Here is a 57,671-nt window from a genome sequence, read left to right as displayed (position 1 = left end):
CCGAGGGGGTCCGGGTGCGGCGGGTCAAGGCGGCCTTCGCCTCGCACTCCCACCACGTCGAATGCCTCCGCGAACGCATCCTGGAGGTCACCGAGGGCATCGAGCCGCGGGAGACCGCGGTGCGGTTCCACTCCACGGTCACCGGCGGTCCGCTCGACACGTGTTCCCTGGACAGCGGGTACTGGTATGCCAACCTCCGCTCGGTGGTGCGCTTCGGCGAGGTCGTCGAGAACCTGATGCGTACACCCGGTGCCGTGTTCGTCGAGGTCAGCCCGCATCCCGTGCTCCAGGTCGCGATGGAGGAGGCCGCCGACGCGCTGTCCGTCCCGCCCGTGACGGTCCACACCCTGAGCCGGCGCGACGGAGGGGCGGGCGAGGTCCTGGCCTCCCTGGCCGAACTCCACGTGCGGGGCGTTCCCGTGGACTGGGGCGCGGTGTTCGACGCGGCCGGGCCGCGCCGCGTTGCCCTGCCGACGTACGCGTTCCAGCGGGTGCGGCACTGGCTGACCGCCTCCGACGCCACCGGGGGCGGGAGCGCCACCGGGCCGGCGGCCGAGGCCGCCACCAGGGCGCCGGGGCCGGACACGGCCGCGGCGGTCCTCACCCTTGTGTGCGCCGAGACGGCGGCCCTGCTGAGTGCGGGGAACGCGGCCCTGACGGGCGCGGACCTCGCGGCGAGGGCGGGCGACTCCTTCAGGAGCCTGGGCTTCGGCTCCTCCATGGCCGTGGGACTGCGCAACCGGGTCGCCGCGGCCGCGGGGGTGCGGCTGCCGGCCACCGTCGTGTTCACCCACCCCACGCCACAGGCCCTCGCCGGCCACGTCTTCTCCCTCCTCCGGCCGGAGGCGCCCCGGGGCGCGGAGACCGTGGAGGTACCGAGCCCGGAAAGTCGCAGTGACGACGATCTGTACGCATTGATCGACCGCGGATATGTGTAGCCGCATACGCCGCACCCGTTCTTCGAAGCAACCGTTTGAGGGGAGGCACTGGTGGACGATGTCGACAAGCTCCGGTCCTACTTGCGACGCGCCGTCGGCGATGCGCAGGAGCTGCGTGAGCGTGTGCGCGAGCTGGAGGACGCCGCCCGCGAGCCCGTCGCGGTAGTCGGTGTGGGGTGTCGCTACCCGGGCGGGGTGACGTCACCCGAGGACCTCTGGGGAATCGTCTCCCGTGGCGTCGACGCCATGGGCGGGTTCCCGCAGGACCGGGGCTGGGACCTGGAGGCCCTCTACGACCCCGATCCCGAGGCACACGGCAGGACGTACACGCGCTCGGGCGGATTCCTGCCCGGCCTCGCGGAGTTCGACGCGCCGTTCTTCGGCATCAGCCCGCGCGAGGCCCTGGCCATGGACCCGCAGCAGCGGCTGATGCTGGAGACCTCCTGGGAGGCACTGGAGCGGGCGGGCATCGACCCGGCCGGCCTGAAGGGGTCGGCCACCGGCGTCTTCACCGGGCTCTACGCCACCGACTACGGCCCGCGGATGGGCGGCGGGGCGGCCGGCGAGGTCGAGGGCTTCGCCATGACCGGCCTGTACAACAGCGTGGCCTCGGGCCGGGTGGCGTACACCCTGGGCCTGGAGGGCCCGGCGGTCTCCATCGACACCGCGTGCTCCTCCTCCCTGGTCGCCGTCCACCAGGCCGTGCGGTCCCTGCGCTCCGGCGAGTGCGGGCTCGCCCTGGCCGGCGGTGTGACGGCCATGCCCACCCCGGGCACGTTCGTGGAACTCGCCCGGCAGCGGGGCCTGTCGGCGGACGGCCGCTGCAAGGCCTTCGCCGACGCCGCGGACGGCACCGGCTTCTCCGAGGGTGCGGGCGTCCTGGTCCTGGAGCGGCTCTCGGACGCGCGGCGCAACGGCCGCCACGTCTGGGCGGTGATCCGCGGCTCCGCGATCAACCAGGACGGCGCCTCCAACGGCCTGACCGCCCCCAACGGGCTCGCCCAGCAACGGGTCATCCGCGCCGCCCTGGCCGACGCGGGGCTCGCCGCCGGCGCCGTGGACGCGGTGGAGGCCCACGGCACCGGGACCCGGCTGGGAGACCCCCTGGAGGCCGAGGCCCTGCTCGCCACGTACGGCCGGGGCCGCGACGCGGACAGCCCGCTGTGGCTGGGCTCGCTGAAGTCGAACATCGGGCACACCCAGGCCGCCGCCGGAGTCGGCGGGATCATCAAGATGATCATGGCGATGCGACACGGCGTGCTGCCCCGGACCCTCCATGTGGACCGCCCCTCGGAGCACGTGGACTGGTCGGCCGGAGAGGTGGAACTCCTCACCGAGACCCGCGACTGGCCCACCGGCCCCGGGCGGCCCCGCCGCGCCGGCGTCTCCTCCTTCGGTATCAGCGGCACCAACGCGCACGTGATCCTGGAGCAGGTACCGGCAGCCGGCGTCGAGGCTGCCGCCCCAACCGGACCGCAGGACCGTACCGCCCACCCCCTCGTCACGGCGGCGCCCCCCGTCGTGCCCTGGATCCTGTCGGCCCGGTCCGCCGAGGCCCTGCGCGAACAGGCCCGTCGGCTGGCGGACGCCGTCGCCGCCGACACGGACCTGCCGACCGCGGGCATCGGACACGCGCTCGTGGCCACCCGGTCGCTCTTCGACCACCGCCGGGTCGTCGTCGGTACCGACCGCGACACCCTCCTCGCCGGCCTCGCCGCCGCGGGCTCCGGCGACGAGAACGCCCCCGCCACCGTCTCGGGAACCGCCCGCCCGGTGGACCGGACCGTCTTCGTCCTCCCCGGACAGGGCGGTCAGTGGACCGCGATGGGCCGTGAACTCTACGAGACCTCCCCGGCCTTCGCCGAGCGGCTGCGCGACTGCGCCCGGGCCCTGGAGCCCTGGCTGTCCTGGCCGCTGATCGAGACCGTCTGCGGCGGCCCCGGTGCCGCCGACCTGGAGGACATCGACGTCGTCCAGCCCGCGCTGTTCGCCGTCATGGTGTCGCTGGCCGAGGCCTGGCGCGCCCTCGGCGTCACCCCCGACGTGGTCATCGGCCACTCCCAGGGCGAGATCGCCGCCGCCTGCATCGCGGGCGCACTCACCCTGGAGGACGCCGCCAAGATCGTCGCCGTCCGGTCCCGGCTGCTGCTCACCGTCGCCGGCCAGGGCGGCATGGCCGCGATCCTGCTGCCCGAGGAACGCGTACGGGAGTTGCTCACGCGGTGGGACGGCCGGGTCGGCATCGCCGCCGTCAACGGCCCCGGCTCCACGACCGTCTCCGGCGAGACCGACGCGGTCGAGGCGCTCGTCGCGTCCTGCGAGGCCGAAGGCACCCGCGCCCGGATGATCAAGTCCAGCATCCCCGCGCACTCCGCCCTGATGGACCGGTTCGAGGACCGCCTCAAAGAGGAACTGGGCACGATCACCCCCGCGCCCACGCCCGTGGCGATCTACTCCACGGTCACCGGCACGCCGGTCGACCCCGCGGAACTCGACACCGGCTACTGGTTCCGCAACCTGCGCGAACCGGTCCGGTTCGCCACCGCCATGCGGCGCATCGCGGAGGCCGAGCCCCACGCCGCCGTCATCGAGGTCGGCCCGCACCCCCTGCTGACCATGAGCATCCAGGAGCTGTACGACACCGTTCCCGGCGCCACCGGGTTCGCCCTGGGGACGCTGCGCCGCGACGAGGGCGGGCTCGACCGCCTCTACCTGTCCGCGGCCGAGGCCTTCGTCGCGGGCCTGCCGGTTTCCTGGCAGGCGGCCCTGCCCCACTACGACGGCCCCCGGACCGACCTGCCCACGTACGCCTTCCAGCGCCGGCGCTACTGGCTCGACACCCCGGGCGAGTCCACTGCTCGCAGCACCTGCGACCACCCGCTGCTCGACACGGTGATCGAGCTGCCCGAGGACGGCGGAGGGATCGTGGCCGGCGGACGCCTCTCGCCGGAGCGCCACCCCTGGCTCGCCGATCACGTGGTCCACGGCGCCGTCCTCGTGCCGGCCGCGGTCCTGGCCGAACTCGCCGCCTGGGCCGCAGGAAGAGCGGGCTGCGAGCTCGTCGGCGAACTCACCCTGGAGACCCCGCTGGTCCTCTCCCGGACGGCCGACCGCGAGATCCGGGTCGTCGTCGACGCCGAGCGGAGGATCACCGTGCACTCGCGCGGCGACGGCGAGACGCGGTGGACCCGCAACGCCGCCGGCACCGCCGCCACCGGCGCAACGGCCCCCACGGACCAGGACCTCCGGATCTGGCCCCCCGCGGGCGCGACCGCCGTCCCCGTCGACGAGGGGTACGCCGCACTCGCCGGCCTCGGATTCGCCCACGGCCCCCTGCTCCGCGGCCTCACAAGGCTCTGGCACCGTGACGGCACCCTGTTCGCGGAGGTGGAGCTGCCCGGGTCCGAACGCGCCGACGGCGGCTTCCGGACCCACCCGGCGCTGATCCAGGCCGCGCTGCTCCCGGCCGCCATGCTCCCGGCCGAGGGCCGGCTGCCGCACCGCTTCACCGGCCTGCGTCTGGGCCGGTCCACACCGTCCGCGCTGCGGGTGCGCCTCTCGCCCGCCGGACAGGACACGGTGTCCGTGACCCTCGCCGACCGCACGGGAGAGCCCGTGGGCGTGATCGACTCGCTGAGCCTGCGGCCCGCGGACGCCGCGGAACTGGCCGAGTTGGGCTTCGACCACCAGGACTCGCTGTTCCGGACCGAGTGGGTCCCTCTCGCGGCGCCGACGGCAGGGGACGACCGCCCCCACGCCGTCGTCGGAGCACCCGGCGGGCCCGCCGGCCCCGCCGAACTCGCCGCCTCCGGCGCGGAGGCACCCGCCCTCGTCGTCGCCGTACTCGACGCCGCGGACACGGGCACAGGTACGGACACGGCCGAGGCGCGCGGCGCGGACGGAACGGCCCCGGACACCCTGGCCGCCGCCGGACGCGGCCTCCACCGCGTACTGCGCTGGACCCGGGAATGGCTCGCCGACGACCGGTTCGCCGGCTCCCGCCTGGTGATCGTGACGCGGGACGCCTGTCCCGACGGGCAGTCGGACCACACCGACCCCGCGGCAGCGGCCGTCTGGGGTTTCGTACGCACCGCCCAGACCGAGAACCCGGGCCGCTTCGTCCTCGTGGACACCGACGGAGAGGACGCCTCCCGCGCACTCGTCCCCGCGGCCGCCGCCACCGGCGAAGCCCAGATCCGCATCCGCGCCGGGCTCGCCGCCACCCCGCGACTGACCCGCGCCGGCCTCGGCACGGCCACCGGCACACCGGCACTCGGCACCGGAACGGTTCTGATCACGGGCGGCACCACCGGCCTCGGGGCGATGCTCGCCCGGCACCTGGTGGCGCACCACGGGGTCCGCAGCCTGCTCCTCGCCAGCAGGCGCGGTCCGGCGGCGCCGGCCGCCGAGGCCCTGCACGAGGAGCTCACCGGAGCGGGAGCCCGCGTCGAGATCGCGGCCTGTGACGTCGGCGACCGCGCCGCGGTCGCCGCACTGCTCGCCTCCGTCCCCTCCGAGCACCCGCTGACCGCCGTGGTCCACTGCGCGGCACTCCTCGACGACGGGGTCGTCGAGGCCCTCACCGAGGACCGGTTGGACTCCGTGCTCGCACCCAAGGCGCACGGCGCCTGGCACCTGCACGAGCTGACCCGGGACCTGGACCTGTCCGCGTTCGTGCTCTTCTCGTCCGTCGCCGGCGTGCTCGGCACGGCCGGACAGGCCAACTACGCGGCGGCCAACGCCTTCCTCGACGGCCTCGCCCGGCACCGGCACGCCAGCGGTCTGCCCGCCCTCGCCCTGTGCTGGGGCTTCTGGGAGGAGCGCAGCGAGATGAGCGCCGGCCTGGCCGACGCCGACGTCGTCCGCCTGCGGCGACAGGGCGTACTGCCCCTGTCGTCGAGGGAAGGACTGGCGCTCTTCGACGTGGCCGTCTCGGCGCCGGACCCCGTCCTGGTGCCCACCCGCCTGAACCTGTCGGCCCCGGCCGCGCCCGGGGCCGACGGCGCCATGGGATCGCCGCTGCTGCGCGGCCTGACGGGCCAGGCCGCTGCCGGCGGCGCGCAGACCGCGGACGGCAGCCTCACGGAACAGGTGGCCGCGCTGCCGCCGGCCGCCGCGGAGGCGGTGCTGCTCGACGCCGTCCGCACCCGGACCGCACTCGTTCTCGGCCACCCCGACATCACGGGGATCGGCCCGGCCACGGCCTTCAGGAAACTCGGGATCGACTCGCTCACCGCACTGGAACTGCGCAACAAACTCGCGACGGCGACCGGCCTGAAACTGCCCGCGACGCTCGTGTTCGACCACCCGAACCCGAACGCCCTCGCGCGGTTCCTCAGGGAGCGCGTCTCGGTGACCGCCGATGCCCCGCCGCCGTCCCCGGCCGCCCACCTCACCAAGGAGATCGAGGGCCTGGGCGCACTTCTCGAGGACGCCTTCCGCGAACTCGCGGACGACGACAAGGACACCGTGTCCGCTCTGCTCGGCGAGTTGCAGGGCCGCGTCCGCTCGATGGCGGGCGCCGGGGCGCCGGCCGGAGTCGTCGACCGGATCAGTTCGGCCTCGGCGGGAGAACTCCTCTCGCTCCTGGACAAAGAGCTCGGCTAGGGGAACGCGATGACGAACGACGACAATGCCGAGGTCCTCCAGTACCTCAAGCGGACCTCGATCGAACTGCTGGAGACGCGCAAGCGGCTGAAGGAGCTGACGGACGCCGCCACCGAGCCGATCGCCGTGGTGGGCGTCGCCTGCCGGTTCCCGGGCGGGGCGGCGTCCGCGGAGGACCTGTGGGACCTCGTGCGGACGGGCACCGACGCCGTGTCGGACCTCCCCGCGGACCGCTACTGGGACCTCGAAGCCCTCTACGACCCCGACCCGGACCGGCCGGGCACCTGCTACACCCGCTCGGGCGGTTTCCTGCACGACGCCGGCGACTTCGACGCCGAGTTCTTCGGGATCAGCCCCCGCGAGGCGCTCTCCGCCGACCCGCAGCAGCGTCTGCTCCTGGAGACCTCCTGGGAAGCCCTGGAGCGGGCCGCCATCGACCCGCACACCCTGCACGGAAGCGACACCGGCGTGTTCGCGGGCATCGCCTACTTCGGTTACGGGAACCATCACTTCACCCCCGAAGCCATATCGGGGTACGCGCAGACCGGCTCCCTCCTGAGCGTGGCCTCGGGCCGGGTGGCGTACGCCCTGGGCCTGGAGGGCCCGGCGGTCTCCATCGACACCGCGTGCTCCTCCTCCCTGGTCGCCGTCCACCAGGCGGTGCAGTCGCTGCGCCGGGGCGAAACAGGGCTGGCCCTCGCCGGCGGCGTCACCGTCATGGCCACGCACCAGGTGCTGCGGGAGATGTCCCGGCTGCGGGGCCTGTCGGCGGACGGCCGCTGCAAGGCCTTCGCCGACGCCGCGGACGGCACCGGCTTCTCCGAGGGTGCGGGCGTCCTGGTCCTGGAGCGGCTCTCGGACGCGCGGCGCAACGGCCGCCAGGTCTGGGCGGTGATCCGCGGCTCCGCGATCAACCAGGACGGCGCCTCCAACGGCCTGACCGCCCCCAGCGGCCCGGCGCAGCAGCGAGTGATCCGGGCGGCGCTGGCCGACGCCCGGGTCCGGGCGGGCGACGTGGACGTCGTCGAGGCGCACGGCACCGGCACCACGCTGGGCGACCCCATCGAGGCACAGGCACTGCTCGCCACGTACGGGCAGGACCGGGAACCGGACAGCCCGCTGTGGCTGGGCTCGCTGAAGTCGAACATCGGGCACACCCAGGCCGCCGCCGGAGTCGGCGGGATCATCAAGATGATCATGGCGATGCGGCACGGCGTGCTGCCCCGGACCCTGCACGTGGACCGGCCCTCCACACACGTGGACTGGTCGGCCGGAGCGGTGGAACTCCTCACCGAGGCCCGCGACTGGACCGCCGGCCCCGGTCGGCCCCGCCGTGCCGGCGTCTCCTCCTTCGGAGCCAGTGGCACCAACGCGCACGTGATCCTGGAGGAGGCCCCCGCCCCGGAACCCGAAGTCCGCGACAGCGGCGGGACCGGACCGGCCGAGACCTCCGGACAGGAACCCGGGAGCGGCACGGCCGGCACCTCCGGCATACCGGTCCCCTGGACCATCTCGGCCCGCACGGCCGAGGCACTGCGCGCCCAGGCCGGGAGGCTGCACGCGTTCGCAGCCGCCGGCGGGGCCCCGGACCCCGCCGACACCGGCTGGTCGCTGGCCACCGGACGGGCCCACCTCGACCACCGCGCGGTCGCCCTGGGACACGACCGGGAGACCCTGCTCGCCGCGCTGGACGCGCTGAGCGAGGGCACGGAGTCGCCCGCGGCCGTCCGCGGCGCCGCGGGGGAACACGGCCGCACCGCCTTCCTCTTCCCCGGACAGGGTTCCCCGTGGGCAGGCGTCGCGGGCCCCCTGTACGAGGCGTTCCCCGTCTTCGCACGCGCCCTCGACGAGATCTGCGCGCGCTTCGACGCCCACCTCCCCTTCGCCCTCCGACCGCTGCTCCTGGCGGGCGGGCCCGCCGACCCCGAGCGCACCGACATCGCGCAGCCGGCACTGTTCGCCCTGCAGGTCGCCCTCTACCGGCTCGTCGTGCGGTACTGCCCGCGGCCGGACCACCTGATCGGCCACTCCGTCGGCGAGATCGCCGCCGCCCACGTGTCAGGGGTCCTCGACCTCGACGACGCGACCCGGCTCGTCGCAGCCCGGGGCCGCCTCATGCAGACGGTGCGCGAACGAGGCGCCATGCTCGCGGTACGCCTCACCGAGGCCGAGGCGGCCGAACTGGCCGCCCCGTACGACCGGGTCGGCATCGCCGCGGTCAACGGCTCCGAGTCGGTGGTCCTGTCGGGCCTGCGCGAACAGGTCCACGAGATCCGCGACCGGCTCGTCGCCGACCACAGGCCGGCGAAGCTCCTCGCGGTGGACCACGCCTTCCACTCCCCGCTCATGGAGCCGGTCCTCGACGAGTTCGCGGAGGCCGTCCGCGGACTGCGTAAGGGAAGGACGGACATCCCGGTCGTCTCGACCAGGCTGGGCCGTGAGGCGACGCTCGAGGAACTGGCGTCGCCCGGCCACTGGGTGGACCACGTCCGCGAGCCCGTCCGCTTCCACGCGGCCGTCGAGAGCGCCCGCGCCGCCGGCGCCGGAACCTTCCTCGAAGTGGGGCCGGGCACCGCCCTCACGAGCATCGTCAAGGAGTCCTTCGCCGCCCAGGGCGTCACCGGCGCGCTGGTCGTGTCCACCTCGCGGCGCGGCCGCGGACCGGCTGACGCGCTGACCGCCGCCCTGGCCGAACTGCACGTGCACGGCGCCGCCGTGGACTGGCCGGCCCTGTTCGGTACCCGCCGACGGGTCGACCTGCCCACGTACGCCTTCCAGCGGCAGCGCTACTGGCTGGACCTCCTCGCCGGCGCGGGCTCCCCGGACGTGGCCTCCGCGGGTCTGGCCACCGCCGGACATCCCCTGCTGGGCGCCGCGGTCGAGCACCCCGGCACCGGCGAGACGGTCCTCACCGGCCTGTGGTCCCTGCGCACCCACGGATGGCTGGCCGACCACACCGTGTTCGGCGCGGCCGTCGTACCCGCCACCGCCCACCTCGACCTGGCCCTGTCGGCCGCCGGCCGCGTCGGCGCCGCCGCGGTCGAGGAGCTCTCCCTCGAAGTGCCCCTGGTCCTGCCCGAGCAGGGCGAGGTGCAGATACGTATCGTCGCCGGCGCCGCCGACGGGAGCGGGCGGCGTCCGCTGGACGTCTACTCGCGCCCCGCCGCGGACGGCCCGGCCGAGGGCGGCTGGACCCGGCACGCCTCGGGCACCCTGGCCGCCGAGGCCCCGCGGGTGGACGACGCCGCCCCCACGGAGCGTCCGCTCGCCCTCTGGCCGCCGGCCGGCGCCGGGCAGCTGGACCTCGACGGCTTCTACGACTCCCTGGCGGACGGGGGCTTCGACTACGGCCCCGGCTTCCGCGGGCTGCGCGAGGTGTGGCGCGACGGGGACGAGCTCTTCGCCCTCGCCACACTGCCGGAGGAAACCGCCGCGGCCGGCCAGGGCTTCGGCCTGCACCCCGCGCTGCTCGACACCGCGCTCCACGCGGTGGTGGCCGGCGGGATCATCGAAGTGACCGGCGAGCGGGGCTGGATGCCCTTCTCGTGGTCCGGGGTGCGCCTGATCCGGCCCTGCGGCCCGACCGTGCGGGTCCGCCTCACCCCCGCGGGCGAGGGCGCCGTCTCCGTGACCGTCGCCGACGAGCAGGGCGGCACCGTCGCCCGGATCGGCAGGCTGACCTTCCGGCCGGTCACCGCCGAGCAGGTCCGCGGCGGCCGGGGCCTGCCGCTGTACGAGCTCGCGTGGCGGCAGGTCCGGAAGGACCCGCAGCCCGCCGGCCGCGCCCGGTTCGCGGTGCTCGGCACCGAGGAGGGCGCGGGCGGGCGGCTCGCCGCGGCCGGCGGCACCTCCGTCGAGCGCCACGCCTGCCTCGACGAGGCCGCCGAGGCCGCGGTGCGTGGACATCTCGTCCTGTGCCTCGACGACATTCCCACCGACACCACCGACACCACCGACACCACCGACACCACCGACACCACCGACCCGATCGCCGCGGTCGCCGGGGCGGGCAAGCACGTACTGGCGACCGTCCAGCGGTTCCTGGCCACCGAGCGGCTGGCCGACGCCACCCTGGTCGTGCTCACCCGACTCGCCCAGACCACCGGTCCCGGCGACAGCGAGCGGAGCCTGTCCGGTTCCACCGTCTGGGGCCTGGTCCGGTCCGCCCAGAACGAGCACCCCGGCAGGCTCCGCCTCGTCGACATCGACGAGGACGAGGCGTCCTGGGCCGCCCTCGGTGACGCCCTCGGCCTCGGTGAGGACCAACTGGCCCTGCGAGAAGGCTCGTTCCTGGTCCCCCGGATGGTCCCGGCCACGCCCGCGGACCGACGGCTCGAGCCGCCGGCCCCCGGCGCCCACCGGCTCGGCATCCCGCACAAGGGCACCCTGGAGAACCTGGCCTGGATCCCCTGCCCCGAGGTGGACGCGCCACTGGAGAGCGGACAGGTCCGCATCGCCGTGCAGGCCGCCGGACTCAACTTCCGCGACGTCACCATCGCCCTCGGACTCGTCGACCGGACCGCCATCGACGACGGCCTCGGCAGCGAGGGAGCCGGCACCGTCCTCGAGGTCGCCGACGACGTCACGGGCCTCGCACCGGGTGACCGGGTGACCGGCATCTTCACCGGCGCCTTCGCCCGCACGGCGGTCGCCGACCACCGGCTGCTCACCCACGTCCCCGACGGCTGGACCTTCGCCGAAGCGGCGTCGATGCCGAGCACCTTCCTCACCGCCTACTACGCGCTCTTCCACGTGATGAAGCTCGAGAAGGGGCAGAGGATCCTCGTGCACGCCGCGGCGGGCGGCGTCGGCATGGCGGCCGTGCAGCTGGCCGCTTACGCGGGCGCCGAGGTCTACGGCACCGCCGGACCGCACAAGTGGCCCGCCCTGCACGCCCTGGGCCTGGACGACGCCCACCTGTCGTCCTCCCGCGACCTGGCCTTCGTGGAGAAGTTCCTGGACGCCACCGGCGGCCGCGGCGTGGACGTCGTACTCAACTCCCTCGCCCACAAGTTCGTCGACGCGTCGCTGGAACTGCTGCCCGGAGGCGGCCACTTCATCGAGATGGGCAAGACCGACATCCGTGATGCCCGGCAGGTCGAGGCCGGCCACCCCGGGGTCGCCTACCGGGCCTTCGATCTCTACGAGGCGGGCCCCGACGCGATCGGCGCGATGTTCCGCGAGGTCATGCGGCTCTTCGCCGACGGCCACGTGCGGCTGAATCCGTTGTCCGTACGGGACATCCATGACGCGCGCGACACCTTCCGGGAGATGAGCCAGGGCCGGCACACCGGCAAACTCGTCTTCGACGTAGGCGGAGGCCTCGGCGGCGGCACCGTGCTGGTCACCGGCGGGACCGGCGCGGTGGGCTCTGTCGTCGCCCGCCACCTCGTCGCCGAACACGGCGTACGCAGCCTGCTGCTCGCGAGCCGCCGGGGCCCGGCGGCCGACGGGGCCGACGAGCTGGTCGCGGAGCTGGAACGGGCCGGTGCGACCGTCCGCGTCGTGGCCTGCGACGTCGCGAGCCGCGCCGCGGTGGCCGACCTGCTCGCCCGGACACCTCCGGCCCACCCTCTGACGGCGGTCGTGCACGCGGCCGGCGCACTCGCGGACGGCACCGTCGAATCGCTGACACCGAAGGACCTGGACCGTGTCCTGGCCGCGAAGGCCGCCGGCGCGCTCCACCTGCACGAACTCACCCGGGACCGCCCCCTGTCGGCCTTCGTCCAGTTCTCCGCCCTCGCCGGCACACTCGGCACCGCCGGGCAGGCGAACTACGCCGCGGCCAACGCCTTCCTGGACGCCCTGGCGGACCGGCGCAGGGCCGAGGGCCTGCCCGGTTCCTCACTCTGCTGGGGCTGGTGGGAGGAGGCCGGCGGCATGGCCGGCGGCCTGGACGAAACCCACCTGTCCCGGCTGCGGCGCACAGGCGTCGGCCCCATGCCGGCCACCGAGGCACTGGCCCTGTTCGACGCGGCGCGGGTGTCCGGCAAGCCGGTCCTCATCCCCGCCCGGCTGGACCTCGCCGCTCTGCGCGCCAGGCCCGCCGACGACGTGCCTCCGCTGCTGCGTGAACTCGCCGGCCGCGGCCGGCCCCGCCGTGACCGGACGGGGACGGCCGGCCACGCGGGCCCCGCCGGGCTGGACGCCCTGCCACCGCACGAGGCGGAGAAAGCCGTGGTGGAGTGGCTGCGCGAGCAGGCCGCGGTAGTGCTCGGCCACCCGTCCGGTGCGGGCGTCGACACCGACCAGCCCTTCACCCAGCTCGGCTTCGACTCGCTGACCGCGGTCGAGCTGTGCAACCGCCTGTCCGCGGCCACCGGACTGCGCCTGGCCTCCACGCTCGTCTTCAGCTACCCGACACCGCGTGAACTGGGCGCGCACCTCACTGGACTGCTGCGCCCGGCACAACCCGCGGCCGACACCGCGAGCGCGGTCCCGGACACCGACGGCGAGATCAGGGAGGTGCTGCGGACCGTCGCGCTCGACAGCCTGCGCGACGCCGGCCTGCTGGATCAGATTCTGGCGTGCGCCGCCGCGGCCCGGACCGGCGGTGAGACGGACATGACGGTCACAGGCGCCGTGGCGGACACCGACAGCGGCGCGGAACAGCTGTCGGACCTGGGCATCGACGCGCTGCTCGACCTGGCTCTGGATGAGAAGAGGCAAGCGACATGACCAACTCGGCAGACCGGACGGCTGAGGGAGCGGACCGGGTCCACCGGGCGCTGCGCACGCTGCTGGAGGAACGGGACCGCCTCCGCCAGGAGAACGAGGCCCTCAGGGCCGGCCGCGGCGAGCCGATCGCCGTGGTGTCCATGGCCTGCCGCTACCCGGGAGGCGTGTCCTCGCCCGAGGACCTGTGGGACGTCGTCCGCGACGGCCGTGACGTCGTCGGCGAGTTCCCCGCCGACCGCGGGTGGCGCGACGTGTACGACCCGGACCCCGACGCCACCGGCAGCACGTACGTACGCCACGGCGGGTTCCTCGACGACCCGGCCGGCTTCGACGCCGAGTTCTTCGGCATCAGTCCGCGCGAGGCCCTGGCCACCGATCCTCAGCAGCGCCTGCTTCTGGAGACGTCCTGGGAGGCATTCGAACGGGCCGGGATCGTCCCGGCCGAGGTCCGCGGGTCCGAGGTCGGCGTCTTCGCCGGGATCAGCTCGACCGAGTACGGCTGGCGGTTCCTGGAGTCGGGCCTGAAGGACCTGGAGGGCTACCTCCTGTACGGCAGCTCTCTCAGCGTCGCCTCCGGCAGGGTCGCGTACGAACTCGGGCTGACGGGTCCCGCGGTGTCCGTGGACACCGCCTGCTCCTCCTCCCTGGTCTCCCTGCACCTCGCCGTGCAGGCCCTGCGCGCGGGGGAGTGTTCTCTGGCACTGGCCGGCGGGGCGCTGGTCATGTCGACGCCCGCCGCCTTCGTGGAGTTCGCCCGGCAGGGCGCGCTGTCGGCCGACGGCCGGTGCAAGGCCTTCGCCGACGGTGCCGACGGCACCGGCTGGGCCGAGGGCGTGGGCGTGCTGCTCCTGGAGCGGCTCTCCGACGCCCGCCGCAACGGCCACCCGGTCCTCGCCCTCGTCCGCGGTTCGGCCGTCAACCAGGACGGCGCGAGCAACGGCCTGACCGCTCCCAACGGCCGCGCCCAGGAGAAGGTGATCCTCAAGGCCCTGGCCAACGCGGGAGTCGCGCCCCACGACGTGGACATGGTCGAGGCGCACGGCACCGGGACCGGCCTCGGCGACCCCATCGAGGCGGGCGCCCTGCTGGCCACCTACGGCAGGGACCGGCCCGCGGACCGGCCGCTGTGGCTGGGCTCGCTGAAGTCGAACATGGGCCACGCCCAGGCCGCCGCGGGCGTCGCCGGGGTCATCAAGACCGTCATGGCCATGCGCCATCGGTACCTGCCGCGGACCCTGCACGCGGACACGCCGTCGAAACACGTGGACTGGTCCTCCGGCGCCGTCGAGATCCTGTCGCGGGGACGGGACTGGACCCGGGAGCAGGGACCACGGCGGGCGGGCCTGTCCTCGTTCGGGGTCAGCGGCACGAACGCGCACGTGATCCTTGAGGAGGCTCCTCCGCAGGAGCCCCTCGTGGACACCGCCCCCGCGACCGGGTCCGGCGCGCCCGTGCCGTGGCTGCTCTCCGGCAGGACCCCGGCGGCGTTGGCGGCGCAGGCCGTCCGGCTGCGGGACGCCGTGGCCGCCGACGCGGACCCCGCCGCCGTCGGATGGTCGCTGGCGTCGGGCCGTTCGCACTTCGAGCATCGTGCGGTGGTGCTCGGTGGTGACCGCGACGCGCTGCTCGGCGGCCTGGACGCGCTCGGCCGCGGCGCGGAGTCCCCCGCGGTGGTGCGTGGCGCCGTGGGAAGGCTCGGGGGTGTCGTCTTCGTCTTCCCCGGCCAGGGGTCGCAGTGGGTCGGCATGGGCCGGGAGCTGTACGAGGCCTTCCCCGTCTTCGCCCGGAGCCTCGACGCATGTGCGGCCGCCCTGTCCGAGTGGGTCGACTGGGACGTGACCGACGTCGTGCGCGGTGCCGGGGACGCGCCCGGGCTGGACAGGGTGGACGTCGTCCAGCCGGCCCTGTTCTCGGTGATGGTGTCCATCGCCGCCCTGTGGCGGTCCTGGGGGGTGGAGCCTTCCGCGGTGATCGGGCACAGCCAGGGTGAGATCGCCGCCGCGTACGTGAGCGGTGCGTTGTCACTGCGGGACGCCGCCAAGGTCGTCGCGCTGCGCAGCAAGGCCCTGACCGGACTCGTCGGGTACGGCGGGATGGCCTCGGTCGCGGAGTCCGCCGACGTGGTGGCGCAGGCCCTCGTCGCGTGGGGCGGCCGGGTGGGTGTCGCCGTGGTCAACGGGCCCCGGTCGGTCGTGGTGTCCGGCGAGCCGGACGCCCTCGACGAGTTCGTCGAGAAGATGAAGGCCGACGGGTCCCGGGCCCGCCGTATCCCGGTGGACTACGCCTCGCACTCCCACCACGTGACACGGGTGCGTGAGCCGGTCCTCGACGCCCTGCGCGGCATCCGCCCGAAGTCCTCGGAACTGCCGTTCTACTCGACCCTGTACGGCGAAGTCGTCGACACGGCGCGGCTCGACGAGAACTACTGGTACGAGAACCTCCGTGAGAAGGTCGTCTTCGAGAAAGCCGTACGCCGCCTGGCCGAGGACGGGTTCCGGGTCTTCGTCGAGATGAGCCCGCACCCCGTGCTGACCGCTGACATCGAGGAGACCGTCGAGGACCACGAGGACGCGCTGGTGCTGGCGTCGGGCCGCCGCGACCGCCCGGAGGCGGAGACCGCGCTCGGTTCTCTCGCCCGGCTCCACTCCTGCGGCGGAGCCGTCGACTGGACCGCCCTGTTCGGGACCCGCACCCGTGTCGACCTGCCCACGTACGCCTTCCAACGGCACCGGTACTGGCTGGACTCCGTGCGGACCGTCCCGGTGGCGCAGACACCCGGGGAGGCCGGGGCCCCGGCCGCGGAGCCGGACGTTCCGCTGGCGGAGCGGATCTCCCTGCTGCCCGAGGCGGACGCGGGCGAACTGGCCCTTGCCCACGTCCTCGACAACGTCGCACTGGTTCTCGGCCATCCGCCGGGCACCCCCGTCGACCCGGACCAGGAGTTCAGGGAGATCGGTTTCGACTCCCTGCTGTCCGTGGAGCTGAGCAAGCGCCTGAAAGCCTCGACCGGACTCAGGCTGAAGGCCAATCTGGTACTACGCCATCCGTCGCCACGGCGGATCGCCGGGCACATCGTGTCCTCGATCGCCGCCGGCGGAACCGGATGACCCGCGGCGCCCCCGGGGCGCCCGCCGCCCCGGGACACTGTCCCGCCGGCGGGACAGTGTCCCGGCCACGGCCTGCCCTGCCGGGCACCCACGTGTCCTGAACGGCCGATCACCCCCGCTGAGGACGGGGGCGATCCATGAATTCTCCTGATTTTCCGGCCTTTAGCTGAGGGGTTGATCTGAGTGCGTTCGTTCGGTGCGTCATCTGCGCATAAAGGAATGTGGCGGGCGCAGCGCATGGCTGTCGACACGCCGAACCATGCGCTGACCATGTGGGACGTGGCCGGCGGACTGGACGCGTCGGCCATGGAGTCCGCGTTCCTCCACGTCATGGACGAGGCGGAGGTGCTGCGCGTCACGTTCTTCGACGACGGCGGCGGCCTGCGCCTGGCCCCCCGCGAACTGGAGGACTGGCGGCCCTTCTTCCTCGACCTGAGCGCGGAGGCCGACCCCGAACAGGCGGCCCGCGACGCGCTCGCCGACCTCGTCCGCCGGCCCTTCGACCTGGAGAAGGACCTCCTGTTCCGGCTCGGCGTCGTCACCCTCGCGGCGGACCGCTCCCTCCTGGTGATCGCGTACCACCATCTCGTCTCGGACGGCTACGGCGCCGGCGGCCTGCTCTCACGGCGCCTCGCCGAGGTGTACACGGCCCTGTCCCGCGGCGAGCGGATACCTGCGCCGGCGCACCGGTGGGACGCCGAGTCCTTCGCCGCCGACGCCGTCGGCTACCTCGCCTCCGAGAAGTTCACCGAGGACTCCGCCTTCTGGAACGGCTATCTGGCAGACGCCCCCGCGCCGGCCCAGATCCCGCGCTTCGACCTGCCCGAACCGCTGCGCACCGTGCTCGACGAACCGCTGAGCAGCGCCGACCGCTGGTCCGAGGTGGCCGAGACCATCGGCATGGCGAGCCGGACACTGACCGTCCCGCGCGCCGAGGCCGACATCTGGACCCGGAAGGCCCAGGACATGGGCGTATGGATGTCGCAGATGGTCACCGCCGCCGCCGCGGTGTTCCTCCGCCATTCCTGCGACCGCCCGGAGTTCCTCCTTTCCCTGGCCGTCGGCAACCGGGTCGGCGTGGCCGCCCGGACCCCCGGCCTCGCCGTCAACGTGGTGCCGGTCCGCGTGAAGGTCCCGCTCGGCGCGACCTTCGCCGAGGTCACCGAGGCGATCGCCGACGAGACGTACGAGATCTTCGACCACTCCGGCTGCCACTACTCCGACATCCAGCGCGCCGCCGGAACCGCCCCGAGCAGCCGCGGCAGCTTCGGCACCGTCGTCAACGTCGTGGAGTTCGCGGAGCAACTCCACTTCGGCGACAGCCCGGCGTGCTACTCCGGCGCGACCACCGGAACCTTCGAGGAGCTGTCCATCGGCGTCTACACCGACGGCAGCGCCGACAGCGACCTCTTCATCCGCCTCGACGCCCCCGCGAACCTCTACCACCGCGCGGAACTGCGCTTCGTCGGGGAGTCCCTGATCGCGTACATCCGGGCCGCGATCGCCGACCCCGACCGGCCGGTCGGCACCCTCGACGTGCTGTCCGGCGCCGAACGCGAACAGCTGCTGTCCGCCCCGGACGACACCGCCGCGGAGGTCCCGGAACTCACGGTTCCGGAACTGTTCTCCCGTCAGGCCGAGCGCGCTCCTGAAGCCGTCGCCGTGGTCGAGGGGGACCGTACGCTCTCCTACCGTGAGCTCGACGAGCGATCCGAGCGCCTGGCCCGCGCCCTGTGCCGGCGTGGTGTCGGCCCCGATACGGCCGTCGCGGTGGCTCTGCCCCGTTCGGCGGACCTGGTCACCGCCCTGCTCGCCGTGGCGAAGGCGGGCGGTGCCTACCTGCCGCTGGATCCTGCCCTGCCGGCCGGGCTCACCGCCTCCGCGACCTCCGACGCCTCGGCCGGTCTCCTGCTCACCGACGGGCCCGGCGCCCGCTCCGCGGCCCCGGATCTCGCCACCGCGGTGCTCGCCGAGTTGCTTGCCGAGGACACCGGGAGCACTCCGGACGCGTCCGAGTCCGTCACCCCGCTCCACCAGGACGGACTGCTCGCGCTCGCCCATGGCTCCGTCCCGGACACGATGACCGCGCTGTCCCACCGCAACGTGCGGAGTTTCGCCCTGGACCGCCAGTGGCGGGAGTCCGGTCCGGGCACGGTGCTCTGGCACGCCCCCGTCACCTCCGAAGCTCTCCCCCTCGACGTGTGGGTGCCCCTTCTGCACGGCGGCCGGATCGTCGTCGCCCCCCAGGGCGTACTCGACGCCACGTCCCTGGCCGCGGCGCGGACCGCCCACGGCATCACCGTCGTGTGGCTTCCGGCCGGTCTGTTCTCGGCCATCGCGGCGGAGTCTCCCGAGGCACTCGCCGGTCTGCGCGAGGTCCGTACCGGTGGCGACCGCGTTCCGGCGGCCGCGCTGCGCCGGGTCCGCGAGACCTGCCCCGGACTGACCGTCGTCAACGGTCACGGGTCCGCGGAGACAGCTGTGTTCGCCGCGAGCCACCGCCTGGCCCCGGGCGGGCCGGCCGACCGGGCGGGCGCGGCCGGCCGGCCGCTGGACAACACCGCCCTCTATGTCCTCGGGCCGGGCCTGGCACCCGTCCCCGTCGGCGTCCCCGGAGAGCTGTACGTGGCGGGCGCCGGTGTGGCCCGCGGCTACGCCGGCCGGTCGGCGCGGACCGCCGAGCGGTTCGTGCCCTGCCCCTTCGGCCCGGCAGGCGCGGTCATGTACCGCACCGGGGACCGGGTGAGATGGAGCGCCGACGGCAGCCTCGACCACGTCGGCCGGGCCGACGCCCGGCCCGACGTCCGCGGCGTCCGCGTGGAACTGGCCGAGGCCGAGGAGTTGCTGTCCACCCACAGCGGGCTCGCGCAGTCCGTCGTGGCCGTCAGGCACGACGGCACCGGGGCGCAGCGGCTGGCCGCGTACGTCGTTCCGGCGGCCGGCCGGGACGTCTCCGCCGACGAACTCCGCCGCTTCGCCGCCGGCCTGCTCCCGGAGTCCCTGGTGCCGTCGGTGTTCACCGTGCTGGACCGCCTGCCGGTGACACCGGCAGGCCGGGTCGACCGGGCCGCGCTGCCCGAGCCCCAGTTCGAGGACGGGACGTACAGGGCGCCGCGCAACGACACCGAGCGGGTGCTGGCCGCGGCCTTCGCCGACGTGCTCGAACTGGACCGGGTCGGTATCGACCAGGACTTCTTCGACCTCGGCGGGAACTCGCTGCGGGCGATCCGGCTGGTCGGCCTGATCCGCCAGGAGCTCAAGCAGGAGGTGACGATCCGCAGGCTGTTCGCGGCCCGCACCGTGATCGGCCTCTCCGACATGTGGAACGACCTCACCCGGTCCAGCCGGCCTGCCCTGCGCCGGCGCACCAAGGAGGGCGCGGTCCTCTGAGGGCCCCCCTCGATGCCGCGTCAGGCAGATCTGCCCGCCGGGAAGCGGTGCGGGGTACGGGCTCCCCGGCGGGCAGATCCTGACAACGGGAACGGTACGGCCGAGGCCCGGCCGGGCCTTCGGGGCCCGCGTACCGGGTGCCGTCAGGCGCGGCCCGTGGGGGAGAGCAGCCCGCCGGTGATGGCCTCGGCCACCCCGTCGAGGTGGTCGTTGAGGTAGAAGTGGCCGCCGTCGAAGACCCTCAGCTCGAACGTCCCGGTGGTGTGGGCCCGCCAGGCCCGCACGTCCGGCAGCGTCACCATCGGGTCGCCGCCCCCGACCAGCGCGGTCACCGGAACGGACAGCGGCTCGCCGCCGCCCCAGCTGTACGTGCCCAGGGCCCGGTAGTCGGCCCGCAGCGCCGGCAGCACCATCTCCATGACCTCGGGATTGTCGAGCATGGCCTGATCGGTGCCGTTCAGCCTGCGTATCTCCGCCAGTACGTCGGCGTCGTCGAAGGACGGGCCGAGCGGGCTGCGCCGGGTCTCGGGAGCGCCCCGCCCGGACAGGAACAGCCGCTCGGGGGCGGGGCCGTCGCCGCGGGCGAGCAGCCGGGCCGTCTCGAAAGCCACCAGCGCGCCCATGCTGTGGCCGAACAGGGCGTACGGCCGGCGCGGTTCGGCGGCCAGTTCGCCTGCCAGCTCCGCGGCCACGGCCTCGACGAGCGGGGCCAGGGCCGTGAACGGCTCCTCGCCGTAACGGTCCTGGCGTCCGGGATACTGCACGGACAACACGTCCAGGTCCGCGGACAGCGCACGTGCCAGCTGCATGTACGCCGTCGCGGCGCCCCCCGCGTGCGGGAAGCACACGAGCCGGGGGCCGCTGTCCAGGGGCTTGGTGAAGCGCCGGAACCACGTGCTGTTCATCTGATTCCTCTCGGGACGCCCCTGGCTCCGACCGGGGGCGGAACGAGAATCCTGCGGAGCGGGGCAGGGAGCGGGGATTCGCCGCCGGGACGGATCCCGGTGCCGGCCGCGGACAGGGCGAAGGCCGCCGGTGCCCTCGGGGGATGTGGGCGCCGGCGGCCGGTCCAGGTGCTCCGTAGGGGGTCTGTGCGCGCCCGTTCCGGAGCTCACGGCTGAGCATGCTATCCCGCCCTCGACGCGTGCTCGCAACACGGTCGAGGACGGGGTGCCCCCGGTGCGGCCGGGACGGCGGACCGCCCGGCCGCACCGCCTACTTCGGGTCGCGGTCGAACTGCGACCTCGACCAGCGGTAACCCAGCGCGGTCAGGGCCACGCACCAGACGAGGGCGATCCACCAGCTGTTGCCGATCTCCGTGCCGAGCAGGAGGCCGCGCAGGGTTTCGATGGCGGGGGTGAACGGCTGGTACTCGGCGATCGGCTGGAACCAGCCCGGCATCGAGTCGATCGGCACGAAGGCGCTGGAGATCAGCGGCAGCAGGATCAGCGGCATGGCGCTGTTGCTGGCGGCCTCCGCGTTCGGGCTGCCCAGGCCCATGCCGACCGCGATCCAGGTGAACGCCAGGGCGAACAGGGAGAGCAGGCCCAGCGCCGCGACCCACTCGACGAGGCTCGCGTCCGTGGAGCGGAAGCCGATGGCCACGCCGACCGCACCGACCAGGACGACGGCGAGGATCGCCTGCAGCACACTGCCGGCGACGTGGCCGAAGAGCACGGACCCGCGGTGGATGGCCATGGTGCGGAAGCGGGCGATGATGCCCTCGTTCATGTCGCCCGCGACGGACACGGCCGTGCCGACCACGGTGGAGCCGATCGTCATCAGCAGGACGCCGGGGACGATGTAGGCGATGTACGCGTCGCGGTCCGCGCCGCCGCCCAGCCCTGACCCCATCGCGTCGCCGAAGATGTAGACGAAGAGCAGAAGCAGCATGATCGGCGTGAGCAGCAGGTTCAGCGTCAGGGACGGGTAGCGGCGGGCGTGCAGGAGGTTGCGGCGCAGCATCGTGGTGGAATCGCGCACGGCGAGGGACAGGGAACTCATCGGGCAGCCTCCTTCGGCTGGTTCGACTGGGCGGGGACGTCGGCGCCGGTGAGGGCGAAGAAGACGTCGTCGAGGTCGGGGGTGTGGACGGTGAGTTCGTCAGCCTGGATACCGGCGGTGTCCAGCCGGTCGAGGATGGACCGCAGGTCGCGCTGGCTGCCGTCGCTCAGGAGCTGCAGGGAGAGCGACTCGTCCTCCCGGGCCGCGTCGCGCAGTGTGTCGGCGGCGCCGCGGTAGGCGGTGGGGTCGGTGAAGCGGAGGCGGACGTGCCCGCCCGGGATGAGGCGCTTGAGTTCGCCGGCGGTGCCCTCGGCGGCGATCTTGCCGTTGTTGAGGACGGCGATGCGGTCGGCGAGCTGGTCCGCCTCCTCCAGGTACTGGGTGGTGAGGAAGACGGTGGCGCCGCCGCCGACGAGTTCGCGGACGATCTGCCACATGTCGTGGCGGGAGCGCGGGTCGAGACCGGTGGTGGGCTCGTCGAGGAAGATGATCCGGGGGTTGCCGACCAGGGTCATGGCGATGTCGAGGCGGCGCTTCATGCCGCCGGAGTAGGTGGAGGCCGGCTTCTTCGCGGCGTCGGTGAGGTCGAACCGGCCCAGGAGTTCGGTGGCGGTCCGGCGGCCCTCGGACTTGGACAGGCGGTGGAGGTCGGCCATGAGGAGCATGTTCTCCTCGCCGGTGATCAGGCCGTCGACGGCGGAGAACTGTCCGGTGACGCCGATCGCGGCGCGGACCTTCTGCGGGTCGGTGGCCAGGTCGTGGCCGGCGATGCGGGCCTGGCCGCTGTCGGCACCGATCAGGGTGGACAGGATCTTCACCGTGGTCGTCTTGCCCGACCCGTTCGGTCCGAGCAGGGAGAAGACGGTGCCGGTGGGGACGTTCAGGTCGATCCCGTCGAGGACGGTTTTTTCTCCGTACGACTTGTGCAGGCCGTGTGCCGCGATCGCCAGGTCGGACATGGTCGTGTGCTCCTCGGGAATTGGGGACGCGGTCAGTTGCTGTGGGCGGTGATGTCGCCGTGGGAGGTGGTGGCACGGATCATGAGAGCGGCTTCGGCGCCTCCGGTGTTACGGAGGGAGTTGGCGATCCGGCCGTGGGTGGAGCCTGCGTCGAGGGCGGCTGAGACCCCCGGGGCCACGCCGACGGTGATGGAGCCGGACTGGGTGGTCAGCACGGCCTGGCTGCCCCGTGCCTCGGCGATACGCAGGTCGCCCCGCGCGGTGGTCAGTTCGGCGGAGCCGTCCATACGGCCGACGGTGATGTCGCCGTCCTGGAGGGTCAGCCGGACACTCGCTGCCTCGTCGAGCTCGACAGGGCCCTGCGCGCTGCTGAAGGCGACGTCGCCGAGCCGGCCGGTGCTCCGCAGGTCCGCCGCGGCGGCCTTGGCCTCGACGTGGGAGCCGGCCGGCAGCCGGACGGTGATCTCGACGGAACCACCGGAGCCGAAGAGCTGGTTCTTGGCTTCGGGGGACTCGATGCGCAGGACACCGTCTGCGAAGGCGACCGTGGTCTCCTTCGCCGCCTTCACGTCGCGGCTGCTGGAGGCGTGGGCCGGGCGGACCTCGACCGTGGTGTCCGCACGGTCGGCGGCGGCGAGACGGATGTGGCCGGCGGGGATCTCGACGACGGCGGTAATCGCAGCAGGGGTCTGGAAGGTCTGCATGTTGTCTGCTCCTGAAGTCGTCACCCGGACGGTGCCCTGTTGTTTCTGACATGAGAAAAGCTACGTTGCGTTCACGGTTGCGGCAACAGGTTCGTTGCGAATAATCGGCGAATCTGCAGGTGGTTGATGGAAAATCATTGCGATGACCTCAAGGCTAATGCAATGAATGAAGTCTCGATGATTGCAATGACGTGACAGTGAACGCTATGGGGCCGCTCCGGGTCACAGGGTGACCCGCGGCGGCCGGTGGCCGCGCCGGCCGCTCCGGGCCACGCCTCCGGGACGCGAGGCGGCCCCGTGCGCGGAGGGACGCTGTCATGACGCGGGGCTCCCGTCAGGTCGGAGACGTCAAGCCCGAGAAGATTAACAAACCGTGCGCGCGGTTTTATGCAAACGGGCGCTTTTCGGCCACCTGTTCCCTCCTGGGGTGTGGCGAGCCATGGGCCGCCCGGCCCCTGTGTGCGGCTTCCCGGCCCGCTCCATCGGCCTGGGGCCGGAGTCGGTGCGCCGCCGGTCCGGAGCGCCGCGATCGAGGGGTGGCCGGGCCCCGCGCGAGTCCTGGGTCGCCGGCGGGTCGCTCGGTTCCTGGGTGACCTCGCGCGGGCTCGTCGGAGGTGTCGGCGGGCTGCCACGTGCGAACCCGGGATCCATGAAGGCCGACCCGAAAAACCGGCTTAGCGGTTTTTTTATGGCTGGAAATCTCTCGTCCAGCGCTTCCTCGTGGCTGTTCGCGGGCTCGGCCCCGCGAGCGCGGGCCCGTCTTCGTCCCCGGACCGCCGGGGAACTCGACCGGGTTCCGTGCGGGAGTCGAGTACAGGTGCAGCGCCTCTGGCGAAGGTGGTGGGTACGGCACCGGGCGGACCCGGTGCCTCTGCGCCGGAAAGGGGTCGTATGAGCATCGTCGAGGAAGCGCCACTGGAGCCCGTGCCCGCGCCGGATCTCCGGCCCCCGGCCCCGGCTGCCCCGCGCCGCGAGGAGCCCCGGCCCGCCTCATCGCGCGAGCGCACCGCGGAACTGCACGCCGTGCGCGCGCTGGCCGAGGCCGGACCGAGTGAACGCGCCACCGCGGCCCAGCACGCCAAGGGCAAGCTGACCGCCCGCGAGCGCATCGACCTCCTGTTCGACGAAGGTACGTTCAACGAGGTCGAGCAGTTGCGCCGGCACCGGGCCCAGGGCTTCGGTCTGGAGGACAGGAGGCCGTACACCGACGGTGTGGTCACGGGCTGGGGCATGGTCCAGGGCCGTACCGTCTTCGCGTACGCCCACGACTTCCGTATCTTCGGCGGAGCGCTGGGCGAGGCCCACTCCGAGAAGATCCACAAGCTGATGGACCTGGCCGATGCGGCCGGGGCCCCGATCGTGGGGCTGTGCGACGGCGCCGGCGCCCGGATCCAGGAGGGCGTCACCGCGCTCGCCGGCTACGGCGGGATCTTCCGGCGCAACGTCCGCAGCTCCGGGGTGATTCCGCAGATCTCCGTCGTCCTCGGACCGTGCGCGGGCGGCGCGGCGTACTCACCCGCCCTCACCGACTTCGTGTTCATGGTCCGCGGCACGTCGCAGATGTTCATCACCGGTCCCGACGTGGTCCAGGCCGTCACCGGGGAAGCCGTCACCATGGAGCACCTGGGCGGCGCCGACAGCCACGCCGGCTCCTCGGGCGTGGCGGCGTTCGCGTACGACGACGAGCGCAGCTGTCTTGAGGACGTCCGCCACCTGCTGTCCCTGCTGCCCTCCAACAACCGCGAACTCGCCCCCGCCGGCGACCTCGACGACCCGGCGGACCGCCGCTGCGAGAGCCTCCTGGACCTGGTCCCGGCCAGACCCTCCCAGGGGTACGACATCCGTGACCTCATCGAGGAGATCGCCGACCACGGGGACTACTTCGAGGTCCACGCCCAGTGGGCCCCCAACATCGTCTGCGCGCTGACCCGCCTGGGCGGCCACGTCGTCGGCGTCGTCGCCAACCAGCCGGCCCACCTCGCGGGTGTCCTGGACATCCACGCGTCCGAGAAGGCCGCCCGCTTCGTGCAGTTCTGCGACTCCTTCAGCATCCCGCTCGTCACCCTGGTCGACGTACCCGGCTTCCTGCCCGGTGTCGACCAGGAGCACGACGGCATCATCCGGCACGGCGCCAAGCTGCTGTACGCGTACTGCGACGCGACCGTGCCCCGGATCTCCCTGATCCTGCGCAAGGCGTACGGCGGCGCCTACATCGTCATGGACTCGCGCTCCATCGGCGCGGACGTGGCCCTGGCCTGGCCGTCGAACGAGATCGCCGTGATGGGCGCGGAGGGCGCGGCCAACGTCGTCTTCCGCCGCGAGATCGCCGCCTCCGACGACCCGGAGAGAGCCCGTGAACAGAAGATCAAGGAGTACCGGACCGAGCTGATGCATCCCTACTACGCGGCCGAACGAGGCCTTGTCGACGACGTCATCGACCCGGCCGAGACCCGCTCCCGGCTCATCTCCGCCCTCGGCATGCTGCGCACCAAGCACGCGCAGCAGCCGAGCCGCAAGCACGGGAACCTTCCGCTGTGACCGGCCCCGTCCAGGACCCCGCCGGCCCCGTGGCCGTTCCCGACGCCGACGCGTCCGCTCTGGCGCTGGCGGCCTCGATCCGTATCGTCAGGGGCAGCCCGACGGCGGAGGAGGTCGCGACGCTGGCAGCCCTCCTCATCGCGCGGATCCGGTTCCAGCAGGAGGTGCGGCCCGTGCCGCGGGCACCGGTTCCGCGGGCACCGGTGCGCAGACTGCGCCGTGAGCCGTCCTTCATCGCGCCGGGCGCCTGGGCCTCGTAGGCGTCCCGCCGGGTGCCTGGGTCCCGTGGGCGTTCCGCCGGGTGCCTGGGTCCCGTGGGCGTTCCGCCGGGTGCCTGGGTCCCGTGGGCGTTCCGCCGGTGCGGGGCCCCGCACCGGCTGGACCGGGGGCCCGCAGCTCTAGCCGTGGCCGACGCCCGGTGCGGCGGTGTCTTCCGGAGGCGTCCCGGCCTCTGTGAACAGGACCTCGCGGGCCTGTTCCGCGGCGCGGGCGAGGCTCTCGGCGACGAAGTCGAGGAAGCGGGCGACGTTCTCCAGACGGACCGCGGCGGGGGTGCCGGGGCCGAGGACGTCGACGCCCTGCCGTGAGACCTCGACCTGCTGGACGAGGGACCGGACGCTGGCGATCATGGACTGGTACCAGAGGTCGTCGTCGACGACGTAGCGCTCGCGGCGGCGTTCGTCGCGCTCCCTGCGGACCAGGGTCTGGCTCTCCAGGAAGGCGATCGACTTGGAGACGGTCGCGGGGCTGACCTGGAGGCGCTGGGCGAGCTCGGACGCCGTCAGGCTGCCGGAGTCGGTCATGAGGAGGGCGACCATCACGCGGGCCATCATCTTGGGCATGCCCGCCTGCATCATGACGGTGGTGAACAGTTCTTCGTACGCCCGCAAGGCCTCGGTGTCGCCCCCGCGCGGCTGGTGAGCCGGCGTCCCGCCCCGGGGCGGGACGGGCCTGCGCCGGTGGGTGCGCTGTTCCGTGGCGCGGTGGGCCAGGTCCGCCCGGTATCCGACCGGGCCGCCGTTGCGCATCACCTCGCGCGTGATCGTCGAGGTCGGACGGCCGAGCGCCCTGGCGATCTCCGCGTAGGCGAGGCCGTCGGCCAGTCCCAGCGCGATCTGCTGGCGGTCCTCCTGGGTGAGCCTGCCTCCCGGCACCGCGGCCTCCTTCGTTCCCTGTGATCTTCAGCGTAGCGTTAAGTGGCATCTCATTGCAACAGTAGATGGTTCGCTGTTGCTTTAAGCTCACGTTCAGTGCAATGACTTTGTGACCCTGAACTGTGCAAACGTCACTCATGCGCAATCACTTCATTGTCGCACGGTCGAACGCAACGTAGCCTTTCCCTCATACGAAACCTTATGCCGTCGGGAGAGCGCCATGCAGAAGTTCGACACCCCCGCCCCGATCGCCGCCGTCTTCGACGTCCCCACGGGGCGGGTCCAGGTCATCGCCGCGACCCGGACCGACACCGTGGTCGAGATCCTGCCGATGAACCCCGCGAAAAGCCGTGACGTCAAGGTCGTGGAGCGGGTTGTGGTGGAGTTCGACGCCGGTGTTCTGCGGGTCGGGGTCCCGACGCGGCATCAGCGTTTCGGTCCTTCGGGTGCCGTCGAGGTGACCGTGAGGCTTCCCGCCGGTTCCCGGATCGAGGGGAGGGCCGATGCCACTGAGTTCCGGGGCGTCGGGCGGTTCGGGGAGATCGACTTCGAGGGTGCCTACCGACGGGTCAAGATCGATGAGGCGGGGAGCGTCCGTCTTGCGGTGGTCGACGGGTCTGTCGAGGTCGGCCGGCTGGGAGGTTCCGCGGAGATCAGTACGGGGAGGGGCGATATCCGGATTGCCGAGGCCCTGGGCGGAGTGGTCGTGCTGCGCACTCAGCAGGGTGACATCTCGGTCGGTGCGGCTCGTGGGGTCTCTGCCTCGTTGGACGCCGGTACCACCTACGGCCGTGTCGGGAACGACCTGAGGAACGACGGCACGGCCACACTGGACATCCACGCCACTACCTCCAAGGGCGATATCACCGCCCGCAGTCTGTAGGACCTGCTGCCTGCCTCGGGAGGCACGGTCCTGGAGCGGCTCCGCCGGGGTTCCGGGGCCTCGCCTCCGACGCCCTTCGGCAGCAGTTCGTGATCGAGGGCTTCACGGAGGTCCGGGCCCGCGGTGGGCCGGCGCACACACCAGGCGGCACCGGCGACCCCTCGGAGTTCCGCCGATCGCCCTCTGAGGTTCGCCCGGCGACGTGGCGGGCGGAGGCGGAGGGTTCCGGTGCGCAGCCCCGCGCACCTCGAGCCGCCGGGACAGGAGGAGCGTCCGCCTCCAGCCCTCGACGCTGTTCCCGGGTGTCATCGCCGCAGCGGCCGTCTTGGTCGCCACCCTCACCTCGGTCCGCGGCTGCGCGCCGCACCGGAAAGGAACGCGGCACCGGTTTTCCGGTGCGGGTTCGAATGCGCTGAACTGCCCGACGGAACGCGGCTTCCGGCCAGGTGCACCACGCAGCCTTCGCCCTTGGCGTCCTGCGGGACACAGGGGGCAGCCTCGAGGCGCCTGCGGTCTCGGACGCTGTCGGACCAGGGGACTCGGTTCGCTCACGAGCGCGGGGGTCTGCCGGCAGGAAAGCCTTGGCGGCGCGGGCGCGTTCCTTCGGCTGCCGGCGGCCCGGCCGAGACCTGGGCGGAAGACATACCTCCACATCTCGTGCCGCGCTTTGGTCGAAGCGGTCTAGAAATAAAACCGGGTGGTACGTATCTTTGGTCGCGGCGACGGTGCGAAGTGTTCTGCCGCCCACCCAACCGCGACCTTGGGGGATGCATGCCGACTCTCGACACGTTCCGGTGCGCGATCCCGGCCGGCCGGCCGCGATCGGGCGGCCCGCACGCTTCGCCCTTCCTGTCCGGCTATGGTCCACTCACTTCCACGGTGCCCAAGGAGTTAGGGCACGGCGCCGCTGCACCGGAGGTCCTGCTCACCGGACGGGAGCGGCGTGAGGGCACCCGTTTCACGGGCAAGGCCCAACGGCGCCGGGGTCACAGCTCCTTCACTCCGGTCGACGGCGCTCGCCGCAGCCCACTGATGGCCGTGGAAACAATCCGCCGAGCTGGTTGGTTCCTGTGCGGAGTCCACTGTGCCGCTCGGCCACCGATCGTCTCCCCGCGGAGCGTGGGACGGACGTCGCCCACAGACCTACTGCTCTCACCGCCGGGAGAAGCGGACCGTCGGCGACCGGTAACAGCCACGCGCCCTTCGGTCCTGTTCGGCCACCCGCTGGATCGCGTCCCGGGAACGGTCCGCGTGGAGGCCGCCAGGCAGGCCGCCATCGCACCCCTCTTCAGCGGCACCGTCACCGCCCGCAGCGTCCAGATGTAGCGAAGCACCCTCCACCCTGCACAGGCGACTCGTATCCAGGAGGACGGATGATCCTTGTGACGGGAGCAACGGGAACGGTGGGGCGGCTGACCCTCAGGCGACTGCCCGTCGGCCACGCGGTCCGCGTCCTGGCCAGAGACCCCTCCCGGGTCGCCGTCCCGCACCGGAACGTGGAGGTGGTACGCGCGGACTACGGCGACCCCCTCAGTCTCAGACGGGCGCTCACAGGCGTGCACAGGGCTCTGCTGGTGACCAACCGGGTGGGCGGGGACGACGACGCCGTGTTCCTGCGAACCGCTCGCGAAGCCGGCGTCCGGCAGGTGGTGAAGCTGTCGGCGGCCGCCGTCGCCGATCTCCAGGCACAAGACCTCATCACCAGGTGGCAGCGCGACTGCGAAACGGCACTGACCTCCTCCGGGCTCGGCTGGACACTGCTGCGCCCCCGCGCCTTCATGTCCAACGCCATGTCATGGGGCTCCTCCGTCCGCACCGAGGGCGTGGTCCGCACGCTGTACGGACACACTCCCAACGCCTGTGTGCACCCGCAGGACATCGCCGACGCGGCGGCGCTCGCACTCACCGAGGACTGCCACGTCGGGCGGGTGTACACCCTGACCGGGCCGCAGCCGCTCACCGCCGTCGAACAGACCGAACAGCTCGCAGAGGTGATAGGCCGCCGACTGCGTTTCGAGGAGCTGGAACCGCACCAGGCGCGAGTGGCACTGCTGCGGCGGTACCCGGGACCCGTGGTCGACGCACTGCTGGACAGTGCGCTGCGCCAGAAGGCAGGAGCCAAGGCGCAGGTGCTGGACACTGTCCGGGCGGTGACGGGCAGTCAGCCGAGATCGTTCCGCACGTGGGCGCAGGAGCATGCGGGCGTCTTCGCGCCGGATGGGAACAGACGAAGCGGTCCACTTTTTTCCCTGGAGGGGGCTCTGAGCTGACAAGCCGCGTCGCGCTTCTGTAAGATACGAACTTGACGGTTTTTTTGGAATGAGGGTCCACAGGACCCGGCGACACGGGAATGGAGGGAGACAGTGGTCAAACAGGACCGGGCGGTTCGTACGCGCCAGACCATCCTGGCGGCAGCCGCGAAGGTGTTCGAGGAGCGTGGGTACCAGGCCGCCACCATCACTGAGATCCTCGCCACCGCCAGCGTGACGAAGGGGGCGCTCTACTTCCACTTCCAGTCCAAGGACCACCTGGCCGAGGGCGTGCTGGCCGAACAGGACCAGCACCTGGTGGTCCCCACCCGCAACTGCAAGGTCCAGGAGATCGTCGACACCGTCGCACTCCACGCCTACCGCTTGCAGACGGATCCCATGGTCAGGGCAGGGGTGCGCCTGTCACTCGACCAGCAGGCGACCGATCTCGACCGCAGCGGGCCCTTCCTTCGCTGGGCCGACGTCCTCGGAGGGCTTCTGAAGGAGGCGCGGGCGGAGCTGCTGCCCCACGTCGTCGCCTCCGAGACAGCCGATGTCCTGGTGGGCTCCTTCGCCGGCGTCCAGGCCATGTCGCAGATCATCAGCGGCTACCAGGACCTGGACCAGCGCGTCTCGCAGCTTCTGCGCCACATCCTGCCCAACGTCGTGCTGTCCTCCGTGCTCGCGACGGTGGACATGGGCCCAGGGCGCGGCGCCACGGTCTACGCAGAAGCCGGCGGTCTCCAGCCGACGGACGAACGACGTCCGATGGCCGCCACCGCGAGCTGACGACAAGTCCCGCCGCGACCGGTCTCGCCACGGGCCGGACCGGTCACCTCGCGGAGCAGACGTCACCTTCCACGGTCAGGTACTCGGCCACGGCCTCGTCCAGGCCCCCGCCGTCCGAGGCCCAGGCGATATAGCCGTCCGGCCGTACGAGCAGGGCATCGCAGGGCACCACGGCCACAGGTTCGGCTCGTACGACCCGCAGGTGGCATCCCCACCGCTGCGCGGCCTTTTCGTGCTGTTCGTATGCGTCCGTGCCGAAGAGGAGCAGCAGCATCCGGCCCTCCTGCAGCAGACTGATCACGTTCGTCGGCCCCGACCTCGTGGTCAGGGCGATGTTCTGCAGGAACTTCCCCTCCCACGGCGAAGGGCTGAGGGAGCGCGCCGGAAGCACGGTGTCCTGGCCGCTGATCATCGCTGCGAGATGGGGCCCGCCCCGGTCGTCGACGAGGAGCCCGCTCATCAGGCTCCGGAGCGAATCGAGCCGTACCTCCGGGTGCATCAGAGCGACCTGCGCGCGGACGTTGTCGATGACGCGTTCGGCGGCGGGCCGGCGCTCGGTCTCGTAGGAGTCCAGCAGACTCCCGCTCGCCGACCCCCGCACGGTGGCCGCCAGCTTCCAGCCCAGATTCAGGGCGTCGAGGAGCCCGGTGCTCAAGCCCTGCCCCCCGATGGGGAAATGCAGGTGCGCCGCGTCTCCCGCCAGGAGAACGCGTCCCTCCCGGTAGCCGCGTGCCAGTCGCGCGTAATCGCTGAACCGGCTGAGCCACCGCGGTGCGCTCATGACGATCTCCCGGCCCATGATCCGCGATACCTCCTCGCGCAGTTCGTCCAGGGACGGGCGGCGGCCACGGTCGACGTCGGTCTGCGCGAAGTTGACGGTACGGATATGCGTCTCGCCGTCGGTGCCGTCCTTGACGACGACCCACCCCTTCGGGGTGCGGTGCCATCCGGCGCTCAGAGCGTCCGGGTCGTCCAGGCGGACGAGGCCCATCATGGCTGAGAGCGAGGCCTCGTACGTGTCACAGGGGATGCCCGCCTGCTCGCGCACCGTCCCACGCGCGCCGTCAGCGCCGACCACGTAGTCCGCCTCCCACACCGCGGGCCCCTGCGGCCCCTCGGCCAGCACCGCCACCTTGTCCGGCAGGTGGCGGATGCCGACCACATGGTGCTCACGCATCACGCGCGCTCCGGCAGCGCGGGCCCGGCCCTCGAAGAGCTGCTCGATGTCGGCTTGTGCCCGCTTGAGGACCGGTTCGGGCTCGGCCGCGGGCGCGGTGATACGCAGTCCCGGTATGCCGGCGAAGTGGAACGGGCTGCTGACCGTACCCGTGGTCCGGGTCGGGTCCGGGCCGGGCAGATACCCCCGGCGGGCCAGTGTCTGGACGGTGCGGGCGTGCAGCGTGGTCGCCTTGGGCCTCTTCGAGGTGGCGGCCTCCCGCTCGAGGACCAGCACCTTCACGCCGTACCTGACCAGTTCGGCGGCGAGCAGCATGCCGACCGGGCCTCCCCCGACTACGACGACCTGCGTGCGTATCGGGTACACCATCCGGGGCTCCTCGTCTCCGAAACCTGCGCTGCCACGGATGTGCGCCGCGGGGCGGGCACTGCCGCTCCGGCCGGCGGCGCGACAGCGGCACGAAATGTACAGGAGCACCGCGATCGGCGTGTTGCTCTTGGGGAGTCTTCACGGATGTTTGGCGCCCACCGGTCGACAGGTGGAGGGAAGGTGTGAAGAGCAGTAAACCGTACAAGCGGTATGTTTATCGCCGTGGAGCGAGTCCCGCGAAGCCTGGCTTCGGCCCCATGACCGGAGGACGTGCTCCAGCGGGTCGCTTCGACCTGGTGCGAAGCCTCGACGAGTAATCGTCAGGACCTGTGGATCGGCGACTCGGTGGGGTGGAGGCACCAGCGGGGGAGACTGGGCTTGAGTCTCCCGTAGGGGGAGGCATGAAGGTGCAGGCATGGACGGCGACGCGCTCTTCACGATCGGGGCCCTGGCCCGGAGAACCGGGCTGACGGTCAAAACCATTCGGTTCTACTCCGACACCGGAATCGTGCCGCCGACGGACCGCAGCCCGGCTGGCTACCGTCTCTACGACATCGGCGCACTGGCGCGTCTGGATCTGGTGCGCACCCTGCGTGACCTGGGGCTCGACCTTGCTGTCATCCGGCAGGTGCTGGACCGCGAGGTTTCGGTGCCCGAGGTCGCGGCTGCACACGCCGACGCCCTGGAGGTGCAGATCCGCACTCTCCGACTGCGGCGCGCGGTGCTGCGAGCGGTGGCCAAAAGAGGCTCCACCCCCGAGGAGATTGACCTCATGCACAAGCTTGCCAAGCTCTCCGACGACGAACGCCGACGCCTCGTCACCGACTTCATCGACGACACCTTTGGAGGGTTCGAGGCCAACGCCGACTTCGTCGACATGATTCGCTCGGCCATGCCCGAACTGCCGGACGACCCCGAGCCCCATCAGGTCGACGCCTGGGTGGAACTCGCCGAACTCACCCAGGACCCCGGCTTCCGCGCCGCTGTCCGCCGCATGGCCGAGTACCAGGCAGCCGAGCGCGCCCAAGGCGACGTCACCGGCTTGCACCACGACCTCACCGAGGCCGTCCGCGACAGCGTCGGTCGCGCGCTCGATGCCGGCGTCGAGCCGGCCTCGGCCGAGGCCGCACCGATCATCGACGCCCTCACCGCCCGCTACGCGCAAACCTTCAGCCGCGCCGACGACGCCGGCTTGCGCCACTGGCTGCTGACACGCCTGGATATCGCCGGCGACCCCCGCGCGGAGCGCTACTGGCATCTGCTGGCCGTCATCAACGGATGGCCCGTCCCGCCCAGCCTGGCACCGGTGTTCACGTGGTTCACAGAAGCCCTGCGCACTCACACCCCGCGGCAGACCTGAGTGCAGTGGTCCCACGCCTGACGGCCGCTCCGGTCCTCGTGGCTTCGATCACGCCACGAGGATCTCGGAGCGTTCGACAGGATGACCGTCCTCGAAGTCAGCACCAGCACGCACGACTTCGCCTCATGCGGGCGTACCGGCCGTTCTGGTCGCCGCAGTACTCGGCCTGGGCGTCCTGACGCAGAGTCCGTCCGGCGCGCCGAGGCCTCTCCCGGCCGGCCTCGGGACGGCCGGATCGGAAGGAGGCATCCGAGGCTTCCGTGACTCACCTGATCGGCGGCCGACGCCCTTCGGCACGGGTCGGCGAGCCATCGGGCTCGAGTGCGCGGAGGATCTCCGGGCGCGCTATCGACCGAAGGGTGAGCCTCCAGTGCGCGGTGAGCGTCGCGGCGGAGAACCACGCAGGGTCAGAACGCCCGAGCAACTCGAATCCCGTGGTGGCCGCGACGATGCCGTCGGCCACCACGGAGCAGTCGGTTCCGTCGAGCAGCAGAGCTTCGTCCGATGCCTCCGCCAACAGCTGCCGAACGCAGATCTGCCACTCCTGATGGAGGGTCGGCCCGGAGCCGTGAGGAGCTTCGTAGCTGAGTTTGAATCCGGCGCGTGCCACGACATCCCGGCGCAGCCGCCCCGCCAGGGCGTGCATGGTATTCGTCAGCCGCTGCAGCGCGTTCATCTCGGGCCGCTGGGCGAGCCACGCCTCACGGCGCAGACTCACGCCGGCCGACGCTTCGACGGTGGCGGCCACGGCGGCCTTGTTCTCGAAATGGAAGTGCAGGGCACCCGGGCTGACGCCCGCACTGGCGCTGATGTCGGACAGCTTCGCCTGAACGTATCCGTGCCGCTCGAACGCCTCGGCCGCCGAGGAGATGAGGGAGTGGCGTGTGCGGACGGCACGTTCCTGTTTGGCCACTGGTGCTCCTTGAGTAAGGGGGAACTTGCACCCTAATAAAACCAGCATAGCGGTTTCTTGGTGTCGGTCACCTCTGGAGCGTCTCGGAGCGCTTGAAATACCTGGACAGGCGCAGCGCAGACCTGTGGGTCGCTGATCAGCTGACGTGAGGTGTGGGGCGCGAGGGAGGGGTGTGGAGCGCCCAGCGACTCGAAAACAGCGACTGGGTACTTTTTTTGGTGCGGCCCCCGGCCGGGGGTCGGCGGTGACTGGCGGCCCTGTCGAGTTCCGCCCCGTGAACGCGACGGACATGAGCGAAGCTCACGACTCATCAAGTGGCCTACCTGAAAGGGCATTCAGTCCGATCGACCCGACCGGGGTGGCGCTCGCGCAGCTGCGCCGCATCAGCCCGAGGTACGGCTGCGGGAGCGGCGCATCCCCCTCCCCGCGGCTCGACCGCACGCATCCTCCCGCCCCGCGTGCCCACGCGGAACACGGGACAGCGCGTCCGCAGCACCGCCGTGATCGGTGACCAGCTCGAGGCCGCCCTCGTTCATGCCGACCGCCACCCAGCCGGCCCGCGCCCCGCAGTGGAGGTCCCGTTCGATCCGCCGCCACGATCAGGTCGGCGATCCGGAGGACGGTTCTCCAGGACGTGCCGTATCCGCCGCTGTCAGGCTCGTGGCCCCTCCTCAGCAGGTGTGGCGGATGGGTCAGGCCGTACGCGTCGGCTCGAGGAACTCCAGGCGGTTGCCGAGCTTGTCGAACGCGTAGAAGCGGTCGTGCCCGGGGAAGTTGTCATCCCAGACCACCTCGTGACCGTGGCTCTCCAGCCGCTCGGCCAGCCCGGCGAGGGAGCGTACGAGGATTCCCGGGTGGGCCTTGGCCGCGGCCCGGAAGTCCTTCTCCACGCCGAGGTGGACCTCCAGGCCGCCGCCGCGGAACCAGCAGCCGCCCCGGCCCGCCAGTACCGGCGGTTTCTGGAGCTCGGCCATGCCCAGCACCTCGCCCCAGAAAGCGCGGCAGAGGTCCTCGGCGCCCGGCGGGATGGCCAGCTGGACGTGGTGCAGGCCGCCGAACTCGTACGCGGTGGCGGTGTTCTCGGTGTTCACGTCGTCCTCTCTCCTCTTCGGTCTCTGTGGTGCTCGTCGACGCTCCGCGCCCCAGTACGCCGGGGTGCTGCGGTGGCGCCGGGGCGCACCGTTCGGGCGTGCCGCAGTACGGCGCAGGTGGCCATGGCCTCGGCCCGGCGGCCATGTTGCCGCGTACCGCGAAGGAGCCCACCCGGCCGCGCACCGAACCACGCGCTCGCTCCATCAGCGTTTCTGTGCTCGGTACTGCTTGAGAAGTGCGGTGAGCTTCGCGGGTTCGGCTGCACCGTTCAACTCCGCCAGAAGTCCGTCAGGACAGAGCTCGTAGTGGTCACCCCACCACCGCCGCCCCTTGTTGTCCCAAATGCGATATCCGCCAGGTACACCCCTGGCTACGTACCGTCGCCTGCTCATATCGCTCACCCCACATGACAGCCTCCCCACACTAGGCTGACGGAGCCTCACTCCGACGTGGGTTGTCGAGATACTCCGATCGAGGTACTCCGACACGCACCGAGGAAGGGCTCCACCAGAGGGTCGGGCGAGCCCAGGCCATCGGCGCCGACGGCGTCCCAGGCCAGCACCCGAGGGACGTCGACGCGGGCGACGCCCTCGCCGACGACACCCCTGACAGGCTTGCGGGCCGGCGGATGGGGCGGACGCGCGGTCCTGGCCCCTTCCCACCGGGACCCTGCCGCCGCCCCAGAGCCGGAGAGCCTCGCGGTACGGCTGTGGTGCGGGCTCCCAGCTCCCTTGAGGCGCACCGGCTCCGCGCGGCCTGAACCTTCAGGTGTGTGAGACACCCGACCGGGCCGCGCGGCTGCCGTTCGTCCTGGTGCTGTTCCCGGTGCCGGTCGGGACCCGGTCGGGCGGTCGGCTCAGCGCAGGCCGGCGAAGAGATCGTTCTCGGGTACGGTCGCACCGGTGGCGTCCTGCACCCGCACGAAGGTCTCCACGCCCATCAGCTCGCCGAACCTCTCCTTGCCCATCTTGAGGAAGAAGATGTTCTCGCCCTGACTGGCGTGCGCGGCCAGTGCGTCGAACTTCTGTCCGCTGAATCCGGTGGTGTCCACCCACGTGGTGATCTCGTCGTCGGGGAGGCCGATCTCTGCAAGTGCGGCGGTCTCGGCGGGATCCGGCTCCGGCATGTCCTCATGGAACTCGCGCATGATCTCGCCGAACCGCTCCATCGCCGAGCGGGGCATCGTCGTCCAGTACACCTTCGGTGTCAGCTCGGACAACTCCACCGCTGCCATCGTGATGCGGTGCGCCTGGATGTGATCGGGGTGGCCGTAGAAGCCGTTCTCGTCGTACGTGACGACCACATCGGGCCGGTAGTGCCGCATGAGCTCCGCCAGCCGGGCGGCGCCTTCCTCCACGGGGGTCCGCCAGAACGAGCCAGGGGCGTCGTTGCTGGGCCACCCCACCATCCCGGAGTCGGCGTAGTCCAGCATCTCCAGATCGCCGATCTTCAGGGCTTCGCAGCTCACCTGGAGTTCTTGACGGCGCATCTGGGCGACGGCTGCCGGATCGTGCCCGGGATCGCCCGGCTTGACGCCCCCCGGTCCGTCACCGCAACCGCCGTCGGTACACGTCACGAGAACCGTGCGGATGCCCTCGGCCGCGTACCGCGCGAGGACCCCTCCGGTGCTGGTGGCCTCGTCGTCGGGGTGGGCGTGCACTGCCATCAGCGTCAAGGGCCGGTCAGTCATGAAGAGGTTCTCCTGTGGAAGTACGTCTGGCGGGTGCGCGGTGCGCGGTGGGTGTCCCGCGATGTGAAGGCCGGACGACCGCCCGTGCGGCGCCGGCCCCTCGCTTCATGCAACAGTGCCGACCGGACCCGCTGTTCCCGTCGCGGCCGCTCGGCCGTACCGGACCGGCGAGGAATCACGGACCCGGTACGGGCGCAGACGCGCCCGGATGGTCTCGGCGGCCACGCAGGTACCGGTACCCACACCGCGCAAACCATGCGATTCCGGTCTCACGGCGCCGTGAAGTACGCGGGGAAGCGCGGACCGATCCACGGCTTGCGGCCCCAGGCGTAGACGTGGCCGCGTGTGATCGCGCCGGCCGCTGTACGGCGGCCGAGGGCCATCAGCAGGAACGTCGCCGGCTCGATGGAGAGGGTGCAGTCCGGTCGGTCCGGCAACTGGCGACCCACCGTGACCGCACCGTCGTCGAACGTCACACCGAAGCGGTCGCCGCCCCACAACCGGACCGCGTAGCAGGCGGTCAGACCCGCCGTGGACTTCGCGTCGGTCACCCGGGGCATGACCTCGGTCATGAACGGCAGGGCCAGGCCCGCCCTTGCCGCATCGACCATGTGCGGACGCTTCAGGGCGCGGGCCAGGTCGTAGCCGTGACCCAGCATGTGCGTCAGGAGGTACGAGCCGAGTACGGCGCGGCTCATCGGACCGAGCGGCGTCACCAGCGTCTCCCCGGCGGGATGCTCCGCTGCCGCGTCCAGGTACGCGCCCGCCTGCGCCACGATCATCGCCGCCAAGGGCTCCGCGCCGCGCTCCCCGAACGCGGCGAGGGCCCGGTCGTTGGCCTCGGCCAGGCTCTGGGGAGTGCCGTCGCCGTAGCCGCGGGGGCGCCCGGCAGCGATGTCGGCCATCAGCGCGTTGGCCTGAGCCAGGTGCGCCGCCGCCTCGCCCACCGTCCACCGCGACCGCGGGACGGATCCTGCGGTGCCCGGGGCGCCGCGCAGCAGCTCCGCTATGTCCTGGGCCGTCGCGCGTATCGCGTCGGCCAGCCCCTCGGGCAGCGTGCCGCCCCGTACGTCCCGTCCTGCCACCGGCTCCACTCCTGTGCCCTTCTCCGGCCCGTCCTCCTCGCCGGGCTGTTCCCCGGCCCGGACCGCCCGGCAGGGGCGGCTTGTCCCCGTCGGACCACGGGCGCGCCTCTTGAGCCCCGCGGGCCACACAGCCGGTCAGGTGCCCGACCCTAGTCGCTCGGCTGCTCGACCCGGCCGGGGAGGCAGCGTGAACACCACGCGCCCCACAGCGATCGGTTGAACAGACGACCGAAGGCCGGCCGGCCGCCCGGGGCCCTCCGGTGGTACAGGCAGCCGATCCGGTTCCGGCTGACCTCCTCGCACGGATCCACTGCCCCGCTCCTGCCGGCACTCGTCATGAGCGGGGCACTCCGGCCGCCCATGGCTCGCGCCCGTGCTGGTCCCGCCCGCTGTCGCGGGCCATATGGAGCAGGAGGAGCTCAGGCACCATCTCGGGAGGTGCCGAACCGCGCAGCGCATTGGCTCCGACGCTCATCCTGCACGGCTCAGGCATCAGCGTGGACGCTCACTCACCGTGTGAAGAGCAGAACCAACTGTGAGGCCGACTTCTCCGGCCGAAGTCTGATCCGTCGTTGCCCCGGCTCACTCGGCGAGCTCAGCGAGATTCCGCCATCTCGAAGCGGCTGGTGAGCGGGGGTGCCGTGACCTCGCTTCGTGATACTCGTGCTCGTGCTCGTGCTTGTCGCGGGCGGCAGTCTGCGCGGTGGATCGTTTGGCGGGGTGGTTCTGCCGATGAGCTCACCGTTTTCGAACGGTCTGTCCAGCGACACGACCGTTCTCAAGAGGAGTGCCATGTCCACCATCCAGCCAGTGATCGTGACTGCCGACCCGGATGTTCTGCTCGGCTTCTACACGAAACTGTTCGGCGCTGAGGAGATCTTCCGGGTACCGGCGGAAGGCCCGGCCTTCTATCTCGGCTTGCGTATCGGCGACACCGACCTCGGGCTGGTGGCCAGGAAGACCCCGGGGGCCGGGGCGGCGTCACGGATTCTGCTCAGCATCGGTGTCGACGACGTCGACGAGACGCTCGGCCGGGTGGAGGCGCTGGGCGGCTCGGTCAGCGGCGGTTCCAACGACATGCCGTGGGGACAGCGCGTCGCCCACATCAAGGACCCCGACGGCAACCCGGTGAACCTCACTCAGCCGACCCCGGCCCACTGACGCGGTTCCGGGGGCATGCGCTGATCATGGACTACCTCGGTAGTGATCAATTGTCGGTAGTGGCCCCGCTGTTCGTCAGGACGAGGAGCGCACGAAACAGGGAGGGTGCGCGGGCGGGGAGCTTGGTGAGCGCCCGCCAATTCTCAGGTGGACAGAGCCACATCCGACGGGGACGCGTCCGGTGGCCAGACCCCGGTTGGACGGGGACTCCATGGAGCTACGCCGAACCCCGCGTTCTCGCTGTCCCCCGGCCGCCAAGTAGCTTCTTGACCCTCACACCGTGTGAGGCGGTCAACTCGGAGACATCATGTTCACCATCGGAGACTTCGCCAGGCACGGCCGCGTCTCGGTCCGGATGCTGCGTCACTACGACGCGACCGGTCTGATGCTCCCGGCCCACGTCGATCCTGCCAGCGGCTACCGCTACTACACCGCTGCGCAACTCGCCCGCCTCAACCGGATCATCGCGCTCAAGGACCTCGGATTCACCCTCCAGGAGGTCCGGGACATCGTGGACGAGAAGGTCGGCACCGAGGAAATGCGCGGCATGCTGCGGTTGCGGCGAGCAGAACTGGAGACCGCCGTGGCTGCCGCAGGAGCGCGGCTCGTCCAGGTCGAAGCGAGGCTCCGAGCGATCGAGAGTGAGGGGCACATGCCCACGAACGACGTCGTCATCAAGAGCATCCCCACGGTTCGCGTGGCGGAATTGACAGCGACCGCCGCGAGTTTCGCGCCCGAGGACATCGGACCGGTCATCGGACCGCTCTACGACGAACTGTCCCGGCGCCTGGGCTCGGCGGGCATCACCCCCACCGGCCCCGGTGTCGCCTACTACGAGGACGCCCCGGAGGGCGACGGAAGGATCAGCGTCCACGCCGCCGTCCAGGTCTCCGCACCTCTCCAGGACGGCGCCTTCCGCATCCTCGACCTGCCATCCCTCGACCACGCTGCGACCATCGTGCACCGCGGTTCGATGGACACCGTCCTCCCCACCGCCCAAGCCCTGGACCGCTGGATCGATGCCAATGGCTACCGGTCGAACGGTTACCCCCGCGAGGTCGCCCTGGAGTGCCCCGAGAACCGTGACGACTGGGTGACGGAACTGCAGGCGCCGGTGAGCCCGGCCTGATCGAGCGCGCCCGAACCTGACCGGTGATCACGTTCGGGCGGCGGGAGACCGCAACGGTCTCCCGCCGCCCGACTTCGATCCTGAAAGTTTCTTGCAGCAGGCCAGGGCGGCGGCGAGGCCGAGAAGGGACGAGGAAATGCGAGCCGGTCCGCTCGTATCGGACGGTGAGGCGGCGGTAGCTGAACAACCAAGCGATTGACCGCCCCGATCTACTGCGTTTCCCGCCGCGATCGACCGGATCCGGCTCGGCCAGGATGCCTCCTTTTCGCCCGGACAGAAGCCGCGTCAACGATCGCCGAGGTCCTAGTCGACCTCGCCCTGGCGCCGAGTTGGTCTGCCCGGTCGTACATGCCGGAGGGCAAGGGCAAGATCGTCGCGGTGTGCCGACGAGGCGACCGCGAACGGGCTGACCGGCAGCGAGCGCGAGGAGCCGGCCGCGTAGCGGCGGGAGAACCGCCGTCCGCGTGAGGGGCACCAGGGCCTCGGCAAAGTGGTGCTTCGTCCGGATCGGTGATCATGCGATTCCGAGGAGAGCGAGGGGCCGGTGGGGGCTTCTCGCGTTGTGTCGCAGGTCGGCGGCGATGTTGGTGGTGCCAGCGAGGCGGAGTGCGCCGATGGCGAGGTTGCGCCAGGTGGCCATCGCGCGGGGTGCATTGCCGGTCCGTAGCTGGGAGGCGTCCTCGGTGAAGGTGGTGTCCCGGACGTGGTGCAGCGATTCGACTGACCGGTGTCCGCGGATCAGGGTCGCCAGTCGGGCGGGCGTTGCCCGCTCTGCAGTCAGGCTGGTGACCGCGTAGACGGTGTGCAGGGTGGCCTTCCCGGTCTTGCGGTGCACGCGGTGGCGTTTGAGTTGGATGGCCTGTTGGGCGCCGGGGAACAGGAGGTTGTTCACGGTGCAGACCTTGATGGGTCTGATCTCGCTGCGGCCGTGACCGGTGGCGCGGGTGCGGTCCTGCAGCGGGATCTGCTTCCAGGGAAGGGCTGCGAGCTGCTTGCGGAGCTTCTTCTGGTTCCCCTTGGCGATCACGATGTAGTGCGCCGAGCGTCCGGTCAGGTAGGCGGCGTGCTCGTGCTGGGTATGGAGTGCGTCGCTGGTGACCACTGCATCCGTGAGGTCGCCGATGGTGTCCAGGAGCGGTTGGAAGCAGGTGATCTCGTTCGTCTTCTCGCCGACGTCGAGCTGGGTCAGGACCAGGCCGCTGGTGTGGTCGAGCGCGGCAAGGAGGTGGATCTTGCGCCCTCCTGCGCGGGTGGCTCCGCGCAGGCTCTTGCCGTCGACGCGGGAGAGTACCCGGCGCAGGGTTGCCTCTCCGGGCACCGGGTGGTGCCCGGTCAGCACGTCGTGCGGGGCGCCGAGGGCGGTCCGCACTGTCTGCGGCGCGTCGGCAGCCCCATTCGCTGATCGCCAGGAGCGAGGTCGCTCCGGTCAGCACGGCCGCGGCGGCCAGCGCCAGGACGTAGACGAGAGCGTGCCGTAATCCCGCGAGCGGCTCGCGGATCGGGGACCTCGGCCAGACGTTCCAGCAGGCCAGGATGCTCGGCCGGCTGCAGAGGAGGCTGACCACGGAACTGGTCAAGGAAGGGAGGGATCAGGGAGGATGCAGGTGCAGGCACGGTCTTCCGCAGGTGTCATGGGAACTCGACACTCACATGATCATGGAATTCGGTGCCTGCGTCGGTTCTGTCCACCCTGACACGGCTGGCGGGCAGCGGGGGACGTTCGGAACTTGCGACGTCCCGAGAGGATCTGCGCGTGTTCAACTTCGGGATCGAGAGCTACCGGCCGCAGCGGATCGGGCCGCGACGCTGTCATGGCTGGCGGTTGCAGGGCTATGAAGCTCAACTGCCCGTGGTGGTCGAGGACGCCCAGCGCCTTCACCGGACCGCGTGCTTGAGTAGCCTGGGCGTTGGCCGGCGGCATTCTGCATGAGGCGGGGGGCCGACAATCTGAGCACCTCGAAGCCTCCATCCGCTGTGCGCACGGTGGTTGAGCGGCTCAAGCGACCGTTGCCTTTTGGTTGACCCGGTTGGTGCGGAGGCGTCGCAGGTGCTGCTGGACGGCGTTCCGGCTGAAACTCAGGCATTTGACCTGGCTGTCGAGGCGGGCAAATTCGGCGTCGAACAGTGCGACCAGGTCGTCTCCGTCGTCTGCTTCGTCCCCGTCCACCTGGTTTTCCTGGAGCAGCGGCAGGATCAGTCTGGTCGGAAGCCCTGATCTGACCAGGCTGCTCACCAGCGTTGCCTGTTCGACGTCCGCCTCCTGATAGTGCCGGTAGCCGCTCGGTGCGCGCTCCGGCTTCAACAGCCCCCGCTCCTCGTAGTACCGCAGCATCCGGATCGGAATCCGGGTGCGCTTGGACAGCTCGCCGATCCGCATGAACCGCTCCTTGACTCTCACATGAATGTGAGACTTTACGGTACCGACCATGAGTACTCAACCCACCGAAATTGCTGCGGAAGCGCCGCCCAGGCTGCCCTGGGGAGCACTGCTCCTTCTCTCGGGCGCGGCCTTCGCCACTGTCACCACCGAACTGCTGCCCGCGAGCATGCTGCTGCAGCTCAGCGACGGCCTGGACATCACACCCGCGACCGCCGGCGGGCTGGTCGGCGCATGGGCACTGACGATCGCCGTAGTCAGCGTCCCGCTGACCCGGCTGACCGCACGGGTACCGCGCCGACGGCTCTTCACCCTCATTCTGCTGCTGCTCGCCCTCGCGACCACCGGCACCGCACTCGCCCCCTCGTACGGGTGGGCGCTCACCAGCCGTATCACCGCCGCTGCCGCGCACGGCCTCTTCTGGTCGCTGCTCGTGCCAACGGTGGCCACACTCGTCCCGCCGGCGCGGACCGGCCGGGCCGTCTCGGTCGTGCTGGCCGGTCCCGCGATGGCCAGCATCGTCGGCATTCCGCTCGGCGCTACCGTCGGCGTCTCGCTCGGGTGGCGGGTCTCCTTCGGCGCATTGGCGGCGCTGCTCGCGCTGGCGGCCCTGGGTATCCGTTCCCTGCCGCTTTCAGACGCACACGAGCCAGCCGTGCGGCAGGAAGGCCGAGACCCGGCACTGTGGACCGTACTCGGCGTCGCGCTAGCCGGAGGGCTCGTCATCACCGGCCACTTCCTGCTCTACACGTACATCGCACCGCTGCTCAAACAGTTCGGCGGTTACGACAACGCCACCAGCGGCATACTGCTGTTCGTCTTCGGAGCGGCCGGGGTGGTCGGCACCATCGGGGCCGGATCACTCTCCGACCGGTTCCCGCGGCAGGCGCTCAGCTGGGTCAGCGCCGCCTTCGCCGGCAGCACCGCCTCACTGCTCCTACTCGATCTCCATCTCTCCGTGGCAGTCGTGGTGATCGCAGGCTGGGGCGTACTCATCGGGTTGCTGCCACCGGTCTTCCAGATGCGCCTGCTACGGATCGCCTCCCCCGGTCGGGAGGCCGCCTCCGGGGCGATCGGCATCACCGTACTCAACCTCGGTATCGCCACCGGGGCGACGCTCGGCGGGGCAGTACTCGACAACTGGCAGGCCGGAGCCCTACCCGCCGTCGCCGCTGCGATCATCGCCGCAGCCACCTTCGGACTGGTGGTCAACGGACTCCGAGGCAGGGCCCGTCACCAGTGAGACTTCCGGAACTGAGCCCACCGACGTTGTCCGAGAAGGTGACGACCGCGGAAGCGCAGGTGCACAGGATCGCTCCGCCGCAGAAGCATGGAGGAGGCGGCTGTAACGGCCGCCATACCAGCGAGAGCGTCCGTGCGGCGGGGACGGGTTTCGCAGGCACCGGCGGTGACTGGCGGAACGCGTCGATCGTATCGGTGACCGTCAGGGCGTGCGGGGTGTCGGCCTTCGCCGCGTCACGGGCGGTGCCGCCCATGCTGTGGCTTCCGGAGCATCCCCATCCAGCCCCGGAAGCCACAGCCCCCAGAACGACTGCGGTGAGTACCCGAGAAACATCGCCGCCGACCTGCGACGCAACGCGAGAAGCCCCACCGGCCCCGAGCTCTCCTCGGGATCGCATGATCACCAATCCGGACGAAGCGCCACTGTGCCGAGGCCCTGCCGCCTGGCCCAGCCGGGCCGGCGCACGCACCGCGATCTCCGGCTGCATCAAAGGCTGGTACAACTTGCACCGACTGCACAGAAGCCTCGGCTCCTCAGCCTCTCCGGGTGCAAGACGCATGCGAAGCCTGACCACGAAACCCAGGTGTTCGTCAAAGCGGAACGCGCTCATTCCCTCACAACTCGTGTTGCTCATTGCATGATGTATGGGGATTTCGCATTCAGCGGTAGAGTGTGCGTCATGTCGATGGGTACCGAGGCATTGCTGCGTGTGACGGTTGCGGCGATCGCGCATCATATGGGTGAGCAGCAGGCTGATCTTGCTGAGGCTCTTGGGCTGACGCAGGGACAGGTCAGTCGTAGGCAGCACGGCAGGGCGGCGTGGACGCTTCAGGACTGTGATCGCCTTGCTGCTCACTGGGGTATTGATGTGCTTGACCTTTTGGCTGGTCCGACTTGCGCGCTTCAGAGGCTGCCTGCCGCTCGTTCCGCGGCGGGTGATGCCCAGTTGCCCCTGTCGGCCGGTTCTCCACCATCCGCGGTTTCTCCGCCCCCTGGTAGCGGCCCTGTTCCGGACCACGTGACTGAGCCTGTGCGAGGCGGTGCGTCCGGTCCTGCTTCGGACCGTGTGACCGGGCCTGTCGCGGATCGGGGTGCCGCACCTGCTTCGGACCGCGCCGGAGAGTCCGTTCCGGTTGGGGGATCTGTGGAAAGTCCCCCCAAGAGGGAAGAGGCTTCTCGGGGTAGTTCTGTTCCGAGGCGTGCTGCCCCTGCGGGTCCGCTCGCCGGCCAGGTCCGTGACCGTGTGGTGGAAGAACTTGCCGTGCACGGGGGGGATCTGGAGGCTGCTCGGGTGGCTCTCGTGAGGCGTGCGGTTCCGGACGTCATGGCACTTTTTGCGGCTTCTCGGGTCGGCGGTCGTTATGAGCACTCGGAGTTTCCTCCCACGGCGAGCATTCTGAAGAAGGCCTCTCAGAAGGGCGCGGACCAGATCTGGGAGGGGCGACCTAAATGGCGTTCGGAGGAACTTTTCCAGGCGGCTCGTCAGGGGCACCTCACTCTTGAGGTGACGGCTCTTGACATGAATGCGGCCTATCTTTCCGCTTTGAAGGCGTGGTTGCCGATCGGAAAGCTTGTTCATTCCGAGGGTGATTACCACGATCCGAAACGGTCCGGCGTTCACCGGGTGACACCTGCCGTGTGGAAGGAACCTGACCTTCCTTCACCTCTTGGCGCGCGGAAGGAGCCGGGGGATCTGTGGATCACTGAGCCCACGCTCCGTCTCCTCCTGCGTTGCGCGAAGCTCGGTCTCTGTGATGCTCCGGTCATTCATGAGTCGTGGACGTCCGGGGCGTCGGAAGGTCTTCTGGAGAAGTTGCGTCGCGCACTCGCGGAAATCCGCAAGGAAGCCATGGAACAAGACGACGAACTCACTACCGAGTACGTGAAAGCCATGTATTCTAAGTTCGTGTCAACCATCGGTGAAAGCAGCGCCAACCGGGATATCCGACGCCCTGACTGGATGCATATCATTCGTTCTCAGGCTTTCGCGAATCTGTGGATGAAGGCCCATAAGGCGCATACAGCCGGCTTGACTGTGGTTCAGATGTCCGGTACCGACGAGTTGCACGTCGCCGGGACCTGGCAGGAGGTCTTTTCTGAGGGCCGAGAGCTGAACCAGGTCAAGGCGAAGTCTCTCTACACACTCGGGAATTAGCACATGGCCGGAGCGACAGATCTGTGGGGCCAGTGGGCCAAGCACGGTGCCCAGGGCATGAGTGGAGCCCGAGCTCTTGCTGTCGAGCTCGACCGGATCGCAGCGGCGGGTGGGATCGCGTCGCCGGTGACCACGCGTCGGGGTCTCTCTGCGCGCCTGCGTTACCTCTCCAGCCCTGCCGGCCGTGCGGCGCTGGGTGCGCATGGCGTCAGTGCTCGTTTGTTGCGTTCCTGGGAGAGGGGGGCTCGTCCGAGTCGACGGAAGCTGGAGGCCGTTGATCGTGCTTATCAGGAGCGTCGCCGGGACAACCTGGTCCGGTCCGGCGCGCTGGAGCGGCTTTTGGACAATGAGGGGCGTGGCCGGCGCATCGAGGTGTATCCCGTTGATCAGACGGGAGTTCCGGAGCAGTATCGTCGGCCGAATCTGAGTGATCGTTCGGTACAGGCTCGTTATGTGTGGGGTGACATGGTGGATGCCTGGGCGAGAGGTGATTTTGTGTTGCTGGATGAGATCTGGGATGACATCATCAGCGATCTTGATTCGGATTATGCGGCTTACGCATATGTGGCTTCTGTTGGTGTGGGTGCGTAGAGCCCGTAAAATGATCTTGTTGCACAAAGTGCGCAGGCGGGCACAGCCGAACGTGCACAGCGGTGGTACACGAATCACGAATCCCTCGGGGCTTCGAATTTGTTGATCAGTCCTGTCCTGGGGCGAGCCGGACCGCGCGAGACATGAGGTGGCGTCGCTCCGGTGTGCTGCTGGTACGTCGGGCCGCCTCGCGGTAGGCATGGCCCGCTGCGGCGTGGTCGCCGAGTTGCTCCAGGAGATGGGCGCGAACTGCGAGCAGTCGATAGTGGTGTGCGGTGCGCCGGTCGGAGTCCAGCGTCGTCAGCAGGTCGAGCCCGGCGGCGGGGCCGTCCACCATCGCGACGGCCACCGCCCGGTTCAGGGTGACCACCGGGTTCGGCGCGAGGTGCTCCAGCAGGCCGTACAGGGCGAGGATCTGCGGCCAGTCGGTGGCGTCGACGTGCTCGGCCTCGTCGTGGACGGCGGCGATCGCCGCCTGCAACTGGTACGAGCCGACCTGTCCCCTGGGCAGAGTCCGGCTGATCAGGTCCACGCCCTCCGTGACCCGTCGATGGTCCCAGCGGGTGCGGTCCTGTTCGGCCAGCGGCACCAAGGCGCCGTCGGGTCCGGTGCGGGCTGCGCGGCGCGCGTCGGTGAGCAGCATCAGGGACAGCAACCCGGCCGTCTCGGCGTGGTCGGGCAACAGGCGGTACAGCAGCCGGGTGAGCCGGATCGCCTCGGTCGAGAGGGCCGGCGCGGTCAGGTCGGCGCCATCGGTTGCGGTATAGCCCTCGTTGAAGATCAGGTACAGCACATGGAGTACCGCCTCCAGCCGGTCGGCATGGTCGGCGTCCGCCCGGGGCAGGGCCAGCGGCGTCGCGGATTTCTTCCTGACGGTCTGTTTGGCGCGACTGATGCGCTGGGCCATGGTGGCCTCCGGCACCAGGAAGGCGGCAGCGATCTGTGCGGTGGTCAGTCCCCCGACGGCGCGCAGGGTCAGGGCAATCTGGCTGGGCTCCGGCAGTGCCGGGTGGCAGCACAGGAACAGCAGCACCAGGGAGTCATCCCGGTCCGAGTCCGCCTCGGCGTCCGCGGCGCGGCTCAGCAACTCGGCCTGGGGCGTGGCGAGAGCGATGCGATCCTCGCGCCGGCGCCGCGCCTGCTCGCTGCGCACCTGGTCCACCAGCCGGCGGGAGGCGACGGTGACCAGCCATCCCCGGGGGTTGTCCGGCACTCCCTCGGCGGGCCATTGGAGGGCGGCGGCCAGCAGCGCCTCCTGGACGGCGTCCTCGCAGGTGTCGAAGACGCCGTAGCGGCGGACGAGCGCGCCGAGGGCCTGCGGCGCGAGCTCGCGCAACAGGTCCTCGACGCCGTGTGTCTCGTTCACAGGTCCGTCGCGGCGTCGTGCAGGACCGGCCAGAGCTCGACCGGATCGGTGTCCGCGAAGGGCATGTCGGCGGCGATCTCCTGCGCGCGCTCCAAGGACGCGCAGTCCAGCATGTAGAAGCTGGCGAGGTACTCCTTGGTCTCCAGGTACGGCCCGTCGGTGACCGCCGGGGAGCCGTCCTTGCGGCGCACCAGCTGCGCGTTGGCCGCGTCCGCCAGACCGTAGGCGCCGAGCAGTTCACCGCTGTCGCGGTACTTCTTGTTGAACGCGTCCTGCCTGGCGATCGCCTCGGGCCAGGCGTCGGCCGGGAAGGACTCCCACTTGGCCTGGTTCCCGTAGATCATCGCGACGTACTTCATCAGCTGTCCCCTTGTGTCCCACGCACCCCTTCGGCACGCTTTCACCCCTCAGTCGGAACCAGGTACGCCTCCTCGACATTCGGCACAGAGAAAGATCCTCGGTTTTCCTCCGGGCCACCCGGCGCGCTGACCCGCCCGAATGATCAACTTACCCGGCACCCTCCGCCCAGGGGCAGCCACCCACACTGGCGCACATTCGCGCGTACCGTCTTTGCAGAGTGACCCGTACGCCGGCACGCGTCCGACCGGCTCTGTCTGCAGGGCTTCCTGTACGTGCTCCACAACGGCATGCCCTGGCAACTCCCGCCCCCGGAAGCAGGCCGAGACCGACGCGGGCGAGCGCACCGGGCTGACCAGCAGTGAGCGCGAGGAGCTGGCCGCCTTGCGGCGGGAGAACCGCCGGCTGCGTGAGGATGTCGACGTCCTCAAGCGAGCCACAGCTTCTTTCGCGCAGGAGACCCGGTGACGGTGCACCCGTCCATCGAGGCGAAGAAGCGCGCAGGTCACAGCGTCAAACGGGTGTGTGAGCTGACGAAGGTCTCCCGGACCGCCTGCTACGCCCTTCGCTCCGGCCTGTTCGGTCCTTGTGCGGTGCGGGATGCCGAGCTGACCGAGCAGATCACCGAGATCCATGCGCGATCGCGCGGGACCTACGGGGCCCCGCGCGTGCATGCCGTGCTCAAGCGCGAGGGCGCAGGGTGCGGCCGCCGACGCGTCGCATCACCGATGCGGGCCGCCGGGCTGTAAGAGGCCCTAACAAAGGCTTTGCGTGGATCGAGGACTGATCAACCAGGCGGCTTCAGTGACCGATGTCGCATGCTTCGTAGCTCTTCAGCCCGACCGTAAGCAGGGGCGGCACGAGTGTGTGCATGTACCAGCTCAGGTCGGTGAACTCGACCGAGTCAGGTAGACGCCGCCGGTTGATGGTCGGGATGAAGCTGCAGGTCATGCGGCCAGGGAAGAACAGGAGCTGACCGCCTGTGCTCGCCTTCCCGTGGTAGATGCAGACGGCCACGTGGTGGTTCGCGTGCTCGGGTGCGTCAAGGATGGCCAAGACATCATGCGTGTGGTCGCGGGTCGTGGTCCGCCAGTCGTATAGGTCGTCGTCGTCGTTCACCATGAACGAGAGCGGATCCTCCAGCGCCCAACCTGTGGCGGCCAACGCCCTGATGCTGGCGCGGACCGTGAGCTCGTGGGCGAAGGTGAAATCGATGTCTGCGGTCCTGGACGACACTGATGGCTCCCTGTGAAGGTTCGGCGGCACCGCATCGTTGCCGAGGATGTGCCGAACTGTCGATCGAATTGCAGATCAAGGCCCCTGGCAGAGGCGTTGGACGTGGCGGTAGGTGATGAGGCAGGTGGCGAGGCCGAGGAAGGCTTCGTGAATGTCGTCGCGTCTTTCCCAGCGGACGCGTAGGCGCCGGAAGCCGTGGAACCAGGCGGTGGTGCGTTCGACGACCCAGCGGTCGACGCCAAGGCCGGGGCCGTGCGGGACGCCGCGGCGGGCGATCACCGGTTTGATCCCCTGGGCCCAGACGAGACGGCGGTACCGCCCGCCAATGCCTGGCAGTCGATTTGGCCCACCTTCACGGCTGTCTGCCCTTCGTCCTGCCGTTACGCACCTTGGTACGCAACGGCAGGCTGCCCGGACCGGACGAGTATCTGGCCGCGGTCGGCTGCCCACTGCACGGCGCGCAGCCACCCGGCTGGGCGGATCGAGCGCCGGCTGATGGGCGGGCTTTTCTACTCGTCGACGGCCTGGACGAGATCCCCCAAGCCAAGCGGGCGCAAGCCCGGCAATGGCTGCGTGAGCTGCTCGCCGCCTACCCGCAGGTCGCCTGTCTGGTGACCACCCGGCCTTCTGCAGTCCCTGAGGGGTGGCTGGCGGAGTACGAGTTCACTGAGTGCGTTGTGGCAAAGGGAGTCCCTGTTCGATGAGCAGGGGCTTCTTCGCGTGCGGGGCATGGTCGCGGAGGGGTAGGGGCCGGCAGCGGGCGGCTTGTTGTTGATCGAGGAGGTTGTGATGCCGTCGGTGCTGGGGTTGATGGAACGGCGTGAGGCGTGGGCGAGGCAGGAGCTGGAGTCCTGGACGGAGGTCCTGGAGCAGGCTCAGGTGGAGGTGGATGCCGCGGGAGCGGGTCGAGCGGGCCCGGGTGGGGCGGGAAGAACTCGTGTCGGTGCTGGCCGAGGAGAGCGCGGTGACTACGCCGGTTTCTGTGCCCTCAAGTGGTGAGGTGGCTGCCGCTGGGGGGTCGAACGGTTCAGGCCCGGTGCATGGCGGGCGGCCGCCGGTGTGGCGGCCGGGCATGGGTGAGGAGGTGCTCAGCGGTGTATACCGGGAGGTGTTCGCCGCGGTGGTGGCCGCTTCGGGGCCGGTGGACGGGGTGGAGCTGGCACGTGCGGTGGGCCGGGAAGCGGAGATCAAAAACGAGGTGGAGAAGATCCGTCACCGTGCCTATGTGCTGGAGAAGCGGGGCTGGCTGGTGCGGGCGGAGCACGGACGGTTCATGCCTACGCCGGAAGCAGTCGCTCGGGACGCTTCTCCGGCCAGCGCGGAGCGTCTGCGGCCAGGCGTCGGGACAGCCTGATGGTGGCCGTCCGCCACATCATCTGGGCATGGTGGTCGGGGCGGCGTTCGTGATCGCGGTTGAGGCGGCGTGAGCGGGAGAGCCAGCTCAGCGTGCGCTCCACCACCCACCTGCGGGCCATTACGACGAATCCGCGTTGCCCGTCACAGCGCCGCACGACCTCGACGCGGACACCGTGTCGGGCGAACGCCTTCGACAGCGCCGGACCCTGGTAGGCGCTGTCGACCCACACCAACAGCAGAAGTGGTCAACTCGTCCGACAACGGGCCTCCTTGCTCGTGACCGGCCTCAACAACCACGTCAGTACCAGGGGGCCCGTTTCTCTATGCCCACGACCGCATCGGCATCTCTGTCCGAATAATCACCCGCCCCGCGGGCTTCGAACGAGATCCGGTTTGCCACAACGCACTGACTGCGGCCATTACCCCGGGACGGCCACAGCAATCTCCTCGATGCCTCGGCGGCGGCCGACCTCCTTCCCTCACGGCGCGCCAGGAGACTGACCCAGGGGTCAAGGCTCCACTTTCTCGATCCAGACGGACAGCTGAGGGAGCGGTAGCCATGAGGGAGAGAGCAGCGGGCCCCGCTTGGCGCCTCAGGCTCCCGGTCAAGCCACCGTCGGCTGACCCACGCATTCGTGCAGGGCGAAGGAAATGTTGTACGCGTACAACATCCGCGGCCATGGTCTCGACACGAGAAACGATGTTGTACGCGTACATCACTCTGTCTGCCGACCGTGTGGCGGGTCCACCTGCGTGACGGTAACCGGGGGACCGTCACACAGATCACCGACGGGACCGGGCCGACGGCGACGCGCGCTGTGCTCGGGAGGTCGGCGCGAGGCTCGCCGCGCGGGCGACGCGGCCAGACTTCTCCCGGAGGCACGCTACGCGACCTGGGAGCGGAGCCCGTTAACGGGCGGGGATTACGCGGGCTCGGTGCACCGCATGCCCGACCGCGATCGTGCAGGGCGGAGGCCGACGGAACGGCTTAGCCCCGCACGATTCAGGTCGTCAGGAGCAGCTGACGCCGTTCAGGGTGAACCCGGTGGGCGCGGAACCGGGTGCCCCCGATCCCTGGAAGCCGAAGGAGGCCGAACCGCCGGGCGGCACCTTCCCGTTGTGACCGGCGTCGGTGGCGGTCACGACAGCTCCGGACTGGGTGGCGGTGGCGTTCCAGGCGCCGGCCACCTTCTCGGACCCGCTGAAGGTCCAGTTGAGGCGCCAGCCGTCCACAGCTGTGTTGCCGGTGTTCTTGACGGTCACATCGGCGGTGAACCCGCTGCCCCACGACGAGCCGACCTTGTAGGTCACCGAGCAGCCGGCACCGGCGGACGGAGTCGAAGTCGGCGTAGGTGCCGGAGTGGGGGGCGGGGTCGGCGTGGGAGTCGGGCTCGGGGAGGGGGACTCACCGGGATCGCCGTCAGGCAGCTCACCCCACTGCTGTGACGTTCCGTCCAGCAGCACCAGCCTCGGCGCGTCCACCGGGGTGGAGCCCGGTGTCGTCGGCAGGCCCGCGTACGACCAGTCGTTCGACGGGTCCCAGGCGCCCGAGGAGGCGACCCGGAACTGCACCTCCTTGCGGTAGGCCGACTGCCCGGCCGGGGCGATCACGGTGTTCGAGCAGTCCACACTGATGTAGTGGACGTCCCCCTCGTACTGCTTGGCGCCGGAGGCCGTGCCGCACTGGTTGTAGTTGGTGGTCACCGTGATGTCCGCTGGCGAGACCCCAGGCTCCAAGGTGAAGTAGTAGCGCAGCGAGGCCTTGGCCAGCGGCTTGGCCGGCCAGGCTGACTTGTTGACCAGGTACGCCTTGATCTCGGTGAAGTTCGCCCCGGACGCGTTCACCGACGCCTGGGCCAGCACCTCGGGCCCGTCCGGTGTCTCGGCCCGGGGGAACGAGGCGAGCGGGGCACCGCCGTACTCGGCGTACAGCCGGGCGAGGGCACCGGTAAAGGCGGCGTTGTAGTCGGTGGCGACCTCGTTGTTGACGTAGTTCTGCCGGTCGTCGGTGTAGGAGTCGTCCGCCGCGCCCGGCCCGCCGACGAGTGCGCCGTACAGGACGTGGCGGGTCTCGACGGGGTTGGTCATCTGGTCGGTCCACGACCCGTGGGCGGTCCGGTGGTGCGGCTTGGTGGGCGGGGTGGCGCCGAAGCCGACGACATAGCTGGCCTTGCGCGGGTTGTCCCCGAGGGCGTAGTTGATCTGGCGTACCGCGAAGTCGTGGTAGCGGGCCTTGCGGGTCGCGTCACCGGAGAGCCAATCGCTGTAGGAGAGCGCGGCGAAGGCCGTGTTCGCCGCGTACCGCAGCGATCCCCAGGAATCCAGCACGGCCTGGCCGCCGGGGGAGTACGCCACCTTTGCGCCGTTCACCCCGGTCGTCCACCAGTCGAGCCAACGGTTGGAGTCGTCGATGTACCTCTGCTTCCCAGTGAGCTTGGCGAGCATCACGTACGAGCCGTACGAGGTGTCGTCCCAAGAGAGCGTCCACCGGTATGAGCGGGTGGAGGACTGCGGCTCCGTCGACAGGCCGTCGTAGTACGTCTCGGCCTTGGCCAGGTAGGAGGCGTCACCGGTGGCCTTGTGGAGCCAGATCGCGCCCCACACCAGCTCGTCCTGGTAGCCGCTCCAGGAGTTGTAGTAAGACTTCGCGTCTGTGATGCAGTCGCTGTACTTGCCGCGATAGGTGTCGGCGAACGAGTAGAGCTGCTTCGCGTGGGTGAGGAGCTTCGCCGCGTACGCCGGGTCGTCGTCGGCGAAGAGCATCGAGGAGGACGCCATCGCGGCGGCTGTCTGCCCGGCGAGGTCGGTGCCGGGGCAGGAAGCGTCAATCTTGTACGCGGGCCGGGCCATGGACATCACTTCGGCGGGGCCCCACCACTTGTGGTCGTCGCCGCCGTTACCGACCTGCCCGTAGAGCACGTTGGCGGAGGGGTGGGCCTTGACGAAGTAGTCGTTGACGAAGCGCAGGTTGTCCTTCAGGCGAGCCAGCTGCCCGGACGCGGCGTAGGCGTCCCTCTGCTCGATACCGCCCCAGGCCAGCACCGTGGCGCTGTAGGCCATCGGCAGGCCGAACTTCACATGGTCGCCGGCGTCGTACCAGCCGCCGGTCAGATCGAGCCCGACGTCCTTGCCGTCGTCCATGCCGGAGTCGCCACGCCAGGAGACACGGTTGTCCTCGGGAAGTTTGCCCGAGCGCTGGGCCTCGTAGAAGAAGAGCGACTTCTGCAGGGCCTCGCCGTAGGCGAATGCCGGGGCTGCCTGGGCCGGGGTGACGGCCAGGGGCATGAGTCCGCCGGCGAGCAGCGCGCCCACGCCGGCGAGGGTAACCCCCAGGCGGGAGCGGCCGGTGGTGCTCGGCGGAGAGTGGCGGGATATCGATCTGTGGAACGCGCGGGGGAGGGAGGGCAGTCGCAACGGATCGTCCTTCGGTGCGGCGGGCGGCGTGTGGTGCCCGTGGTCGTACCGGCCCGGCGGATGACATGCCGGATCGGGCCGACGGGGCGGTGGTGCGGCTCGTGCGGAAGTGCGGCGTGCGAGGCTGAACGGGCAGATGTGCGGCTCGTGCGACGGGGCCGGTTTGGGGTGACACCGGCCCACGCGGAAGCGTCGGCAGCCCGGAGTGACGTCCGGTGCGAGGGGCGTGGGAGCGCTTCCACGGACGTGCTCATAAAGCCAGTGCGGGCTCGCCCTGTCAACGGGGTGCGCAGGGAGAGAGTGAAATTGGGAGGCAGGGCTCCCCTCGACCGGTGCCGGGACGCGGGCCTGGGCGTGCACGAGAAACGCGACGACCACGAGGTCCTGCTCGGGTACGCGGTCGCGCTGCCCGGCGACCGCGCCGACCGGGGAACCCGCCCGGTCTGGTTTTCCGGCAGCAAGCTCGCCTACGATCTCTCCCTGCCCCGGATCCGCGAGCGTTTCGACCTCCCCGCGGGCACGGTCGACTGGACCACCGCCGAGACCCTCATCCGTGAAGCCGCCACCCTCCTGGGCGCCGCCGGACGGCTAGAGGGGGCGGGTGACGTCGCCGCCCTCGGCGACCTGTTGGCCGTCGCCGCCACACACTCACCGGCCCTGGTCCGCGACCACCTCACCGCCGCAGCAGCCGTGTTCGAGCAGACCGCCCGGGCCCCCGGCGCCCGCACCCTGGAAGGCCGCGCCCGCGCCGGCTGGCGGTCTCCGCCCGCGCCCTGCAACAAGCCCCCCGCACCGCACACGCAGGCGGAGGCGCGCCGGTCGTCCTGCAACTGCTGCTGGCGCTCGTCGAGGCGGTCGAGGCCTCCCGCCGGTGGCACGAGGCGGCCGAGCACCGCGCGCAGGCACGCGCGGCCGCCGCCGACGCCGCCGTGCTGCTGCGCGAGGCGGCCACCGTGCCGGCGCACCGACCACCAGCAACCCCGCACGACACCCCGCACGACGACCAGGTCCACGGTCGAGACGACAGCCAACACGGCGGCCAAGACGGCGGCCAGGACCACGGCCAGGGCGACGTCGAAGCCGGTGGGCCGTGGCCCCGCTCCTTCCCCGCCCCTTCCCCGCCCCCTTCCCGGATGTCCCCGCGTTCCCGCCCGGACCGGTCGGCCCCGCCCCGCAACCGCTGACTCGAAAGGCACCCCCGCCTCATGACCACCCCCACCCCCACCGCCGGCGAGCCGTTCTCCGAAGCTCTCGCCGAAGTCGCCCAGACCACCGCGATGTCTATCCGCCCCCTCCTCACCATCGCCGACGCCGTGCGCCGCGCCGCCCAGAAACACCACAAGGGAAAGGAGGACCAGCTGGGGGAGGAGGCCGGGAAGCTCGCACCGGGCTGGTCCGCCGAGCAACTCCGCGACGTCGTCCCCGGCCCCGCCCTCATGAACCTGATGAAGGACACCGACTGGCAGGTGACGGCCCGCCAGCTCGCCTCCCTCTAGCAAGCCGGCGTCGACCTCACCACCTTCCTCCCGCAACTCGGCCGGATGGCCACCGGCGTCCACCAGGCCGTCATGGACAACGTCACCCGCACCCGTAACCAGGGCACCGAGAAGTGGGCGGACCTGCTGCGCACGACGATCCCGGAGGGCCTGGTCCGCGACGCGATCCTCGCCTCCCCGGCCTGGCCCGACATCGCCACCACCATGGGCCACCTGCACGACCAGGGTGTCGATGTCGCCCGGATCCTCACCGACGCCCACGCCGCGGGCCTCGGCGTCGACCAGGCCGTCGCCGCCACCACCACCGCACCGCCGGGCCGCCGCCGCACCGGCCGCCGCACCGGCAGGCGGGGCTGCGCCGTCGTTGTCCCGGATGGCCGCACCAGCTGCCGCAGCGCCTGGTGTTCCCCGTGCTGCTCCGGGCATCGGCACCACCCCACCCGCCTCCGCCCTGGTGAGGGAGCTGGCCGGTCCGTGGAGTCCGGCCGACACGGATTCCAGGGCCTTGTGGGGTTCGCTGACTGAGGGCTTGCCGCTCCGGGAGGTCCTGCACCTGGATGACCGGGAGACGGCGATGGGCCAGCTCGGTGTCCGCCTCTCGGAGAACGCCCGACTGGTGTCTCTGGTGAAGGAGGCGATCGGATCGGACCGGGAGGCCGGCCTCCTCGTCAACACCCGGGCTTGGCCCCTGTTCGCTTGCTGTATGGCTGGCACTGCCCGCGTCCGGATGGCGATGCGGGCTTGCGTGCCTGGTTGAATGTCCTGACCGGCAGTCTTGTCTGGAGGCAGGGGCGCGTCTCCGAGGTCAGCGGCCGCTTGGTCGCTGCGACGCTCGCCGCCCTGGCCTCCCCGCCCGCCGACGGCACCTCCGTGATCGGCCCTTGCGTCTTCCCGACCGCAGCCCGTGCCCGCTTTACGACCACGACCACGGTGCCGAAGTGGGGAGCGGCTCCGGCCGAGCCGGCCCTGCCCACACCGCCAGCAGCCGCACCCACCCGACGACAGCGACACGCCCGGTAACCGCCCGCCGCGCCTGGTCATGATCCACGCTGCGCGACTGTGGTTTCCGTGAACTGGGAGGGGCGGCGGCATCAGTTCTGACCG

39 protein-coding genes and 2 pseudogenes (1 of these 41 running past the window's edge) are annotated in these 57,671 nt (G+C 71.0%); 22 read left to right on the top strand and 19 right to left on the bottom strand.

Annotation, left to right across the window (positions count from 1 at the left end; genetic code table 11):
* From ACIRJR_RS33320 to ACIRJR_RS33300, 5 genes and pseudogenes are all read left to right on the top strand, one after another.
* Window positions 1–938: the 3' portion of a type I polyketide synthase gene (locus tag ACIRJR_RS33320; protein WP_403787760.1), read on the top strand. The gene continues 2,131 nt to the left of window position 1, outside the view; the window shows 938 of its 3,069 coding nt (coding positions 2,132–3,069); its start codon lies off the left edge, out of view; it ends in the stop codon at window positions 936–938.
* Window positions 939–1,004: 66 nt separating this feature from the next.
* A pseudogene (locus ACIRJR_RS33315) lies at window positions 1,005–6,545 on the top strand (SDR family NAD(P)-dependent oxidoreductase); the annotation flags it as partial.
* A gap of 9 nt (window positions 6,546–6,554) precedes the next feature.
* Complete coding sequence (locus tag ACIRJR_RS33310; RefSeq protein WP_403787757.1) at window positions 6,555–13,223, top strand: type I polyketide synthase; 6,669 nt, start codon at window positions 6,555–6,557, stop codon at window positions 13,221–13,223.
* Complete coding sequence (locus ACIRJR_RS33305) at window positions 13,220–16,330, top strand: type I polyketide synthase (RefSeq protein WP_403787754.1); 3,111 nt, start codon at window positions 13,220–13,222, stop codon at window positions 16,328–16,330. Before ACIRJR_RS33310 ends, ACIRJR_RS33305 begins: the two co-directional genes overlap by 4 nt.
* A 183-nt stretch (window positions 16,331–16,513) precedes the next feature.
* Window positions 16,514–19,720 (top strand): AMP-binding protein, encoded by a 3,207-nt coding sequence (locus ACIRJR_RS33300; protein WP_403787751.1) that lies wholly within the window; start codon window positions 16,514–16,516, stop codon window positions 19,718–19,720.
* A gap of 143 nt (window positions 19,721–19,863) precedes the next feature.
* On the opposite strand, the gene ACIRJR_RS33295 is transcribed toward ACIRJR_RS33300, so the two are convergent.
* The 4 genes from ACIRJR_RS33295 to ACIRJR_RS33280 form a co-directional block, all read right to left on the bottom strand.
* The gene (locus tag ACIRJR_RS33295) at window positions 19,864–20,625 is read right to left on the bottom strand and encodes a thioesterase II family protein (protein WP_403787748.1); all 762 of its coding nucleotides are present in this window, start codon (window positions 20,623–20,625) and stop codon (window positions 19,864–19,866) included.
* A 310-nt stretch (window positions 20,626–20,935) separates the two neighbouring features.
* Window positions 20,936–21,724: an ABC transporter permease gene (locus ACIRJR_RS33290; protein ID WP_403787745.1), complete on the bottom strand. Its 789-nt coding sequence runs from the start codon at window positions 21,722–21,724 to the stop codon at window positions 20,936–20,938.
* The gene (locus ACIRJR_RS33285) at window positions 21,721–22,683 is read right to left on the bottom strand and encodes an ATP-binding cassette domain-containing protein (RefSeq protein WP_403787742.1); all 963 of its coding nucleotides are present in this window, start codon (window positions 22,681–22,683) and stop codon (window positions 21,721–21,723) included. The genes ACIRJR_RS33290 and ACIRJR_RS33285 overlap by 4 nt, the downstream gene beginning before the upstream one ends.
* 32 nt (window positions 22,684–22,715) lie before the next feature.
* Window positions 22,716–23,387 (bottom strand): DUF4097 family beta strand repeat-containing protein, encoded by a 672-nt coding sequence (locus ACIRJR_RS33280; RefSeq protein ID WP_403787738.1) that lies wholly within the window; start codon window positions 23,385–23,387, stop codon window positions 22,716–22,718.
* An 891-nt stretch (window positions 23,388–24,278) separates the two neighbouring features.
* On the opposite strand from ACIRJR_RS33280, the gene ACIRJR_RS33275 reads away from it, so the two are divergent.
* Both ACIRJR_RS33275 and ACIRJR_RS33270 read left to right on the top strand, forming a co-directional pair.
* Window positions 24,279–25,925, top strand: coding sequence for an acyl-CoA carboxylase subunit beta (locus ACIRJR_RS33275; RefSeq protein ID WP_403787735.1), 1,647 nt, complete (start codon window positions 24,279–24,281; stop codon window positions 25,923–25,925).
* Complete coding sequence (locus ACIRJR_RS33270) at window positions 25,922–26,185, top strand: acyl-CoA carboxylase subunit epsilon (protein ID WP_403787732.1); 264 nt, start codon at window positions 25,922–25,924, stop codon at window positions 26,183–26,185. The genes ACIRJR_RS33275 and ACIRJR_RS33270 overlap by 4 nt, the downstream gene beginning before the upstream one ends.
* 138 nt (window positions 26,186–26,323) lie before the next feature.
* Here ACIRJR_RS33270 and ACIRJR_RS33265 read toward each other — a convergent pair whose 3' ends face one another.
* Window positions 26,324–27,079 carry a helix-turn-helix domain-containing protein gene (locus ACIRJR_RS33265; RefSeq protein WP_403787729.1) on the bottom strand — a complete coding sequence of 252 codons (756 nt, stop codon included), beginning with the start codon at window positions 27,077–27,079 and terminating at the stop codon, window positions 26,324–26,326.
* Between the two features lie 220 nt (window positions 27,080–27,299).
* Between ACIRJR_RS33265 and ACIRJR_RS33260 the strand changes: the two genes are divergently transcribed.
* The 3 genes from ACIRJR_RS33260 (at window position 27,300) to ACIRJR_RS33250 (ending at window position 31,000) form a co-directional block, all read left to right on the top strand.
* Window positions 27,300–27,962 (top strand): hypothetical protein, encoded by a 663-nt coding sequence (locus ACIRJR_RS33260; RefSeq protein WP_403787726.1) that lies wholly within the window; start codon window positions 27,300–27,302, stop codon window positions 27,960–27,962.
* A 1,373-nt stretch (window positions 27,963–29,335) separates the two neighbouring features.
* Complete coding sequence (locus ACIRJR_RS33255) at window positions 29,336–30,232, top strand: NAD(P)H-binding protein (protein WP_403787723.1); 897 nt, start codon at window positions 29,336–29,338, stop codon at window positions 30,230–30,232.
* 93 nt (window positions 30,233–30,325) lie between these two features.
* On the top strand, window positions 30,326–31,000 hold the full coding sequence (locus ACIRJR_RS33250; protein WP_403787720.1) for a ScbR family autoregulator-binding transcription factor: 675 nt from the start codon (window positions 30,326–30,328) through the stop codon (window positions 30,998–31,000).
* A gap of 43 nt (window positions 31,001–31,043) precedes the next feature.
* Here the strand turns inward: ACIRJR_RS33250 and ACIRJR_RS33245 are convergent, their stop codons facing one another.
* Window positions 31,044–32,546, bottom strand: a complete 1,503-nt coding sequence (locus ACIRJR_RS33245) for an FAD-dependent monooxygenase (protein WP_403787717.1) — start codon at window positions 32,544–32,546, stop codon at window positions 31,044–31,046.
* 415 nt (window positions 32,547–32,961) lie between these two features.
* On the opposite strand from ACIRJR_RS33245, the gene ACIRJR_RS33240 reads away from it, so the two are divergent.
* Window positions 32,962–33,906 carry a MerR family transcriptional regulator gene (locus tag ACIRJR_RS33240; RefSeq protein WP_403787714.1) on the top strand — a complete coding sequence of 315 codons (945 nt, stop codon included), beginning with the start codon at window positions 32,962–32,964 and terminating at the stop codon, window positions 33,904–33,906.
* 265 nt (window positions 33,907–34,171) lie between these two features.
* On the opposite strand, the gene ACIRJR_RS33235 is transcribed toward ACIRJR_RS33240, so the two are convergent.
* From ACIRJR_RS33235 to ACIRJR_RS33215, 5 genes are all read right to left on the bottom strand, one after another.
* Window positions 34,172–34,819: a ScbR family autoregulator-binding transcription factor gene (locus ACIRJR_RS33235; protein ID WP_403787711.1), complete on the bottom strand. Its 648-nt coding sequence runs from the start codon at window positions 34,817–34,819 to the stop codon at window positions 34,172–34,174.
* A gap of 692 nt (window positions 34,820–35,511) precedes the next feature.
* Complete coding sequence (locus ACIRJR_RS33230; RefSeq protein WP_403787708.1) at window positions 35,512–35,910, bottom strand: glyoxalase; 399 nt, start codon at window positions 35,908–35,910, stop codon at window positions 35,512–35,514.
* Between the two features lie 204 nt (window positions 35,911–36,114).
* Window positions 36,115–36,303: a hypothetical protein gene (locus tag ACIRJR_RS33225; RefSeq protein ID WP_078080060.1), complete on the bottom strand. Its 189-nt coding sequence runs from the start codon at window positions 36,301–36,303 to the stop codon at window positions 36,115–36,117.
* 464 nt (window positions 36,304–36,767) lie between these two features.
* Window positions 36,768–37,601 carry a PIG-L family deacetylase gene (locus ACIRJR_RS33220; protein WP_403787705.1) on the bottom strand — a complete coding sequence of 278 codons (834 nt, stop codon included), beginning with the start codon at window positions 37,599–37,601 and terminating at the stop codon, window positions 36,768–36,770.
* 269 nt (window positions 37,602–37,870) lie between these two features.
* Window positions 37,871–38,686: a maleylpyruvate isomerase family mycothiol-dependent enzyme gene (locus ACIRJR_RS33215; protein WP_403787703.1), complete on the bottom strand. Its 816-nt coding sequence runs from the start codon at window positions 38,684–38,686 to the stop codon at window positions 37,871–37,873.
* Between the two features lie 792 nt (window positions 38,687–39,478).
* Here ACIRJR_RS33215 and ACIRJR_RS33210 point away from each other — a divergent pair.
* Entirely contained in the window at window positions 39,479–39,847 is a 369-nt protein-coding gene (locus tag ACIRJR_RS33210) for a VOC family protein (protein ID WP_403787864.1), read from the top strand.
* 307 nt (window positions 39,848–40,154) lie between these two features.
* A complete protein-coding gene (locus ACIRJR_RS33205) occupies window positions 40,155–40,976 on the top strand; it encodes a MerR family transcriptional regulator (protein WP_403787700.1) in 822 nt (273 codons plus the stop codon).
* Between the two features lie 514 nt (window positions 40,977–41,490).
* Here the strand turns inward: ACIRJR_RS33205 and ACIRJR_RS33200 are convergent.
* Both ACIRJR_RS33200 and ACIRJR_RS33195 read right to left on the bottom strand, forming a co-directional pair.
* Entirely contained in the window at window positions 41,491–42,345 is an 855-nt protein-coding gene (locus tag ACIRJR_RS33200) for an ISAs1 family transposase (protein WP_403787697.1), read from the bottom strand.
* 627 nt (window positions 42,346–42,972) lie between these two features.
* Window positions 42,973–43,353, bottom strand: a complete 381-nt coding sequence (locus ACIRJR_RS33195; protein ID WP_403787694.1) for a MerR family transcriptional regulator — start codon at window positions 43,351–43,353, stop codon at window positions 42,973–42,975.
* A gap of 49 nt (window positions 43,354–43,402) precedes the next feature.
* Here ACIRJR_RS33195 and ACIRJR_RS33190 point away from each other — a divergent pair, with 49 nt between their 5' ends.
* From ACIRJR_RS33190 to ACIRJR_RS33180, 3 genes are all read left to right on the top strand, one after another.
* Window positions 43,403–44,596 carry an MFS transporter gene (locus ACIRJR_RS33190; RefSeq protein ID WP_403787691.1) on the top strand — a complete coding sequence of 398 codons (1,194 nt, stop codon included), beginning with the start codon at window positions 43,403–43,405 and terminating at the stop codon, window positions 44,594–44,596.
* 1,243 nt (window positions 44,597–45,839) lie between these two features.
* Window positions 45,840–46,751 carry a dihydrolipoamide S-succinyltransferase gene (locus tag ACIRJR_RS33185; protein ID WP_403787688.1) on the top strand — a complete coding sequence of 304 codons (912 nt, stop codon included), beginning with the start codon at window positions 45,840–45,842 and terminating at the stop codon, window positions 46,749–46,751.
* Between the two features lie 3 nt (window positions 46,752–46,754).
* Window positions 46,755–47,342, top strand: coding sequence for a hypothetical protein (locus ACIRJR_RS33180; RefSeq protein WP_403787685.1), 588 nt, complete (start codon window positions 46,755–46,757; stop codon window positions 47,340–47,342).
* A gap of 106 nt (window positions 47,343–47,448) precedes the next feature.
* Here ACIRJR_RS33180 and ACIRJR_RS33175 read toward each other — a convergent pair whose 3' ends face one another.
* Both ACIRJR_RS33175 and ACIRJR_RS33170 read right to left on the bottom strand, forming a co-directional pair.
* The gene (locus tag ACIRJR_RS33175; RefSeq protein ID WP_403787682.1) at window positions 47,449–48,708 is read right to left on the bottom strand and encodes an RNA polymerase sigma factor; all 1,260 of its coding nucleotides are present in this window, start codon (window positions 48,706–48,708) and stop codon (window positions 47,449–47,451) included.
* Window positions 48,705–49,067, bottom strand: a complete 363-nt coding sequence (locus ACIRJR_RS33170) for a YciI family protein (protein WP_403787679.1) — start codon at window positions 49,065–49,067, stop codon at window positions 48,705–48,707. Before ACIRJR_RS33170 ends, ACIRJR_RS33175 begins: the two co-directional genes overlap by 4 nt.
* A 462-nt stretch (window positions 49,068–49,529) precedes the next feature.
* Here ACIRJR_RS33170 and ACIRJR_RS33165 point away from each other — a divergent pair, with 462 nt between their 5' ends.
* Window positions 49,530–49,814, top strand: a complete 285-nt coding sequence (locus ACIRJR_RS33165; RefSeq protein WP_403787676.1) for an IS3 family transposase — start codon at window positions 49,530–49,532, stop codon at window positions 49,812–49,814.
* Between the two features lie 52 nt (window positions 49,815–49,866).
* Here the strand turns inward: ACIRJR_RS33165 and ACIRJR_RS33160 are convergent, their stop codons facing one another.
* The gene (locus ACIRJR_RS33160; protein ID WP_403787673.1) at window positions 49,867–50,301 is read right to left on the bottom strand and encodes a hypothetical protein; all 435 of its coding nucleotides are present in this window, start codon (window positions 50,299–50,301) and stop codon (window positions 49,867–49,869) included.
* Between the two features lie 75 nt (window positions 50,302–50,376).
* Window positions 50,377–50,592, bottom strand: a pseudogene (locus ACIRJR_RS33155) (transposase); the annotation flags it as partial.
* A 50-nt stretch (window positions 50,593–50,642) separates the two neighbouring features.
* On the opposite strand from ACIRJR_RS33155, the gene ACIRJR_RS33150 reads away from it, so the two are divergent.
* Both ACIRJR_RS33150 and ACIRJR_RS33145 read left to right on the top strand, forming a co-directional pair.
* The gene (locus ACIRJR_RS33150) at window positions 50,643–51,005 is read left to right on the top strand and encodes an NACHT domain-containing protein (RefSeq protein ID WP_403787670.1); all 363 of its coding nucleotides are present in this window, start codon (window positions 50,643–50,645) and stop codon (window positions 51,003–51,005) included.
* Window positions 51,006–51,190: 185 nt separating this feature from the next.
* A complete protein-coding gene (locus ACIRJR_RS33145; RefSeq protein WP_403787871.1) occupies window positions 51,191–51,655 on the top strand; it encodes a hypothetical protein in 465 nt (154 codons plus the stop codon).
* Here the strand turns inward: ACIRJR_RS33145 and ACIRJR_RS33140 are convergent.
* Both ACIRJR_RS33140 and ACIRJR_RS33135 read right to left on the bottom strand, forming a co-directional pair.
* Window positions 51,579–51,887: a transposase gene (locus ACIRJR_RS33140; protein WP_403787861.1), complete on the bottom strand. Its 309-nt coding sequence runs from the start codon at window positions 51,885–51,887 to the stop codon at window positions 51,579–51,581. The genes ACIRJR_RS33145 and ACIRJR_RS33140 overlap by 77 nt on opposite strands.
* Before the next feature lie 781 nt (window positions 51,888–52,668).
* Window positions 52,669–54,969 (bottom strand): glycoside hydrolase family 9 protein, encoded by a 2,301-nt coding sequence (locus ACIRJR_RS33135; protein ID WP_403787667.1) that lies wholly within the window; start codon window positions 54,967–54,969, stop codon window positions 52,669–52,671.
* A gap of 456 nt (window positions 54,970–55,425) precedes the next feature.
* Here ACIRJR_RS33135 and ACIRJR_RS33130 point away from each other — a divergent pair, with 456 nt between their 5' ends.
* The 3 genes from ACIRJR_RS33130 to ACIRJR_RS33120 are packed head-to-tail and all read left to right on the top strand — an operon-like array spanning window position 55,426 to window position 57,092.
* Window positions 55,426–56,280: a hypothetical protein gene (locus ACIRJR_RS33130; RefSeq protein WP_403787664.1), complete on the top strand. Its 855-nt coding sequence runs from the start codon at window positions 55,426–55,428 to the stop codon at window positions 56,278–56,280.
* The gene (locus ACIRJR_RS33125; RefSeq protein ID WP_403787661.1) at window positions 56,277–56,567 is read left to right on the top strand and encodes a hypothetical protein; all 291 of its coding nucleotides are present in this window, start codon (window positions 56,277–56,279) and stop codon (window positions 56,565–56,567) included. The genes ACIRJR_RS33130 and ACIRJR_RS33125 overlap by 4 nt, the downstream gene beginning before the upstream one ends.
* 45 nt (window positions 56,568–56,612) lie before the next feature.
* A complete protein-coding gene (locus tag ACIRJR_RS33120; protein ID WP_403787658.1) occupies window positions 56,613–57,092 on the top strand; it encodes a hypothetical protein in 480 nt (159 codons plus the stop codon).
* Window positions 57,093–57,671: the final 579 nt, after the last annotated feature.

The sequence above is a fragment of the Streptomyces sp. NPDC102402 genome, from assembly GCF_044765765.1.
Lineage (GTDB): Bacteria > Actinomycetota > Actinomycetes > Streptomycetales > Streptomycetaceae > Streptomyces.
This window is presented reverse-complemented; position numbering and strand designations above follow the sequence as displayed.

Coding starts and splice junctions, on each gene's coding strand:
- ACIRJR_RS33190 (WP_403787691.1), top strand. CDS start 43,403: ATGAGTACTCAACCCACCGAAATTGCTGCGGAAGCGCCGCCCAGGCTG.
- ACIRJR_RS33225 (WP_078080060.1), bottom strand. CDS start 36,303: ATGAGCAGGCGACGGTACGTAGCCAGGGGTGTACCTGGCGGATATCGC.
- ACIRJR_RS33310 (WP_403787757.1), top strand. CDS start 6,555: ATGACGAACGACGACAATGCCGAGGTCCTCCAGTACCTCAAGCGGACC.
- ACIRJR_RS33280 (WP_403787738.1), bottom strand. CDS start 23,387: ATGCAGACCTTCCAGACCCCTGCTGCGATTACCGCCGTCGTCGAGATC.
- ACIRJR_RS33260 (WP_403787726.1), top strand. CDS start 27,300: ATGCAGAAGTTCGACACCCCCGCCCCGATCGCCGCCGTCTTCGACGTC.
- ACIRJR_RS33295 (WP_403787748.1), bottom strand. CDS start 20,625: ATGAACAGCACGTGGTTCCGGCGCTTCACCAAGCCCCTGGACAGCGGC.
- ACIRJR_RS33125 (WP_403787661.1), top strand. CDS start 56,277: ATGACCACCCCCACCCCCACCGCCGGCGAGCCGTTCTCCGAAGCTCTC.
- ACIRJR_RS33170 (WP_403787679.1), bottom strand. CDS start 49,067: ATGAAGTACGTCGCGATGATCTACGGGAACCAGGCCAAGTGGGAGTCC.
- ACIRJR_RS33210 (WP_403787864.1), top strand. CDS start 39,479: ATGTCCACCATCCAGCCAGTGATCGTGACTGCCGACCCGGATGTTCTG.
- ACIRJR_RS33180 (WP_403787685.1), top strand. CDS start 46,755: ATGGCCGGAGCGACAGATCTGTGGGGCCAGTGGGCCAAGCACGGTGCC.
- ACIRJR_RS33120 (WP_403787658.1), top strand. CDS start 56,613: ATGGCCACCGGCGTCCACCAGGCCGTCATGGACAACGTCACCCGCACC.
- ACIRJR_RS33255 (WP_403787723.1), top strand. CDS start 29,336: ATGATCCTTGTGACGGGAGCAACGGGAACGGTGGGGCGGCTGACCCTC.
- ACIRJR_RS33195 (WP_403787694.1), bottom strand. CDS start 43,353: ATGCGGATCGGCGAGCTGTCCAAGCGCACCCGGATTCCGATCCGGATG.
- ACIRJR_RS33290 (WP_403787745.1), bottom strand. CDS start 21,724: ATGAGTTCCCTGTCCCTCGCCGTGCGCGATTCCACCACGATGCTGCGC.
- ACIRJR_RS33285 (WP_403787742.1), bottom strand. CDS start 22,683: ATGTCCGACCTGGCGATCGCGGCACACGGCCTGCACAAGTCGTACGGA.
- ACIRJR_RS33240 (WP_403787714.1), top strand. CDS start 32,962: ATGGACGGCGACGCGCTCTTCACGATCGGGGCCCTGGCCCGGAGAACC.
- ACIRJR_RS33245 (WP_403787717.1), bottom strand. CDS start 32,546: ATGGTGTACCCGATACGCACGCAGGTCGTCGTAGTCGGGGGAGGCCCG.
- ACIRJR_RS33305 (WP_403787754.1), top strand. CDS start 13,220: ATGACCAACTCGGCAGACCGGACGGCTGAGGGAGCGGACCGGGTCCAC.
- ACIRJR_RS33220 (WP_403787705.1), bottom strand. CDS start 37,601: ATGACTGACCGGCCCTTGACGCTGATGGCAGTGCACGCCCACCCCGAC.
- ACIRJR_RS33145 (WP_403787871.1), top strand. CDS start 51,191: ATGCCGCGGGAGCGGGTCGAGCGGGCCCGGGTGGGGCGGGAAGAACTC.
- ACIRJR_RS33205 (WP_403787700.1), top strand. CDS start 40,155: ATGTTCACCATCGGAGACTTCGCCAGGCACGGCCGCGTCTCGGTCCGG.
- ACIRJR_RS33275 (WP_403787735.1), top strand. CDS start 24,279: ATGAGCATCGTCGAGGAAGCGCCACTGGAGCCCGTGCCCGCGCCGGAT.